A 53,487-nucleotide genomic window follows, 5' to 3' on the forward strand; every position below is an offset into this window, starting at 1 on the left:
ATAGCTATAAGCTTTTGGAACCCCCAGTCGAACTGGGGGTTTTCGTATACAAAAAAAGAGCCGGAACGGCAACGTTCCGGGCGCTGGGGGGGAGAGGGACTTTCGGATCAGAGGCTAGGGACGAGTCTCGTCTTTGAGGACGTGCAAAAACGACTTCGGAATATCCGTTTCGAAACGCAGCGTCTCGCCCGTGACCGGATGCGTGAAGGCGAGCACCCGGGCATGAAGGCCGAGCCTCGGCAGCGCCTTGGAGCGCGAGCCGTATTTCTTGTCGCCGACGACGGGATGGCCGAGATCCTGCATGTGAACGCGGATCTGATTTTTCCGCCCGGTCTCGAGCTCCACCTGAAGCAGGGAGAACCGCGGTTCGGCGCGCAGCGTCTTGTAGTGCGTGACGGCATGCTGCCCGTCGTTCGGATACGGGCTGGAGTACATCTTGAGCGTCTTGCTTTCTTTGAGCCAGGAGGAGATCGTGCCTTCCGGCTTTTTGACGTTCCCTTCGACCAGGGCTACGTAGGTGCGTTCAAGGACCGCGTCCTGCCAGTTGTTCTGCAGCGCCTGCTGCACGTCCTCGCGCTTGGCGAACATCATGACGCCGGACGTGTCGCGGTCGAGACGATGCACGACGAAGATGCGTCCGGCCGGGTCCGACTGCCGCACGTGGTCGTTCAGCTGGCGGTAGGCCGTCACTTCCTGTTCCTGCGCCGAGGCGATCGAGAGCAGGCCGGCGTCTTTGTTCACGACGATCAGATCGTCGTCTTCATAGAGAATGCTCAGTCCGACGAGCGGCGGCGCCTGATCCGGCTTGCCCAGCCGGATCGCAACGGCGTAGCCCGGCTTTAAGGGATGGTTGTACGCCGTGACCACGCGTTCGTTGACGGACACCTGGCCGCGCGCGAGAATCGCCTTGACCGCGTTGCGGCCCTGCGCGGACAGCTTGGCCAGCAAAAAGGGAAGCAGCTCGGCCGGCTCGCTCACCGTGTACGACAGGGTCTTGTCCGCCTTGGCGGGCGTCGCCGCGCCGCGGGCGCCGCGGGCCGCCGGCCGGCCGCGCGACGTGCCCGCGCCAGGGCCGCCGCCTCGGCCGGCTTGCGATGCGTCCGCGCCAGGGCCGCCGCCTCGGCCGGCTCGCGATGCATCCGCACTAGGGCCGGCGCCTCGGCCGCCTCGTCCCGAAGAGCGCGACTCGCCTTGCCGGGGGGCGCTCCCGGGCTTTCCTCTCTGTTGATCGTGCGTCCGGCTGCCGGACGTTCTCTTGTTCATCTTCCATGTCCTCCGTTCGGGCGCGGGCCGACGGGCGGTCCGCGCTGATTCCTCTATTCTATAGCATTCACAGCCGCTCAACAAACCGGACCTTCGCGTTGTTGCGCGTCCGGCAGCTCGTGTGCTTAGTTGCATTTATACCACTAACTTTCACAATTGGAGGGCTTGGGAGCGTATTAGTTGCATTCGTACATCTAATTCCGGCGAAAATCCGAAGAAATCACTTTTCTACGAAAAATAGATGTATTTTTGCTGCTAATCGATGGCGGATGCGGAAATTCGGTTCAGATAGATGCATTTTTGCAACTATTTAATCGATAAGAGGGGCGGAGGGAGGGACATGGTCGAGCTACGGGTAAGAAGGCGATCCGGCAAGTCGGCGCAGGCTGTAACCCGACTTTTTCGGAGTAGAAGGGGCTGCGGAGAGATTGTGCAGGCTGTAACCCGACTTTTTCGGGTTATAGGGGGCTGTTCACTTTTCCAAAAGAGGGTTGACGGAGATTTCCATAGTGCATATACTGTGTATAAAGATATACACACATAAACACTGAGTATGACCCGAGGGCGGTGAGCCTTGAGAGGCTGGGGAGGCAGGCAAATGACGGGTTGGCGGGCAGTGCGCACGATCGCGGCGTTCGAGCTGAAGCGGGAATGGATCGGCCTGGTGGCGACCTCGCTCTTTGCGCTCTATACCGGGACGATGCTCAGTACGATGCTGGAGTCGGCTCTGAAGCAGCGGGAGAATTGGGAAGCGCACTTCGGCTTTTTAAGCGGGATGTCGGATTGGCTTTATCTGTTCTGCATCCCGGTGTTCGGCTGCTTGATGAACCGGACGGTACTCGCCTACTGGCGAGACGATGTTTTCACCAAGCGCATCGCGCACTGGCGGACGATGCCGATCCCGGTCGGCGCGGTGGCCGGCGCCCGGACGCTGCAGGCCATCGCCGTCATGGCGGCGGCGGGGACTTTGTTCTTCGCCTCGCAGTACGCCATCTCGCCGGAGATCCGCGAGGCATACGGCCCGGGCGAATGGATTGCGGCGGCGCTCGTATGGATGAGCTACGGTCTCGCCGTCAATGCCGGTATCACGGTTCTGGAGCTGGGCTGTTCGGGCAAGACCTACGTGAAATGGTACCTGATCTTCTCGGTGGCCGCCGGCGCGGTCAGCGCCATCGCGGCTTGGCAGCATGTGAGTCTGAGCTTGGAGCTCCTCGAGGCCGTCCGTCAAGCGCCGCTGCCCGCCGCGATCGGGGCGGTGATGGCAGCGGCGCTCGTCCGATGGATCGGGCAGCGTTGGACCGCCAGATTAATGCGGAACCGGAGCTACACCTTCTGATCGGAGCGAGGCGGGAGATGCGGATACAGGACGCACAGAAACGAGGCGAGGCCGGTGTGGATACCGATACAGATTGACGAGAACCGCCCCGAGCCCCTCTATCACCAGATCGAGGTTCAGCTACGAAGCCTGATCCTCGGCGGCCAGCTGGCCGAAGGCACCCTCCTGCCGTCGATTCGGGAGTTCGCTTCGCACCTGCGATGCAGCGCGATCACGATCCGGCGGGTGTATCAGGACCTGGAAACCGAGGGGCTGCTGAGGACGCGGCAGGGGACAGGGACGTTCGTCGCCGGCGTCGACGCCGACGCGCGCGCCGGTCACCGGTTGGAGCGGGTGATCGAAGCATTCGAGCGGGCGGTCGAAACCGGGCTGCAGCTCCAATGCACGATCGAGGAGATGGAGCGGATTCTGCGCGACGTGTACGAACGGCAGAAGGCCGAATCCCGGAAGGAGGAGTCCCCATGAACGAGGGTTTGATCGCGCAAGAAACGGCCATTTCCCTGCGGGGAGCGGCAGTACGCCGCCGGCACTTCACGCTCGGTCCGCTGACGCTGGACATTCCGCGCGGCATGGTGACCGCCGTCGTGGGGCCGAACGGCTCCGGCAAGAGCACATTGTTCCGGTTGCTGCTCCAGATGGAGCCGTACGACGAAGGCGAGGCGAAGCTGCTGGGCGAACGTGTCGGGCCGGAGGGCGACGAGCGGCGCAAGACGCGCGTCGGATTCGTCGCGGAACTGCCCCATCCTTACGAAAACGGCCTGACGGCGGAGGAGAAGGCCCGATTCGCTTCGGCCTGGTATCCGAAGTGGGATTGGGACCGGTATCGCAAGCTGATGCGGAAGTTCGAGGCGGAAGGCGGCACGAAGCTGCGCAAGCTGTCGAAGGGGATGCGGCGCAAGGTCGAGCTCGCGATCGCGATGGCGCACGATCCGGAGCTGCTCCTCCTCGACGAGCCTTCGAGCGGACTCGATCCGTTCGCCTGGAAGACGATGCTCGAGGAGCTGCATCGGTACATGGAGCAGGGGGATCGCACGCTCGTGATCGCCACCCACATTACCGAAGAGATCCGAAGGTTGGCCGATTACGTGCTCTTCCTGCACCGGGGGCGATCGCTCGGCCTGTACGAGAAGGACCAGCTGTTCGATGCTTGGCGCGTCTTCGCGATCCAGGCGGCGCCGGGCTTGGACAGGGCCAGGCTGCTAGCGCTCCCGGGCGTGCAAGGCGCAGCCGAAGCGGGGCCGGGCATCTACCGGCTGGAGAGTGATCGGGCTGTCGAGACGGAGGAGGCTTGCGCCCGCGAAGGCTACAAGCAGTTGTCCGCGCAGCGGATGGAGTTGGAGGATATACTGGCGTGCTTAGTTCGGAAGGAGGAAGCGGGACGATGAATCCGTTGGTAGTTAATCGAGTGGTCAAGCAGTACGGCGACAAAACCGCCGTGAATGGCCTGAGCTTCGAGGTGGAGGCCGGCGAAATCTACGGTTTGCTGGGCGCGAACGGCGCGGGCAAGACGACGACAATGCGGATGGTGCTGGGGCTCATCATGCCGGACGGCGGGGAAATCCGCTACAATGGCAAATCCTACAGCGAAGAGCAGCTGCGGATGCTGGGATATTTGCCGGAGGAGCGGGGCATGTACCCGAAGGTCAAGCTCAGCGAGCAGATCGTCTACCTCGCCCAGCTGCGCGGCATGTCGCGCAAGGACGCGGAGGCGAACCTGAAACGGTGGCTCGACCGTTTTCAAGTGCCCGAATATTACGACAAAAAGGTCGAAGAGCTGTCCAAGGGCAATCAGCAAAAAATCCAGTTCATCGCGGCGGTCATCCATCGTCCGCAGATCGTCATCCTGGACGAAGCGTTCAGCGGTCTCGACCCGGTCAACGTGGAGCTCCTGAAGTCGACCGTCAAGGAGCTTCGGGACGAAGGCACGAGCATCCTGTTCTCGACGCACCGGATGGAGCACGTCGAGGAGCTGTGCCGCAATATCACGATCATGCACAAGTCCAATCCGGTGCTGCAAGGCGCGATTCGCGACATCAAGAGCCGGTTTCCGCGGGAAAAGGTCGTCCTGTCCGCCGACGCGCCGATCGAAGGCCTGGAAACCATTTCGGGCGTGCAGGGCGTGACGCGTACCGAGCAGGGGTACCTGCTGCAGATCGCGAAAGCCGAGACGGCCCAGGACATCTTGAAGCACGCCCTCGCGCAAGGCCCGATTCAGAAGTTCGAGCTCCTCGAGCCGACGCTGAACGAAATCTTCATCCGAACGGTAGGTGACCGCCATGAATAGCATGTGGACCGTCATGTCCTTCACGATGCGCAACAAGCTTCGCAGCAAATCGTTCATCGTCACGACGATCATCCTGGCCGTCCTTCTCGTCGTGGGGTCCAATGTCCCTTATTTCATCGACAAGTTCGCCTCCGGTGACGGCGCGACCAAAGTCGGCTATATCACGAACGAACCCGGCGACCTGATCAAAGGGCTGGAGATGTACTACGGCAAGCAGGAAAAGCCGAAGGTGGAGCTTGTCCCGATCGAGGCGGCCGGCTCGGCAGATGCCAATGTCCAGGCTTTGTTGCAGGCGATCGAGAATAAAGAAATCAAGGGATACCTCACCTTCGCGCCCAACGAGCAGGCGGGTTTCCCGGATGTGACGTACCACTCCAAGAAGATGCTCGACACCGACACGCAGCAGTCGCTGCAAGCCGCGTTCCAGGAGGCCAAGACCAACCAGGCGATCCAGGACGCGAAGCTCACGGACGCGCAGCTGAAGCTGCTCTTCGACCCCGTGAAGATTCAAGCCGTGCAGATCAGCGACAACGCCAACGGCAAGACGGCGGAGGAGCAAGGCACCGCGATCGGCCTCACTTACGTGATCCTCATTCTGCTGTTCATGGCCGTCATGATCACGGGCCAGCTCATCGCCACGGAGATTACGGCGGAGAAGAGCTCCCGCGTCATGGAGATCATCGTCACGAGCGTTTCGCCGCTGAAGCAGATGTTCGGCAAGGTGCTGGGCACGTTCATCGTCGGCCTGGTCCAGATCGTCGTCCTCGTCGGCGCGACCATCGTGAGCATGCAGCTCCCGCATAACGCCAATTCCTTCAAGAGCCTGGGCATTCGTCTCGATACGATCGACCCGAAAATGCTGATCTTCGCCGTCGTGCTCTACCTGCTCGGCTACTTCTTGTACGCCATGCTCTTCGCGGCAATCGGCTCGATCGTCAGCCGTACGGAGGATCTCGGGCAGGCGGTCATGCCGGTCACGATGCTGACGCTCGCCGGGTTTTACATCGCGATCTTCGGCCTGACGCATCCGGAGAGCCCGTTCATCGTCGCCTGCTCGTACATTCCGTTTTTCTCGCCGTTCATTTTGTTCCTGCGCATCGGGCTCTCCAATCCGGCCTGGTGGGAAATCGCGCTTTCGGTCGGCATTCTGGTAGCGTCCGTTCTGATCATTGGCTGGCTCGCGGCCAAAATCTATCGGGTCGGCGTCCTGATGTACGGCAAGAAGCCTTCGCTGAAGGAAGTTATGAAAGCCATGAAAGCCTACAAAGTCTAACCGGCGCGGAGGGTTCCCGGCCCGCCCGGTTGAAAACAAAGAAGCCGATGTGCCGATCGCCAGACCGGTGCATCGGCTTCTTTGGCGTATGAGCCGGAAGCTCGTCCTTATTTCTTTGCAGCCAACCAAGTCGTAATCGTGACGATTTCGTCATCGCTGAGCCGGCCTTTGAACTTCGGCATGCCGCCGCCCCCGTTCGCGATTTGCTTGTAGATGCTTTCTTTGCTCATCGTCGATCCGACCTTCGTCAGCTCGGGACCGACACCCCCTTGGAGCTGGTCGCCGTGGCAGGAGAGGCAGTTGCTTTTGTAAATCGGTTCCGCCGCCGCGGCGTCGACGGGGCGATCCGGAATGGCGGACGAAGCGGAAGGCTCGGCCGGGCGCTCTTTCGCGGGCAGGTTGTTCAGCAGCAAGCCGACGCCGAACAGGCAGACGACCACGATCAACCCGCTCATGATCCATTTGTACATCGTGAGGCCTCCTTTGATTGCGTTCATTTTAGCATGAGCATGCTCAGAGCGAATGACCCGAAAGAGCCAAGCCGACCCAAGGAAAGTCGCGCTTGCCGGCGCGTGAGGATCGGCTATAATGTCGAGTGCGAGAAGTTTGTCGACGATCATGAAAAATATGGAAAAAAGAGGTCGAAAGGACCTGTCCGCGCGAGAAGACCTTGATCCGTAGTTATCGATCTTAAGTCATCGTTATATCCGCCGGCACGCGAATTCACTAAGCTAAGATTAGAAAGCGCATTCATTTTTGTTCACACGGAGGGTTCAAATGGACAGGAAATCCAAACGTTGGTTAAGCGCGGGGACGGCCGTCGTTCTGGCCGCGACCTTGATGGCCGGCTGCGGCGGCAACGACAAGAACGGCGGGGCTGCTTCGCCGGCGGACAAAGGCCCGGGAGGAGGCGCCGCCGCGGACAAGCCGTTCGCCGGCAAGTCGATCAGCCTGGTGACGGCGAACCACCCGTGGGCGGACGCCATCAAGCCGCTCCTGCCCGAGTTCGAGGCGGCGACCGGCATGAAGGTGAACGTGGAGGGCTACTTCGAGGATCAGCTGACGCAAAAGCTGACGGTCCAGTTCACCGCCGGCTCCGAGACGCCGGACGTCTTCATGTACCGCCCGCTGCAGGAGGGCAAGCTGTTCTTCAAAAACGGCTGGCTGCAGCCGCTCGACGAATACGTGAACAAGGATGCCGACTATGACTTCGCCGATCTGTCCAAGTCCGCGGTCGGCACGGCGACGGTGGACGGCAAGCTCGCGGGCATCCCGATCATCACCGAGCAAGAGATCCTGTACTACCGCAAGGACCTGCTCGAAGCGGCGGGCATCGCCGTGCCGAAGACGATCGACGAGCTCGTCGCGGCCGCGCAGAAGCTCCACGATCCGGGCAAAGGCATGTACGGCTTCGTCGCCCGGGGGCAGCGCTCTCCGCTCGTTACGCAGGTCTCCTCGTTCCTGTACTCCGAAGGCGGCGACTTCATGAACGGGGACCGGGCGACGATCAACACGCCCGAAGCGATCAAGGCGTTCACGACATACGGCAAGCTGCTGAAGGACTACGGGCCTCCCGGCGTGCTGAACATGTCCTGGCCCCAGGCATTCGGCATCTTCGGCCAAGGCAAGGTCGCCTTCCTGACGGATGCGAACTCCCTGTACAAAAACGCGACGGACGCCGAGAAGTCCCAGGTGGCTGACAAGGTGGGCTTCGCACCGTTTCCGGCCGGAGCGGCCGGTTCCAAGCCGTATAACATTACCTCCTGGGGACTCGCGGTCAACGCCAAGTCGCGGGACAAGGAGGCGGCATGGGCGTTCATCCAATGGGCGACGAGCAAGGAGATCGTGCTGAAGACGCAGGAGAAGGGCAACCCGGGCGCCCGCGCTTCCGTTTGGGACAATCCGCAGGGGACGACGGGCTTCCCGGCCGAGCTGGTCGAAGTCATTAAGATGAGCGTCAAAGGCGGCGTCGACCATGACCGTCCGACCGTCATCAACGTCGGCGAAGCACGGGACGCCGTAGGCGAGATCGTTCAGAAGATCATCACCGGCGAGGCGAACATCCAGCCCGTCGCGGACAAGGCGAACGAGGCGCTGCAGGGCGTCATCGATTTGGACAAAAACAAATAAGGCCGGGGAGCGGCCTGCGGTCGAAAGGGCCATTGCGGATGGCCCTTTCGCTCGCCGACCGGGAAGAATCTGCCGGCCAATAGCTGCAAGCTTGCCATCGACAAAATCGTCTTGCCGGCTGGGGAAGGAGTTCTGCAATGCCTTACAAATGGTTCGACCGGAACCTGAAATGGATCTACGTGCTGCCGGCCGTCGCCTTCGTGCTCATCATGATGCTGTTCCCGATTTTGTACACGGTACGGATCAGCTTTTTCGAATGGAGCATGTCCGCCATCACGCCGCCGAAGTGGGTGGGCCTCGACAACTATCTTTCGCTTCTGCGAGACGAGCGGTTCTGGCGGGCGACCCGCTCGACGTTGTACTTTACCGTCGTGGCGCTCGTCATCGAGGTCGTGCTCGGCGTGGCGATCGCGGTGCTGCTCTCCCGCGAATTCCGCGGCAAAAATCTCGTCAAGACGGTGTTCCTGCTCCCGATGGTCGCCACCCCCGTCGCGATGGGCCTCGTCTGGCTGCTCATTTACGAGCCGACGATCGGCGCGGCCAACCTGCTGCTGGAGTCGATCGGTCTCAAGCCGCTCCTGTGGCTGGCTTCACCCGTGCAGGCCATCCCGTCGCTCATTGTCGTGGACGTCTGGCAGTGGACGCCGATGATCGCGCTCATCGTCATGGCCGGCCTCGCGACGATTCCCTCCGAGCCCTACGAGGCGGCGGACGTCGACGGCGCCGGCCGGTGGCGGAAGTTCACCGCAATCACTTTGCCGCTCCTGAAGCCTACGATTCTGGTGGCGGCGATGCTCCGGCTGATCGACGTGCTCAAAACCTTCGACATCATCTACGCGACGACGCAGGGCGGGCCGAATCTCGCGACGGAGACGCTGAACATCTACGGCTACGTGCTGGGCTTCCAGTACTTCAAGCTGGGCACTGCCTCGGCGCTGCTGGTTCTGTTTTTCGCCCTGGTCATGGGGCTGACCTTGCTGCTCGTGTGGCTGCGCAAGAGAGTGGAGGGACAGTATGACTAGACGCAAACGCACCGCCCGGCTGATCCTGGGCCTTCTGACGTTCCTCGTGCTGCTGGCCTTCGCGTTCCCGTTCGTTTGGATGCTGCTCGCTTCGTTCAAGACGCAGTCTCAGATCATGTCGACGGACCAGCTGCTGTCCTTCAAGCCGACGCTGGCGAATTATACGAGCGTCTTCGGCGAACATGACTTTCTCGGCTATATGATCAATAGCCTGATCGTCGGCGTCGGGTCGACGGCGTTCGCCCTGCTGCTCGGCCTTCCGGCGGCGTACGCAATCGCCAGATACCATCTGCACCGGCTCGGCCTCGTCATCCTGGTCGCGCGAATCATCCCGGGCATCACGTTTCTCATTCCGTGGTTCATCCTGTTCTCGCAGGTCAAGCTGGTCGATACGTATACCGCGCTCATTCTGAGCCATATGCTGGTCGGACTCCCGTTCATCATCTGGATCATGATCTCGTTTTTCGAGGCGCTGCCCAAGGAAATCGAGGAGGCGGGACTGATCGACGGCTGCAATCGCCACCAGGTGTTCCTGCGCGTCATCCTGCCGATTTCGGGACCGGGAATGATTACGGCGTCGCTGCTCTCGTTCATTTTCTCTTGGAACAACTTCATGTTCTCGATCATCCTCTCGGGCGAGAAGACGAAGCCGCTGCCCGTCGCCGTGTTCAACTTCATGTCCTACGCGGAGATCAACTGGGGCGCGCTCATGGCGGCGGCCTGCATCATCACGCTGCCGGTCCTGATCATCGCCCTGCTCGCACAGCGATACGTCGTAAACGGCTTGGCGGCGGGAGCGGTCAAGGGGTAAACTAGAGTCTCCGCGCCGCGAATACGCGGGCGGCATGCGGGAGGGGCGGGCCAGATGAGATACCGGCTGAACATATTCAACAAGATTCTGATCCTGGTCATGCTCCTGCTGGTGCCGATCCTGGTGCTCTACAGCTTTTCCAACCGAACGGCGAACGAGGTCGTCCGGGAAGAGATTCAGTCTTCCAACCTGAACCGCCTCTCGTTTTTTCTCTATCAGATGGATTCGTCCATCGGCAATCTGTCGATGTTTCCCGTCATCCTGAGCCTGGACCCCCACATCCGAGAATTCGTCCAGCATCAGGGCGATTCCCCTGCGGAGGCGCTCAAGGCGGAGTCGCGCATCGCGGAGAAGCTTGGACTGCAGAGCGTTTCCAGCAGTTGGTCGAACGATCTGACCTTGTTTCTGCCGGAGGGGCGCCAAATCATCTCGACGAATATCTATCTCCAAGGCTCGGCACAGCCGGAGTTGTGGGAGGCGCCGATCCATGCGTCCTGGGATTACGAGATCGATGCGTCGCGCGGCGAGGCGGCGGGCTCCTTCGTCCGGGAGATCGGCGAGCCGGCCAAGGTGCGCGGCTACGCGCAGGCCGGCGCCGTTTATCAGGTGCGGTTCCCCGTGCAGAACATCAGCGACCTCCTCGACGTGTCCAAGAAGGACAAGGAGAGCGATCCGTTTCTGTACCACCCCGGCCACGAGCCCATCTTGAACAGCACGTCGGAGGTAAGCACGGTGTCGGTCATCGCGGACGCTCTGCGTCGCGGCGAGCTGGGGGATTCGGGACAGCGGCGGCTCGCGGTCGCAGGTCAGCAGGTGCTGGTGAGCTACGTCAAGTCCCGCCAGCTCGGCTGGTACCTCGTCGACTACGTGCCCGAACAGCGGATTCTGTCTCCGATCGAGAAAAGCCGCAATCTGTTTTACGCCGCGATCGGGCTGCTCCTGGGCATGAGCGTGCTGGCGTCCTCGCTGCTTTACCGTAACGTGCAAATTCCGATCAAAAACATGATTCGGGGCGTGCAGCGGATGAAGCGGGGCGATCTGTCCGCACGCATCGACTATCGCTCCAAAAACGAATTCGCCTTTCTGATCCAGCGGTTCAACGAGATGGCCGAGCGAATCCAGCAGCTGGTCGAGGTCGTCTACGCCGAGAAGATCAGCTCGCGCGAAGCGACGCTGAAGCAGCTGCAGTCCCAAATCAATCCGCACTTCCTGTACAACTCTCTGTTCTTCATGATCAATTCCGCCAAGATCGAGGATCACGAGGCGGTCGTTGCGATGGGGGAAAATCTGGCGGCCTATTACCGCTATACGACGCGGGTCGAGAATCAGAGCGTTCCGCTGCGGGAAGAGCTGGAGCTGGTCGAAAACTATTTGACGATCCAAAACATGCGGATGCAGCGACTCGAATACGAGATCGCCGTGCCGGAGTCGATGCTGGACGAGCCGATCCCCCGCCTGATTCTCCAGCCGATCGTGGAAAACGCGATCATCCACGGCATCGAATGCCGGCTGGGGGGAGGACGCATCTCGATCCGGGGCGAGCAGGACGAACGTTGGAACCGCCTCGTCGTCGAGGACGACGGGGTCGGCATGAGCGAGGAGGAGCTGGGGGAGCTGCGCGCCAAGCTGCGGGAGCCGATGTCGGAGGAGATTGGCTGCGGCGTATGGAACGTGCATCATCGCCTGATCTACCAGTTCGGGGAAACGTCCGGGCTGATTTTCGAGCGGGCGCCGGACGGCGGTCTGCGGGTGACGCTGAGCTGGGTTCGCGGATCGGGGGCGCTCGGCCCCGATCCGGAGGAAGGAGGGGGAGCGCCGCATGGTCCAGCTTTTGATCGTGGATGACGAGATCCATGTCGTCGAAGGGCTTCTCGGCGCCATCGACTGGCGATCGCTCGGCATTGAGCAGGTTTATCGGGCTCATGCCGGCCCGGAAGCGATCGCCCTGCTCGAGCAGTGCTCGATCGACATCGTCCTGACCGATATCCGGATGCCCGGCATGAGTGGCCTGCAGCTCGTTGCGGAGGTTCGTCGCCGCTGGCCGCGGACCAAGTGCATTCTGCTTTCGGGTCACTCGGAGTTCCGGTACGCTCGCGAAGCGATCCTGTACCAGACCGAGGATTATCTGCTGAAGCCGGTCCGGGACAAGGACCTGACCGCCGCCGTCCGGCGCGCAGCGGACAAGCTCCGGGAGGAATGGGAGGAGGTCGTCTCCCGACAACGGCTCTCCTACACGCTGAAGGAGCATTTGCCGCTTCTGCGAGCGAATCTGCTGAACGACCTGCTTCAAGGCCGGCAGCGTACGACGTGGGCGCTTCGCGAAAAGATGGGGATGCTTGGCTTCGACGGGGAGATCGGGGACGCCTTCGAGCTGATGATGATCCGCCTCGACGACTTTCCGAATGACGATGCCAACAGCCGGGCGCTGATGGAGTATGCCGTCGGCAATATGGTCGAGGAGCTGTTCGGCGAGCGGTACCGCGTTTGGCACACCCGGGATGCGCTGGATTATCTCGTTTTTGTCATGCTGGATCAGCCGGGCGAAGCGCCGCCTTTCGAACCGGCCTGGTTCGAGCGGACCGCCGCCTCGCTGCAATCGGCGGTTCACGCCTATCTCAAGGGGAGCGTCTCGGTTCTCGTGGGCGGACGCGGACGATTCCCCGAGGAGCTGCGCGAGCGGTACGACCGCGCGGTCTCCTCGTTTCGCCGGCGGATCGGCAGCGTCGAAGAGCTGTTCGCCCGTTTGGACGAGCCGCCCGAGGCGGACGCGGCCGTCCAGACGCTGCACAGCCTGTACGAGCCGCCGACGCTGACCCATCTCCTCGAGGCCGCCCGCTGGGAGAGTCTCGAGGAGAAGCTCGAAGCCGTCTTCGAAGAGATGGAACGGCGGTTCGCGGATTCCCCGGAGCATCTGCAGGAGGTTTATTATGCGCTTGCAGCCGCATTCGCCTATATCGCGCACAAGAACGGCCGGCCGCTGCGGCTCCTGATCGGCGAAGAATACGAACGAATGTCGAAGGGTCTGCCCCTTCGCACCGTGAAGGATATGCGGAATTGGGCTTTCCGCTGCCTGAAAGGCATCCGCGAGGACATGGACCGGGAGACGAAGGATTCGCGGACGGCACTGATCGACGAGATCCGGGCCTTCGTCGAGCAGCGCCTTTTTCAGGACGTGTCACTCCAATCCATTTCCGAACACGTGTATCTGCATCCGGTCTACGTCTCCAAGATTTACAAGCTGGTGACCGGAGAGAACCTCAGCGACTACATCCAGAACGCACGGATGGACAAGGCGCAATTCCTTCTCCGCAGCGGCTCGGACAAGGTCTACGAGATCGCATCCAAGCTAGGCTACCTGCGACCGCATTCGTTCAATCACGCGTTCAAGCGCAAGTTCGGCATGACGCCGCAGGAGTATAGAGATAGGCATACGTAGGGAGACGTTTTTCGAGGCGGCCCCCATCCGACGATCCGGATGCGGGCCGCTTCTTCGCGTTCGCGTCCGTTCCTGACGAATATACGTTGTCTGCCCGCCGCGAGTATAGTAGTTGATTAGTTCAAAACGAGATCGTCGGAACACATGCCGGATCGATCCATGCCAAAATGGCGAAAGGTAAACGGCCCGAGCGCGGGATTTATGGATATCGAAACCAGGTTTCATACCCGTCAGGAATGGTTAATGGTAGAATTAAATACTCCATTCACAACCCTGCATCCCAGATTCGGCAGCAGCGGTATGGATTCGCTCTCCGGGAGCGGTTCCGTTCATCGGGTTGATTCTGATAAAGCGAGGTAGGGACCTATGGAGGTACAATGCTTGCGGGTCAAAATAAAGCCGGGCATGACGGACGAATTCATCGCGTTCGTGAAGGAATTGCAGGCGAATCAAATACATAGGGTTTACGAGACGATGGGCCGAGAAAACGTCGTCGTCGAGACGATTTTTCTGGAGCGGGGAGAAGAGGCGGACCACATTTTGTTCTATACGAGAGGCGCGCCCCGGGGCGAAGAGGACGGAGAGGGTCCCGACTCGCAGATGTTCGTGGATCCCGCGTCCGCCGACGTCATTCGCAAGACTTGGGACTCGGTCCAAGCCCTGGAGGTGCTGTTCGACCTCGAGCGCATGCCGCTGGACGCATGAGCGGCGCCGGGGCGGACTCGGCGTCCGTCGTCCAGCAAAAATAAGCCGGTGCAGCGCACCGGCTTTGTGTTGTTCGCAGGGGAGATTGCAGGTTTACGTAGATTCGGAGTTGTAGGATAATGAAAAATGACATTGAATTAAATAGGGGCGTGTCGCCTCTCGGCTCGAAACGTTGGAGGTTATGTCCATCTAGCTATCAGGTCGACTAAGCCCGCCCGATAGGATGGTAGAACATAAGTTCAAACCAATCTTCGTGCTCCTCTGTCGGACCGAAGTCGTCGGGGCGCTCCGCGTCCATCATGACCGCGATCCTGGCGGTCGGGTAACGCTGCAGCGCGTTTTCGACGAACCTCAGCGGAGAATCTCCGTCGGGCTGCGCCTTGTGCACCAGAAAAATCGTCGGGATCCGGATCGACCGGTTCGTGCGGCTCATGGATTTGCGTTTGCCGGCTTCGCTTAGGATCGGCGGGAGCCGCGGATCCGAGTCGATCAGGCCCAGGTCCTGAAGCAGCCGCGAGGCGCCCTTCAGCGTATAGGTCTGGCTGAACTCCCGTTCGATCAGCGTCGCCACCAGTTTCAGCGTCCACTTGGGACTACCCGGAAGCGCCAGGTCTGCCGGCAGATTCGTCGTGATCAGGTGGATCAGCCGCCTCTCTTGCTCGGCCGTCAGCTTGCGGGGGGCGCCGGGCGACGCGCCGACGGACAAACCCCCGACGCCGGCTTGGTCGTAGGCGCGTATGTAGTTGTAGATCGTTTTGACGCTCAGTTGGGAGATCCGCTCGATATCTCTGACAGCGTACCCGGATTTATATAAGTATACGACTTGGTACCTTTGGAACAGGCGCTTGTCGGACGTGCTTTTCATGGCTTGCACAAGAAGCTCGATGTCTTCTGGACTCGGCATCTGGACGATACCCTCCTTCCGCTCGGTCTTTAGTTGCGGCAAGCATTCTCCATTACCCTCAAAGGCCGCAGGTTGAAGCGATGCCGGAACCGTCGGCGTGGCGACAGAAGCAGCTTTATTTTACCACAAAAAAGTCATCCATCGACTACATTCGGCCCGTAGGGCGGGATGGGGCGGCTATCCGTTCACGGGAAGGGAGATCAGGGATTTGACTCAGGGCAGAAGGTTCGGCATTCGCGCCAAGATTACGTTAGGCTATTTGATTATCATCGCCTGCTTGGGCATTGCGATGGTCATCCTCAACAGCCGCATCTCCTCGATGGAAAAGGAAATGAACTTCATTACCAACCACGACATCGAAGTGCAGAACCTCTCCAACCAACTCGAGAAACGCGTGCTGGACATGGTCTCCGGCCATCGCGGCTACCTCATCTCCGACGATCTCAGCTACCTGGAGCCCTACACCGCCGCAAAAAACAATTACGGCATGGATTATCGGAAGCTGTACGAGCTGGTTTCGGACAATTCGGCCCAGCGGCAAAACCTTGAATCCATCAAAGCGAACATCGACGACTGGCTCACGAACATGGGCGAGCCGACGGTCGCGTTGAAGCGGCAAGGCAACGACGCGGAGATTCGCAAGTTCTACGCCGACAACGTCGGCAAAGACATCATGGACAAGATCAGGCTGCAGCTGGACGACTTTCGCACGACGGAGCTCGGATTGACGCACGATCGCATCGCGGAGCTCGACCGGAACAACGCAAGCACCAAATACGCGCTGTATATCCTCGTGCTGGCGATCACGGCGCTCTCGATCGTCGTCTCCTTCGTCATTTCCGGGACGATCGTCAAGACGGTCAAGCAAGTCGCCCATACGATTGCGGATATCGCCGCCGCCGGAGGAGGCAGCCGAAAGGTCAAGCGGATCGAAGTGAACGCGAACGACGAGATCAAGGATCTCGGCGACGCGACCAACCGGCTGCTTCAAAGCCATGAGGACCAGAATTGGCTGCAGACGAGCATCGCCGACGTCGCGACGGCCGCCCAAGGCTACGCGCACATCGCGGAGTTGGCGGACAGCGTCATGAGCCGCCTGGCGTCGCTGCTGCCGATCGCGTACGGCGCCGTGTATCAGCTGCAGGACCAGTCGCTCGTCCGCGTCGCTTCTTATGCCGGCTCCGGGGCGGATCCTTCGGCGGAGCGCCTGCGGCTCGGCGAAGGGCTGCCGGGCCAGTGCGCGCTCGAACGCCGCGTTCTCCGGCTCGATCCCGCACCGGAAGGCCATATCGCGATCGCTTCGGCGCTGGGGCAATCCTCGCCGCGCAGCATTCTGATGGTTCCGGTCGAGTTCGAAGGCCGGGTGCGGGGCGTCATCGAGCTCGCGTCTGCCGAATCGCTCACGCCGCTGCACCGGCAGCTGCTGGAGCAGACGCGCAGCGTCATCGGAACCGCGCTGTACAGCGTCGAGACCCAGATGGAGGTAAGCCGCCTGCTGGAGGAGTCTCAAGCGCTCTCCGAAGAGCTGCAGGCGCAGACGGAGGAGCTGCAGCAGCAAACCGAGGAGCTTCAGACTCAATCCGAGGAGCTGATCGCCCAGCAGGACGAGCTCAAGGCATCGAACGACGCCCTGCGTCAGTCGGAGGAGCGGCTGCAGCGCCAGCAGGAAGAGCTGGAGCAGCTCAACGAGGATCTGTCTTCCCGCTCGGACTTGCTGGAGCGGGAGATGCGGCGCGCGGAGGAGATCAACGGTCAGGTCGAACGGCAGAACGCGCTGCTCGAGAAGCAGGCGTCCGATCTGATGATCTCCTCCAGGTACAAATCCGAATTCCTCGCGAACATGTCGCATGAGCTGCGCACGCCGCTGAACAGCCTGCTCATCCTGTCCCAACTGCTCGCGGACAACAAGGAAGGCAACCTCAGTCCGAAGCAGGTCGACTTCGCCCAGACGATCCACGCCTCCGGCAGCGACCTGCTGCGGCTCATCGACGAGGTGCTCGATCTGTCCAAGGTCGAGGCCGGCCAGATGAAGATCGAGGCGGGCGCGGTGCATTTGACGGACGTCGTGGACGCCTTGCGCCGCGGCTTCCAGCCGATGGCGGCGAAGAAGGGCATCGAATTCCGTATTCGCGCCGAGAACCATCTGCCGGAGACGATCCGGACCGACGCGCACCGCGTGCAGCAAATTTTGCGGAACCTGCTGTCCAACGCCTTCAAATTCACGAGCGCAGGCCACGTGACCCTGCACGTCTTCCGCGCGAAACGGGCGCTGCTCGCCGCCGCCGAGGAGGAAGCGATCGCCTTTGCCGTCATCGACACGGGCATCGGCATCCCCAAGGCGAACCAGGAGATCATCTTCGAGGCTTTCCAGCAGGCGGACGGCACGACGAGCCGCAAGTACGGCGGGACCGGCCTGGGCCTCACGATCAGCCGCGAGCTGGCCGGCCTGCTCGGCGGCGAGATCGAGATGTCGTCCGAGGAAGGCAAGGGCAGTACGTTCACCCTGTATTTGCCCGCTTTGCCGGAGAACGGCGAATACGGCGAATACGTTGCCCAAGCCGCCGCCACACGGGAAGCGGCGCTCCCGGCACCTGCGGAGCCTGTGCTCGCTCCGGCGCTGGCGCTGGACGATCCGGAGCTGCTGAAGGCATCGGAGATCGAGGACGACCGGGACCGCCTGGAGGAAGGCGATCAAACGCTCCTCATCGTCGAGGACGATGCCCACTTCGCCAAAATCATGCTGGACATGGCGAGAGAGCGGGGCTTCAAGGGGCTCGTCGCCCTCCGGGGGGACAAAGGGCTCGCGCTGGCCAAAGCCTACAAGCCTGCCGCCATCATGCTGGACATCCAGCTGCCGGTCGTCGACGGATGGACGGTGCTCGAACGGCTGAAGCAGGACGCCGAGCTTCGCCATATTCCGGTGCATGTCATCTCCGTCGTGGACGAGCCCCAGCAGGGACTGACGATGGGCGCGATGGCGTACCTGCAAAAGCCGGTCAGCAAAGAGACGATCGACAAGGCGCTGCATCGCGTGGAAAGCTTCATTAACCGGGACCTCAAGCGGCTGCTCATCGTCGAGGACGACGTCGTCCTGCGGGACAGCCTGGTCAAGCTGATCGGCCACGACGACGTGGCGATCACGGCCGTCTCTACGGGGGCGGAAGCGTTGGCGGAACTGGACAAGCAGTCCTTCGACTGCATGGTGCTCGATCTGGGCTTGTCGGATATGACGGGCTTCGAGCTGCTCGACCGCATCCGTCCGAACCAGGAGCTTCGGCAGCTGCCCATCATCATTTACACGGGCAAAGAGCTGGACATGAAGGAAGAAATGGAACTGAAAAAGTACGCGGAAAGCATCATCATCAAAAACGTCAAGTCGCAGGAGCGGCTGTTCGACGAGACGGCGCTTTTTCTCCACCGCGTCGAGGCGAATTTGCCGGAGGACCGCCGCAACATGCTCAAGAAGCTATACGCCAACGAGACGGCGTTCGCGGACAAGCGGATCCTCCTTGTCGAGGACGATATGCGCAATATTTTCGCCCTTACCAACGTGCTGGAGTCGTACCGGCTGAAGATCAGCTTCGCCGAGAACGGCAAAGAGGCGCTCGACATGCTGAGCGGGGACGACGACTTCGATCTCATCCTCATGGACATCATGATGCCCGAGATGGACGGTTACGAAGCGATGCGCGCGATCCGGCAAATGCCGCGGTTCCGGCAGACGCCGATCATCGCGCTGACCGCCAAGGCGATGAAGGAGGACCGCCGGCGCTGCATGGATGCGGGCGCTTCGGACTACATCAGCAAGCCGATCGACATCGACAAGCTGCTGTCGCTCTTGAAGGTGTGGCTTTATAAGTAAGGAGGCGGGCGACGATCACGGACCACGAGACGAACGGGGCGAACCCTTTTGACGAGCTGCCGGAGACCAAGGATGCGCAAGAGCTGGAAAAAATCGAAATCGAGCTTTTGCTCGAAGCGATTTTTCGGGTGTACGGTTATGATTTTCGCAACTACGCCTACGATTCGATCCGCCGCCGAATCCGACACGCCATGCGCGTCTTCGGCCTGGTGCATGTCTCGGCGATGATCGAGCAGGTGCTTCACCATCCCTCGCGCATGCAGGAGCTGCTTCGCCATCTGTTCATCAACGTGACGGAGATGTTCCGGGATCCGACGATGTTCCGAACGTTCCGGGAAAAGGTCGTGCCCTTCCTCCATACCTATCCGCACATCCGCATCTGGCATGCGGGCTGTTCGACGGGGGAGGAAGCGCTGTCCATGGCGATTCTGCTCAAGGAAGAAGGGCTCTACGACAAGGCGCGCATCTACGCGACAGACATCGACGAGGACGCGCTGGACATCGCGAGAGCCGGCATCTACCCGCTGCGCAACATGAAGACGTACACCCAGAACTATATTCGGGCCGGAGGAACGAGGGAGTTCTCGGACTACTACACCGCGCGGTACGATGCCGTCATTTTCCACTCCGACCTGATGCGCAACATCGTGTTCGCCCGACACAATCTCGCCACGGACCAGTCGTTCAACGAGTTTAACGTCATCCTTTGCCGGAACGTGCTCATTTACTTCGACAAAAGCCTGCAGAGCCGGGCCCACCGGCTGTTCCACGACAGTCTGGCGACGTTCGGCGTGCTGGTGCTGGGCAGTCGTGAGTCCATCCAGTTCAGCGGCTTCGATGGCTGCTACGAGGCGTTGGACCTCACGGAGAAATTGTATCGGAAGCTTACTTAAACGAGAGGGGAGGGACGAATAGTGACGAGAGATAACCCGGTCAATATCCTCATGGTCGACGACCATCCCGAAAATCTGCTGGCCATTGAGGCGGTGCTGGAAGGCGAGCCTTACCGGCTGATTCGCGCGTTTTCGGGGGCGGACGCCCTCCGGTGCCTGCTGCGGGAAGAGGTGGCCGTCATCCTCCTGGACGTGCAAATGCCCGGCATGGACGGCTTCGAGACGGCGCGCCATATCAAGTCCTACGATCGCTCCAAGCATATCCCCATCCTCTTCATCACGGCGACCAGCAAGGAAACGAGCCACATGTCCGCGGGGTATTCGGCCGGAGCGGTCGACTATATGATCAAGCCGTTCGTGCCGCACATTCTGAAGGCGAAGATCAAGGCTTTCGTCCAGCTGTACGACGCGCAGAAGCAGCTTCTCAGCCAGACGCGGCAGCTCGAGAAGGTGAACGCCAACCTGCTCGAAGCGACGGCCAAGCTGTCCAAGGCCGAAGCGCAGGCGCGCGCCGTCATGGATACGTCGATCGATACGATGGTCGTCTACGGCCACCATGGCGAGATCCTGCAGGCCAATCCGGCCGCGGAGCGGATGTTCGGCTATTCGCAAGAGGAGCTCGTCGGGCGCAACATGTCCCTGCTGCTCCCCTCGATTCATTGGGACCTCGGTCATACGCGGGGGCTTGTCGGCAAGGTCATCGAGGTCGTGCCGGCGCGCAAGGACGGGTCGACCTTCCCGGCGGAAATGCAGCTCGGCGAATCGCTGGCGGATCCGGCGCTTCGAACGTGCACGGTGCGCGATATCGCCGATCGGAAACGGAGCGAGCTCGCACTCCTGGAGTCCAAGGAGCTCGCCGAACAAGCCGCCCGGATGAAGACGGAATTCCTGTCGTTCATGACGCACGAGATCCGTACGCCGCTCAACGGCGTGATCGGGATGATGGACATCCTGATCGAGTCCGGGCTGACGCAGGAGCAGCGGGAGCTGGCGGACGTCGTGCTGAAGAGCGGTCACACGCTGCTCGGGATCGTCAACGACGTGCTGGACTACTCCAAGATCGAGTCCGGACGGATGGAGCTCGAGGAGGAGCCGTTTTTCCTGCGGGCTTGCCTCGAGCAGGTTCAGGACATCTTTACGGCGCCGATCCGGGAAAAACGGCTGGAGATGCGGTACCTGATCGATCCCGCGCTACCCCTCTTCGTGCGTGGCGATCTGGCGAGATTGCAACAGGTGCTGCTCAACCTGGTCGGCAACGCCGTGAAGTTCACGGAAACCGGAGGCGTCTACATCGTCGTCCGCCAGGCGGCTGCGACGGAGGAGGAGCTTACGGTCGAGGTTACCGTGATCGACACCGGCATCGGCATCCCGGCGGATAGGGCGGACGAGCTGTTCGAGCCGTTTTCTCAGGTCGACGCCTCGATGAACCGCAAATACGGGGGGACCGGGCTTGGTCTGGCCATCTCCAAGACGCTCGTCGAGATGATGAGCGGGGAAATCTGGACCGAGCCCAGCGAGCATGGCGGGGCGATCTTCGCTTTTACGGCGAAGGTCAAACGCGCGGACCCGCCCGAAGAGATGCCGGCGTTCGCGAAGGAGCTGGCAGCGGTCACGGCCGAAGCCGGCTGGGAAGAGGCGCTGCGCAAGCCCGTCCGTCTTGAGCGCATCCGGGAGCTGCTGCTGCAAGCCTCGGAAGCGGACCGCCGGCGTATACGCTGATGGACAGCGAGATTCTACAAGAAATGAGAATGAACCATGAGATTTCGTAAAATAACCGGCCTATGGGCCAAGTACGACAGCGCCATTTGGATCCGGGTGATCGGCACGGCCCTGACGACCGTGACCGGCTTTATGATTCGCCCCTTTCTCGTGCTGTACTTATACGATCAGATGAACGGCTCGGTTGTTCTGCCCATGCTGATCGTCGGACTTCAGCCGCTTTGCGGCATCGCGATCACCTGGTTCGGCGGCCGATGGAGCGACCGCTTCGGGCGAAAGCCGCTTATGCTCATCGCGCTTGCGGTCCAGATGCTCAGCATGATCGGCTACATCTTCGCAGACCACGTCTGGCAGTATGCCGCCGTCTCGATCTTGAACGGCATGGGCTCTGCGCTGTTCATGCCCGCCGCCAACGCCCAGATCACCGATATGGTCGAGGATAGCCGGCGGGCTGAGGTGTTCGCGCTCATGCATACCGCTTTAAACGTCGGCGCGGCTGCCGGCCCCGTGCTCGGGCTGATGATGTTCCAATGGAACCCGACGGCGGTGTTCTTGCTCTCGGCCTGCACCTTTCTCGCGAACGGATTGCTCGTCCTCTTCAAGCTGCCGGAAACGGCGCCGGCGAAGCGGGCACCCGGGCCAGCGCCGGCCGGCGCCGCCGCGACAGGCGCAGCACCGGCCGCACGAACGGCCTTCTCCTGGCGGTCGCACAAGCCGCTCGTCCTACTGACGCTGTGCAGCCTGCCGGTCGGCTTGCTGTATTCGCAGGTGGAGACGACGCTGCCGCTGCACCTCAAGACCCATTTCGACGACTACCGCACGGTGCTGGCCTCGCTGCTCACCTTCAACGGCGTCATGGTCATCGCCCTGCAAATCTGGATCGCCCGCCGGACCGAGCGGATACGCTCCTATCAGGTGCTGGCCGTGTCGCAAGCGTTGTTCGCCATCGTCGCCATCGGCTATGGCTATGCCGGCTTGATCGCGGTTTTGTTCGCCGCCGAGTTCGTCTTTACGATCGGCGAGATGGCGGCGGGACCCCATTCGCAAAAGGCGATTTCGATCCTGGCGCCGCCGGAGCAGCGCGGCTTTTATTTCTCCGTCTACGGAGCGAGCTATCTGCTCGCTCGCGGGATCGGTCCGATCCTGGGCGGCGCGCTGCTGAGCCAGTCGAGCGGCGAAGTGTTGTTCACCGTCCTCGCCGTGTTGATCGCGGCGTCGGGATTCGGGCTGTACCGGGTCGTGCGGGGAATCGAGCTCGGACATCGGGCGGATCGCGCCAGCGACACCCTCAGCGCTTGATCGCGCCGGGGGAGCCGCCCGTTTTCGGGCCGGCCGGAGCGCGTCCTCGTTTCGCTGCCGCCCATTTCCGTCTTCAATCCGCCCAGCCAAAGTGGTAAACTAGGTTTTAAGCTGCGGCCGCCCGCCGATCAAGCCGGCGGCTTTTTCATTTCCGTTGACCCCAACGATGTGCGAAGGAGAACGCGTCATGCTAAGACAGAAGATCGCGAGCCGGGAGCCCGGCATTTTAACTTACGGCATCACGCCGCCCAAAGCGACCCATCCCGAAGAAAAAATCGCGGAGATCGCGCAAAAGCAGATGGACCGGCTGCGGGATTGCGAGATGGACGGGCTCATTCTGTACGACGTGCAGGACGAAGCCGACCGCATCGACGAGGACCGGCCGTTTCCGTATCTTGCGACGGTCGACCCGACCCGATACAGCAAGACGTATCTCCGAGAGCTGAATACGGCCAAGATCATCTATAAGGTCGTGGGCAAGCAGTCGACGGAGGAACTCGCCGACTGGATTCAAGGAGACGCGGACGAGGACCGCTATTCGGTATTCGTCGGCGCGTCCTCGAGCCGGCAGGCCGTGACGATGCGGCTGCCCGAAGCGTACCGGCTCAGCGCTCAGCGCAACGCCCGGCTGCAGGTCGGCGGCGTCGTCATCCCGGAGCGCCACGAGTTGAAGGGGGACGAGCACCTGCGCGCCGTGGCCAAGCAGCGGGAGGGCTGCGCGTTTTTCGTCTCCCAGGCGGCTTACGACGTGGAGGCATCCAAAAACTTTTTGTCCGACTATTACTACTACTGCCTCGAGCAGGGGATCCCGATGGTGCCTATCCTGTTCAACCTGGCGCCTTGCGGCTCGCCCAAGACGCTCGCCTTCATGAAGTGGCTCGGCATCAGCATCCCGAGGTGGCTGGAAAACGAGCTGACCTATTCGCACGACATTCTCGACCGGTCCGTCCGGCTGTCGCGCAAAGTGTTCGAGGAGCTGTTCGAATTCGGCTTGGAGAAAGGAATTCCGATCGGCTGCAGCGTCGAAAGCGTCTCGACCCGCAAGGTGGAGATCGAAGCCTCCGTGGAGCTGCTGCGGGAGATGAAGCGGCTGATGGAGAGCCGGCTGCAGGCGGAGGCCGTGCGGGCGTAGTTGGCGGCTAAGCGCGGCAAGAGCAGGGTAAGGGTAAGACCTAGGCAGGTGCAAGGCAAGTGCAAGCCCGCTTTCCGGAGCAGTCTCCGGGAGCGGGCTTGCGGCGTTAGGAGGGAAATAGCCGGCTTGGGCGGACATCGCGATCCGAAAGGCGTCGGAAAGAGGCAGCCTTTGTCTCGTTTTCGCTCAAGCGTCGAACGCGGCGCCCTGCAGCCGGAACTGCGACGGCGACAGTCCCGTCACCTGCTTGAACTGATGGCTGAAGTGATGGATGCTGGCGTAGCCCAGCCGCTCGGAGATCGCTTCGGCCTTGTCTCCCTGGAGCAGCGCCCGTTTGGCCAGCTTGATGCGTTCCGCGATCAGGTAGGGCTTGGGCGGCAGGCCGATCTCTTGCTTGAACAGCTTCGCAAAGTGTATCGGGTGATAGCCGCACAGCGCCGCAAGCTCCGCCACCGTCCAACTGCGGGCAGGCTCCGCTTGCATGGCGGCGATTGCCGGCTCGATCCGGCCGGAGGCGCCCGGCGCCGGGCGGCTCCCGACGTGCTGGCGGACGAGGACGGCCGCCGTCTGCATCATGAGCGCCCGGAGCGCCAGCGCGTAGCCCGGCTGCTCCAGCTCATACTCCTGTACCATGCGCGTCAAGAGGGGCTCCAGACCGGATACGCGCAGCAGCGTCGGCACCGCCACTTCGCCGAACGGCGGCAGATCGAGCGTCGTCCGAACGAGAGGGGCGCGGTCGTCGTCCAGCGTTTCCGGAGGCGCGTACCGGAGCCGGTGACCGGGATGGACGGGGGCGGGCGAGGCATGGTGCCAATGGAAATGAAGGCTGAAAAAGTCCGTCGGCGCCAGGACGGTCAGCAGCGTGGCGGATGACGGCCCGTAATAGACGCACTCGCCGCTCTGGATCGGGTAAGTCTGTCCGGAGAGGCGCAGCTCGGCCCGGCCGGAGACGACGTAGAAGAGCTGGCAGTCCGGGATGAAGCGGACCCCGAAGTCGGTACCGGCGGGCGCGCTCGCCCGACTGGCGAAATTCACGGTGGGCGCGATCGCTTCCAAGCTGCCGATGTGCACGTTCCCTCCTCCTTTCTTTTCCTTCGTTCGGTCACAGATTAGAAATAAGCAACCGAATGTTGCGTTTTCGGAAATACATTAGAAAGCGCCTTCCGTACAATGAAGCTGTCAGTCCCATCATATAAAGGGCGAAGGAGAGGTGCAACCCCGATGTTGAACGCGCGGCAGGTGGAGGAGTTTGAACGGAACGGCTATCTGAAGGGGGACGTCGTGTTGAGCGAGGCGGAGGTGGAACGGCTGCGGGAGGAGCTGGACCTCGTCATCGAAGGCAAGACCGTCAAGCGTCCGGTGCTGAACCATAACATGCTTGGAGGCGACAGCGACGCCCTGTACAAGGACATGAAGATGAGCGTGAATGAAAAAGTCGTGCAGATCGTGAACATCTGGATGGCGAGCGACTTGTATCTGAAGCACGCGGCGCACCCCGTCATAACCGAGGAGATCGCCCAGTTGTGCCGGACGGACACGCTGCGCATCTGGCACGACCAAATTCAGTACAAACCGCCGGTGTCCGGCGGCCCGACGGGCTGGCATCAGGACCATCCGCTCTGGCCGGTCATCCAGCCGGCCGACCTCGTCAGCGCGTGGGTCGCGCTGGACGACGCGGTCATCGAGAACGGCTGCATGTGGATGGTGCCGGGCAGCCACAAGTGGGGCGATCACCAGCGTTACTTGGCCAGCACGCCGGACTTCAAGCCGTACCACCGCCAGCCGGAGCTGCTGCCCGAAGGGGCCGTCGTCGAAGCCGTGCCGTTCGAGATCAAAAAAGGGCAGGTCGGCTACCATCACAGCCTGACCTGGCACGGCAGTCCGCACAACCGCTCGCAGATGAAGCGCCGGGCGATCGCCGTCCACTACATGCCGGGCCACACGCGCTACGAGCCTACGAGCGATCATCCGATGCTCTCGTATGTCGCGGTGAACAAGGGGGACATTTTGCAGGGCGAGCATTTCCCCGTCGTCTACGGCGCCTCCTCAATCGCGGCAGGGTGAGCTCCGCGCCGCATCCATCCGAATCCATCCGCATCCATCCTGCATGCAAGTGCCGTCACCTTAGGGGGGCGGCATTTGTCCGTTTACGCCTCATACTTGCCATCCGCCAATCTGTTATCGCGCAGCTTAAACAGATTTAACGGTCCGTTAACACGAGTCGGTAGCGGCACTTAGACGCCTTCTCTATAATTTCGATAGACTGGGCGATTGCTCGCGACTGCGCATGCGTTTACACTGTAGGGGAATTGACCCCTGGAAGCGGATAAGAAAGAGTAGGGCTGCACGAACGGACGCGGAGGCGCGGAGATGCGAACCCTGCAAGGCAACGGCATGTACCAGCGCGAAGGGAGGTCAATCGGCATCATGTACACCGTATTGGTAGCGGAGAATGAGCCTTGGGTGCTGAGAGGAATCGTCGAGATGGTGAAGGCGGCGGGGGAGGAGTTCGAAGTCGTCGGCGCGTGCAGCAACGGGGAAGAGGCCTGGAACCTGATCCAGGAAGTGTGGCCGATGCTGCTGATCACCGATATCATGATGCCGGAGCTGGACGGGCTGTCGCTGATTCGGCGGATCGAGGAGCAGCGCACGCCGCTCGTGTCTGTCATCGTCAGCGGTTACGATAATTTTCAATACGCGCAGCAAGCGATCGTTCATGGCGTCTCCGAATATCTGCTGAAACCGGTTGAATTCGACACGCTGAAGCAAGCGCTGCAGCGTGCCAAGGAGAAGGTCGGGTCGCTCAAGGAGCTGAACGCGTACCTCTTGAAGTTCCAGGCGCTGCTTGACAACGGATGGGGACTCGCGCCCAAAGACCTGATGCGCAAGCAGGACGAACTGCTCCAATCGGTGCTGCGCTTGAACCGCCTGAATCGGAACGCCCGCGCGATCTTGCTCCGCTTGTTCGAGGACAAGCTCAAGACGCTGTTGAACGGGTCCGGGATCGCCTATTCGTCACTCCAGCCCGCCGACCGTTCGGATGACGGCACGATTGCCCTTTACTTCCAGGCTTTGTTGGAACGGTGGTATCTGAACCAGCCCGGCCCCGCCACCGCCAGCACGCCGGAAGCCATCCAACGGTCCTGCCGCTATGTCCAAGCCCACTTCAAGGAAGAGATCACGCTAACCGAGATGGCCGCGCGCACGAACTTCAGCGTGTCTCACTTCAGCGCCTTGTTCAAGAAGCACACCGGCCAATCGCTCGTGGGTTACGTCAATCGTCTGCGCGTAGACAAAGCCAAAAAGCTGCTGCGGTCCACCTCCTTTTCGGTTGCCGAGATCGCGGAGATGACCGGCTTCTCCTCCACCTCCTATTTCACGCGCGTCTTCAAGGCGTCGATCGACCTCCCTCCACTTGAATACAAGAAGAGGATGAACCCATGACCGGACGCGGATGGCACTACCGCTTCTCGATCAAGACCAAGATTCTCGTCCTGTCGCTCGCGATCAGCCTGTCGTCGATCGTCTTGATGGGACTGATGACCTCCTATTCCTATACCGAGTCGGCGAAGAACGACTTTTACCTCATTGCCCAAGATTCCACGTCCCGCATCAATCATCAGTTGGACCGCTACTTCGGACAAATGGCACAATCCACCTACGCTTCGATCGCCGGCCCGCTGCCGACGAACCCGCTGCTCGGCAGCAATCCGGAGAACGGGATGATCCAGGATTGGCTGAAGCACGGCGGCCAGTTCAGCCGGGAGCAGCAAGCGCTCGTCGAGGGCATCCTGTCCCGGTACATCGCCATCAACGATTCCCATATCCTCGGGATCGTACTGCGTTCGCTCGACGATCGGCTCGTCTATTCGAAGGACAACGCGATAAGCCCGTCCATGAAAGCTTCGGCGCCTTGGCTGACCGCCCCTCTATCCCGTACGCTCCAGGTCTTGCCTTCCTACTACAGCCGCGACGGAGAGGGCACCGCTGCCGCCTATCCGTTTATCGCGCTGATCATTCCCGTCTTCGACCCGGACACGCTCAAGCTGGCCGGCAATCTGAATCTCGTCCTGTCGATCTCCGAGGTTCAGAGCATCCTCGGTCAGGCCCGTCTCGGAGAAACAGGCTATTTCTTCATCGTCGACGCCGAAGGGGGCGTCGTCTACCATCCGGATCTCCGCTATGTGGGGAGAGCGCTGGCGGATACGCCGCTGCGGGGGATCCGGCTGTCTGTACGGAACGATCTCGTGCGGCTGAACGGCGCCCGAATCCTCACCTCCAACGATCGTTCGGATGCGACCGGCTGGCGCATCGTCGCCTACGTGCCGCTGAACGAGCTCGCGACGGGGCTCGCGGTTGCCCGCAAGTTCACGATATTCCTGACGGCGGGGATGATACTCTTGTCCCTCTTGTTCATCCCCCGCATGATCAGCCGCGCCGTACGGCCCGTCATCCGCTTGAGCGGATTGATGAAGCGGGTGGAGCAGGGCGATCTGACCGTTCGCGCGGAAGAGATCCCGGGCCGCGACGAGATCCAGCACTTGAACGGAAGCTTTAACCGCATGACCGCCAGACTGTCGGAGCTGATGCATACCGTTCGCGACCTGCAGCTGAACGAGATGAGCCTCCAGTTGATGCAGCGGGACGCGCATATCCGGGCGCTTCAGAATCAGATCAACCCTCATTTGCTCTACAATACGCTGGAGATCATCAAGAGCATCGCCTTCATCGAAAAAGTGCCGAGCATCGAGAAGATGGCGGCCAATCTGGCCAGTGTGTACCGCTACGCCTCCAAGACGCCCGGATCGGAGGTAGCTCTTCGGGAAGAGCTGCGCAATCTGCGGGATTATTTGAACATCGTCCGGATCCGTTTCCTGAACAAGTTCGAGAGCGGAATCTCGGTGGATGAGGCCTACATGGATTGGCCCGTGATCAAGCTTACGTTGCAGCCCATCGTAGAGAACAGCGTGAAGTACGCGGTCGAACCGAAAAACGGTAACGCCGGCATTCGCATTCGCGCATACGAAGAACAAGGAGATCTCCTCGTCGAGGTGGCGGATGACGGGAACGGCTTCCCCGATGATGTGCTTCAGTCGCTTTGTTGGCGCATGCGCGCGATTGAACGGGAGCCCGCGTCGTTCGCCCGGGAAGAGTCCGTCGGCATCCTCAACGTCCACGCCAGATTGGTGTTGAATTATGGGGAGGCCTACGGCGTGCGGATTCGATCGAAGCCGGGCGAAGGAAGCGTCGTCTACATCCGTTATCCCCGCCACGCGGACCCAACATCGTAAATTTGGACGAAAAGACCGTCAGATTATGAAAAAACGACCGTTCCGGCAGCGCTACAATAAAGCTGTCCGAACGCATTCCAAATCGAACGATAACGGGGAGTGGTCTTGTCCGCATGAAAAAAACGGCTCTGCTCATGTTGGCTGTCTGTATGGCGTGGGGAGTAACGGCAGGGTGCGCAAACAAGAACGAAGATCGAAGCGCTGCGAGCGGTTCGCCTGCGGGTAGCGAAGGCGCGCAAACGGAGAAAGTCAAGATCGACATGGTCATCGCGTCCTGGAAAGGTGGCGGTTGGCCGGACAACAATCATCCGATCATCCAGTACATCGATAAGAAGTTTAACGTCGACTTGCAGATACAGTGGGTCCCGAATGCCAACTTCGTCGAGAAGCTGAACGTCATCGCGGCTTCCGGCAAGATGCCCGACGTTATCCGGTTGGATAGTCCCGCATTGTTCCTGAAATGGGCGAGCCAAGGTGCCTTCCTGGATCTGCAGCCGTACCTGTCCCAATATCCGACGCTGCAGAAGATCGCGACGCCGGAGGAGTGGGCGCTGCTGAATCCACAGGGAAAAGTCTACGGCATTCCCATCTACGAGACAGCTCAGAATACGATCTACGTGCGCGCCGACTGGCTGGACAAACTCGGCATTCCGCGTCCGGAGGCGGACGCGTTCACGATCGACCAGTTCTACGAGATCGCGAAGGCGTTCGCGACCCAAGACCCGGACGGCAACGGCAAGCCGGATACGTACGGGTTCTCGGCGCTCGGCAATGCGATGAATCTGGGCATGCCCGAGCTGCAGGCGGCGTTCGGGATCGCGAACGGCTGGAAGGAGGAGGGCGGCGAACTGATCCCTGCGCAGGTCCAGTCGAAGGAATGGAAGGCGTATCTCAACTTCATGCAGAAGGCGTACCAAGAAGGCGTGCTCGACAAAGACTTCGTCACGAACACGAACTTCAACGAGAAGTACGCGCAGGGCAAGATCGGCTTCGCGGACATGCACTACCAATTCAGCAGGCAGACGACGCAGGAGCTGCAGAAGATCGCCCCGAACGCCGAGTTCGCGCGGCTGTCGCCTCCGATCGGAGAGGGCGGCGCGCGAGGCAATTCGACGCCGTCGAGCGGCAAGATCAAGGTCGTGCTGGGCAAAGACATGAACGCGCAGAAGCGGGACCGCATCCTGGAGCTGTTGGATTGGTGGGTATCCGCCGAGGGAGAGGATATTCTCAAGAACGGCATCGAGGGCGTGCATTACCGGAAGGGCGCGGACGGCACCTACGAGATGACCGATACGCTGAAGGCGGAAGGCGAGGGCCGGCAGAGCCTGATGTGGAACTGGATCTTGCGGGGCAATACCAACACTTTCAATATCTACAAGTGGAGCGCGCCGGAGTGGGCGCAAGGGATGGAGCAGTCGATCGAGGACGCCCGCAAGTATCCGTATCGCAACGTCGCCGAAGGTTATCTTCCGTCATCCCCGGCCTACGCCGAGAAAGGCTCGACGCTGGGCGATAAATTCCTGAAGGCGGTCGTCGAGATCATCGCGGGCAAAAAACCGGTGGAAAGCATCGACGATGCGATCGCCGAGTGGAAGAGCAGCGGTGGGGACCAGATCATTCAGGAAGTCAACGCGGCCTACAAAGCGAAAGCATAAGATCGGTTAGCCTGAACGACCCGGGCGGTTCGCGCTTCCCGGGTCGCCACGATACCCGGCAGCTTGAGCGCGCGGAGGGACGAAATGACAAGAGGCTACTGGCGAAGGGCGCTTCCCGTCTACTTGATGATAGTACCGGGATTGTTGTTTTTTATCGTGTTCAAATATATTCCGATGGTCGGCATCTCGATCGCCTTCATGGCGTACAGCCCGTTCGACGGCATCGGAGGCAGCGAGTGGGTCGGACTTCGGAACTTTCACCGGCTGTTCGCCGAAGGGGACTTCCTGGCGCTGCTCCGCAATACGCTGATGCTGAACCTGTTCGACGTGCTGTTCTTCTTCCCGGCGCCGATTCTGGTCGCGGTTCTGCTGAACGAGATCAAGGCGAAACGCTTCAAGGCCGCGGTCCAGACGATCCTGTACGCACCCAACTTCATCTCCTGGGTCGTCATCGTGGGCATTACGATCCTGCTGTTCGCGACCGGGTCGGGCGGCATCAACCAACTGCTGGCCGGATGGGGATTCGAACGCATCGAGCTGATGACCGATCCGTCCTACTTCCGCTGGGTATGGCTGCTTCAGAACGTCTGGCAGGGCGCGGGCTGGGGCGCGATCATTTTCCTGGCCGCCCTGGCGGCCGTCGACCCGCTCTTGTACGAAGCCGCGGCCATCGACGGCGCGAACCGTTGGCGCATGCTCTGGCATATCGCCTTGCCTGCGCTGCGTAACGTCATCGTGGTGCTGCTAATCCTGCGGATGGGGCATGTCATGGATCTGGGCTTCGAGCATATCTTCCTGCTTCAGAATTCCATGAACCTAGACGTGTCCGAGGTGTTCGAGACCTTTGTGTACAAGGTCGGGATGACACAAGGGGACTATAGCTACTCCACGGCCGTCGGTCTGTTCAAGTCGATCGTGGGCCTGATCATGGTTCTGTTCGTCAACCGGTTGGCCAAGCAAACGGGACAGGAGGGGGTGTTCTGATGCGGGTACGCGCGAGCGGAGCGGACCGCGCGTTCGCGATCGTCGTCTATGGGCTGGTTCTGGCGGCTTCGGCGCTGGCGCTGTTTCCTTTGTTCTACGTGCTGGCCATCTCGTTCTCGACCGAGACGGAGTACTTGACGCGCGGCTTCTATCTCCTCCCCCGAACGTTTACGTTGGAAGGCTACTTGTACTTAATGTCGCATCCCGGCTTCATGAGCGCTTTGCGCAATTCGGTCTCGATCAGCGTCGTGGGGACGCTTCTGAATATTACGCTGACGACGCTCATGGCTTACGGACTGTCGAAAACGTGGCTGCGGGGGAGAAAGACGCTCAATTTCGTCGTCTTTTTCACGCTGCTCTTCTCCGGCGGCATCATTCCGACCTATTTGGTCGTCCAAACGCTCGGGTTGCTGAACAGCTTCTGGGCCGTCTGGCTGACCTCCGCGGTCTCCGCGTTTAACGCGATCGTGATGCGCAGCTTTTTCCAGTCGGTTCCGAAAGAGCTGGAGGAGTCCGCCCGGATCGACGGCAGCGGAGAGTGGCTGCTGCTGATCCGCATCATTGTCCCTTTGTCCCTGCCGGCGATCGCCACTTTTACGTTGTTCTACCTTGCGCAGAATTGGAATACGTACTTCTCGGCGATTCTGTATCTGGACAACGATCAGATGCCGCTTCAAGTGTTCCTCAAGCAGATGCTGGTCGAGGACGATCCGTCGATCTCGAACGCGTCCAGCGTGGCGTACCCCTATACCCCTGCGGCCCGTATGTCTGCCATCGTCTTGACGGCGCTGCCGCTGCTCTTGATTTTTCCGTTCCTGCAGCGATACTTTAATCAAGGCGTCATGCTCGGAGCCGTCAAAGGTTGACGCCGGTCCGAGCGGGAGGAGGAGCTATGCCAAAAAACGTGAAGTACGTCGCCCATCGCGGGTACAGCATGCAAGCGCCCGAGAACACGCTCGCCGCGTTCGATCTGGCCGGGCGGACGGGATTCTGGGGCATCGAATGCGACACTTATTGCACGACGGACGGCCGCTGGATCGTCCATCACGACCGCACGGTCGATCGGATGACCGATGGGACGGGACGGACCAAGGATTTTGCCTTCGAGGAGATTCGGAAGCTGCACATCGACGGGGGCGCCAACATCGAGGCGTATCCCGATCTTCGCGTGCCGACGCTGGAGGAAGTGCTGGCCGTCTGCCGGGCGTACGGCATGCATGCGTTCATCGAGATCGAAGAGTATCACCGGGACGCGGATCTGGAGGCGCTCGTCGCGATCGTTCGCGGCAGCGGGATGTTCGAACGGTGCAGCTTCATATGCTTTCAGGCTGGCGACCTGGAAAAGGTGCGCGCGCTGGACGCGGACGTCCCGCTCGGCTTTCTCTCCGCAGAGCCGCTCAAGGACGCGGATCTGGCGTTCGCGCGTCGGATCGCCCCGGCTTTTCTGGACTACGAGTACCATAGCATGACGCCGGCGGACGTGCGCCGCTGCGCCGAAGCGGGCATCGACGTCTCGCTTTGGACGGTCAACACGCGGGCCGAAGCGCGGCCCTTCATCGAAGCCGGGGCCGCCTACGTGACGACGGATACCGATCTGACGGCAGACGCGCCCCGTCGGCCCGCGCCTTCGGCGGCTGCGGACGAGACGCGCGCGTAGCGCGGAGGCGGCACGCAGTCGCGGCCGCCGCAAGCATCTCGTCAACCAGCGACTGGTTGGCCCGGAAAAGCGAAGGACCTCTATCTCCGCTGCATGGTGGAAATGGAGGTCCTTCGTTCGCATTCGGGGAGAGCTCTGGCAACTCGAGTGCGGAAATAGGTAACAAATTGCTCCTTAATTGCATGCTTGGCGTCTCATGTGCGGAAATAGGTAACAAATTGTTCCTTATTTGCGTGCCTGGCGGCTCGAGTGCGGTAATAGGTAACAAATTATTCCTTATTTGCGTGCCTGGCGGCTCGAGTGCGGAAATAGGTGACAAATTGTTCCTTGCCCCGCGCGCCAGTTGGAGCAAAACGCTCCAACTGCGCCGCCGAAGCCGCGCCTCACGCGCTCGCCCACTTTATCGATGCCTAACGATGCGCCGCCTACCCTCGCCGCCACGGCCTCGCGCATCGCCTACCTCGACGCCTAACGACGCGCCGCCTACCCTCGCCGCCAAGTCCTCGCGCAACGCCTACCTCGCCGCCAAGTCCCCGCGCATCGCCTACCCTCGCCTTCACGCTCCGCGCGCACTCGCCCACCTAACGGCGCTGCCCGAGCTTGCCCGGCGAAGCGCCGGCTCTCAGCTCGGCTCCTGCTCCATATAGCGCACGAACGACAGGACGATGTCCTGCGGGTGGTCGCCGAAGCCCGAGCCGAACAGATTCATCCCGTTCGGAAACGCGGCGTCCTCGCGGACCTCGAAGCGGACGCGGATCGGCTGGTTGAACGCCAGCCCGAGCTCGCCGACCCGCGTAGCCGCGGCGGGCTCGCCGTTGACCTGGCTCCCGTTCGCGGTTACGCGCCATTCGGTGAGCCGCCCGTACTCCGTGCCGGCCCGCCACCGGTCCGGCGTGAGCTTGCCCTTGCGGTCGCCGAAGTCGCCGGGGCTCGTCCACGTGCCGACCGCATGGCCGTTGATCGAAAGCGTGATGTCCGACGGCCAGTCCATCTTGAAGGAAGAGGCTTCGGAGCAGAGCTCCGCCCGGATGCGGAGCTCGTCCAGCGAGACGCCGGGCGGCAGCGGATTGGCAAAGTAATATTCGATGTACCCCGCTCCGGAAAACCAGAGCAGCGCGGCGTCGACCCGTTCCGGCATGTAGAAGACGCGGGGGTCGTCGGACGAGCCGAGGAGGGTGCCGTCCCGCGCGGCCATGCCGCAGGTCGGCTGCACGGAACAGTGCGCGTACATGCCGATCGGCATTTGGATTTCTTCCGTCCGGTGCAGGCCTTCTCCGGGCTTAGCCGGCAGCTCGAGTAGAATGGAGCGGCAGGTGACGGAGCAGATCTTTTCGCGGTTCGCCCCTTGCGTAGAGGTGACTAGCTCCGCCTGCTCCAGAATCTGCACGTTGATCGAGACGGTCGGCTGCGCGACGCCAAGCGCTTCGGCCAACTGGCCGACGCTCATCGGCTTGTCGCCGAGCGCTTCGAGGATGCGCACGCGGACGTCGCCCGACAGCGCCTTGGCGATGTCGACGATGCGGGAGGCGGGATAGCGGATCGTTTCTAGCTTCGGTTCGCTCATTTCGGTTCTTCCTTTGCATTCATATCAAGTTGCGTCTAGTGTACAACGAAACCTCATTATTGTAAAACTATAATATACATTGCGTAAACATAATTCAGGTGCTAAAATGGGGGCAAATCCGAACCTCGAAAGGTTGTGTTTCCTTCCATGTCCTCATCCATTGCTCCCATCGTTGAGACGAATCAGCCCCGTCCCGAGTTTCCCCGCCCCGACTGGCAGCGGACCGATTGGCTGAATTTGAACGGCACCTGGGCGTTCCGGCTCGACCCTTCCGGCGCAAACAGCGATCGATCGCGGCACGCGGCGGAGGCGGACGAATATGACGCGCGCATTCAGGTCCCCTTTTCCTGGGCGAGCCCGCTTTCCGGCATCGGGATCGACGCGAAGGGCGTCGGCTGGTACCGCCGCGAGCTGCAGTGGCAGCCGTCCGTCCTGGACTCCCGTCTCTACCTGCGCTTCGGCGCCGTCGATTACGAATGCGACGTATGGGTGAACGGGGCGCACGCGGGCTCGCACCGCGGCGGATACGGCACCTTCGAGTTCGAGGTGACGTCGGTCTGGCGGACCGATGCCCCGAATACGATCGTCGTCCGCGCGGAAGACGAGGATCTGACGTATCAAGCCCGAGGCAAGCAAGGCTACGGCGAGGTTCGCGGCATCTGGCAGCCGGTTTGGCTCGAAGCGCGGCCGCAAGCGTACGTCGGCGACGCGAAATTCGCCACCCGCATCGACGGGACGGTCGAGGTGCGCGGCCGGATCGAGGCGGGGCAGGCCGGCAAGGCGAAGCTCCGCTTCGACTTCGCGGACGGAGCGGTCCGGAAGGAGACGGAGCTTGCGCTCGAAGCCGGCACCAACGAATACGCAGTGTCGTTCCAGGTAGCGAACCCGCGGCTGTGGAGCCCGGACACTCCGAACCTGTACGAAGGCGAGATCCGTCTTACCGGCGAGTTCGGCGAGGACGCGGTCGGCACGTATTTCGGCATCCGCGAGGTCGGGACGGCGGCGTTCGGCGACCGCTCCTATCGTTGGATCACGTTGAACGGCAAGCCGATCTACCTGAACGGCACGCTCGATCAATCCTTCCATCCGACCGGGTATTTCACCTATCCGACGGACGAGGAGATGCGGGACGAGATTTATTTGATGAAACGCCTCGGCCTGAACTTCGTGCGCATTCACATCAAGCCGGAGGAACCGCGCAAGCTGTACTGGGCCGACAAGCTGGGCCTTCTCGTCATGGAAGACATGCCGTGCTTCTGGGGCAATCCGGACGAGAAAGCCAGGGCTGCCTACGAGCAGGAAGCGCTGGAGGTCATCGAGCGGGACTACAACCACCCTTCGATTTTCTCCTGGATCATGTTCAACGAGACGTGGGGGCTGAAAACGAACAGCACGGGCTTGGGGCTGACGGGCGATCTCAGCGGGCAGATCGACTACCTGCCGGAGACGCAGGAATGGGTGCGCGACCGGTACCACTGGGCCAAGCGGCTCGATCCGACCCGGATCGTCGAAGACAATTCGACCTGCAACTGGGACCACGTCGAGTCGGATATCAATACGTGGCACTTTTACATCAACGGCTATGAGGAAGTGCGAAGCCACGTCCAGGAGGTCGTCGACGAGACCTACCCGGGCTCGTCCAAAAACTACATCGGCGACAACAAGCAAACCGGCGCTCCGCTGATGAACAGCGAGTGCGGCAACGTCTGGGGCATCGCTGACGGCGGCGCGGGAGACAGCGACCTGGCTTGGCATTATCGCTATATGTTGAACGAATTCCGGCGGCACGACAAAATGTGCGGCTTCGTCTTCACCGAATTCCGCGACGTCGTCAACGAGTTCAACGGCTACTATCGGCTGGACGGGTCCGACAAACAATTCGGCTACGAAGATTTCGTCCCGGGCATGACGCTCGCCGACCTGCACACGGCGGACTTCGTCGTCATCGACGCGCCGCCCTGCCAGACGGTTCAGGCCGGCTCCGAAGCGACCGTTCAACTGCTGCGTTCGAGCTTTGACGACCGTTATCATGGCGAGACGCTCCGGCTGGAGTGGGAGCTGACCTACGACAACCTGGGCTTGCGCGTCACCGCCGACAGCGGGAGCGCGGACATCGCCTGGGACGGCTTCGGCGTGTACCCGCTGGCTCCGATCACCCTTCGCCTGCCGGCACAGGATGCCGTTGGGGTGCTCGGCGTGCGGCTCGTCGACGCGCAGGGCCGCGTCGTCACCCGCAACTTCACGACGTTCGACGTTCGCGGAGGCGAGGAGAATGGCGTCTACACGGCGGACGGCGGCTTCGTGAGCGTGCCTGTGGGGCAGTTCGCGTCTCATACGTTCGCTTACGAATGGTCTTCGATTCAGGGCGCGAAAGCGAGCGGGGGGAAAGCCGGCGAGTTCGTCTACGACGTCCGCCTGCCGGAGCTAGCCGAACGGGGCACGATTTCCGAGGTCGAGATCTGGTTCGAAGCGAGCGCGAAGCGGCTGCTCGCGCGCAACGTGGAAGGCGAACAGATTCGGCAGCATGGGATCGAATTCATGCACGGGGCTTCCGCCAACGTGGAATTCAATCCGAACACCTACTACATGACCGACGACGAAAAGCACGCCTCGCGGGTCAACGTCTTGGTCGACGGCGAGCGGATCGGCTCGTTCGTCCTCGCAGACGACCCGGCCGACAGCCGCGGCGTACTGTCCTGGCACTATCAGACCGCGGCCAACAAGCTGGAGGAAGCGGGCTCGTACGGGTATCTCTGCCGGGCGGTCGTCCCGGGGAGACTGGCAGCGCGGCTCGACCGCAGCCGCAGCTTCAAGCTGCAGCTGCAGGCAGACGAAGGCGGCATCGCCTTGTATGGCCGCAATGCCGGACGGTATCCGATCGATCTGCTCGTCCGGTACCGTTAATCTGCCCGTCCCGGTATGACTGGGCAAGATCCGCCAGCGTAAACGCCACTTGCAGGCAAAGCAGCCGCCCGAGAGCCCCATGGCCCCGCGCGGCTGCTTTCTTTGTTATTTCTCCGGGGAAGTGCAGGATTATCTTTTCCCCATCGCGGCCAACGAGAGCACACTCCCGCCCAGCAGGACCGCGCCGCAGGCGTAGAGCACCGTGTGTACGCCAGCCAGCAGCGAGCCGCTCCCGGCTAGGATCGCGCCCAGCACCGCCACGCCGAGCGTTGCCCCCAACTGCCGGCTCGCGTTCAGCGCGCCAGACGCGGCGCCGGTCTGCTCCCGCGGAACGGCCGACATGACCGCCGCTACCAAGGCGGGAATCGTCAGCGAGACGCCGAAGCCGATGAGCAGCAAGGCGACGAGGCTGACGCCGTAGCTCGTGAGATTTGTTGCGGCCGATTGAACCCAGACGCCCGCCGCGGCCAGCGCGAAGCCTGCCGTCATTGGGATGCGAGCTCCGACGCGGGCGACGAGGCGGCCGGTGAAGATCGGATTAAACGCGGTCGGCAGCGTGAGCGGCAGGAGGGCGAGTCCGGTCTCGTGCGCCGACCAGCCGCGGACTTGCTGGAAGAACAGAGGCAGCACGAACAGCACGCCCGAAAGCCCGGCGTTGATGATCATCCCCCCGAGCATGCCGGCGGATACGGTCCGGATGCGGAAGAGGCCGAGCGGCAGCATCGGGGAGCGCCCTTTCGCTTGGGCGGCAATGAAAACAAGCGCCGCGAAGAGCGCGACAGCGAGCGCGCCGGCGATCGGCGCGGAGGCCCAGCCTAGCGATTCCCCCTCCATGAGGGCGAACGACAGGGCCGCGATCGCGAGAATGGCGGAGAGCTGTCCGACGGGATCGAGACCGCGCCCGGCCCGCTTCGGCGTCTCGCCGATGAAGCGCGCCGTAAGGACGAGACTCAGCGCGGACAGCGGCACGTTCAGCAGAAAGATGCTGTGCCAGCCGAGCGTGTCGACCAGCACGCCGCCGACGACCGGTCCGGCCGCCATCGCGCCGCCGGTGATCGCCGCCCAGATGCCGAGCGCCCGGGCTCGGCTCGCCGGATCCGGATAAGCTTGCGCGATGAGCGCAAGCGACGCGGGGAGCAGCGTGGCCCCTCCGGCGCCGAGCAGCGCGCGCAAGCCGATGAGCGCGCCTAGCGTAGGCGCGGCGGCGGAAGCGGCGGAGGCCGCGAGGAACGCGGCGAGACCGAGCAGATAGAGGCGCTTGGCGCCGAACCGGTCCGCGAGCGCGCCCATCGAGAGCAGCAGGCCCGCGAAGACGATCGTATAGGCGTTGACGACCCACTGAAGGCCGGCGATTCCGCCCCCGAGGTCCGCCCGGATGGCGGGGAGGGCGACCGACACGACTGTCGTGTCCAGGAGCACCATGAAGTAGCCGAGCGCGAGCCCGAAAAGCAGCCAGCCTCTACCTGCCGCGGCGGCTGACCCGGCGATCGGCTGCGCGGTTCCGCGACCGCTTGAACGTGCGGTTACCCCCTCGCCGGCCGCGTGCGCTGCCGAGCGGGACGATGTACGATCGCCTGTCCGATCGAATGCTTGCGTCATGGCGACATTCCCCTTTCCCGTTTAAGTCCGGGTTCGGCCGTGATGGCTTCCCCCGTGGGAGTAGTGTAAGATGGACCGTAGACGAAGCGGGAGATGAGGGTTTATCCTAGGATTTTCTCTCCTATGCTGGATGAACGGGGGGCGGCCTATGAATGCGACCGAGACCGGCCGACTGCACGAGCTGGCCGAATTTCTGAAGACGCGGCGAGCGAGGCTGACACCGGCCGAAGCGGGACTGCCCGAGGGGGGACGTCGCCGCACGCCCGGGCTGCGCCGCGCGGAGGTCGCGATGCTCGCGGGGATGAGCGTCGACTGGTACACGTGGCTGGAGCAGGGCAGGGATATCCAGGCGTCGGCACAGGTGCTCGACAGTCTGGCGAGGGCGTTGCGGCTCGACGCGGGCGAGCGGCGCCATCTGTATCTGCTGGCCCTGAAGCAGCTCCCGGCCGAGCTGCGCGCGGGAGCGGGCACGGTTAGTCCGACTTTGCAGCGGCTGCTTGATGCGCAAGGGCCGAATCCCGCGGTCGTCATCGACCAGCGGATGGACCTCGTCGGCTGGAACGAGGCCGCACGCCTGACGTACGGAGACTATCCGAACATGACGATGCGGGACCGCAACACGCTCTGGCGGACGTTTATGGGGGAGGACTTGCGCCGGATGCTGGGGGACAAGTGGGAAAAGCAGGCGCGGCGGCGGATGGCGCAGTTCCGGGCGAACTTCGCCAAGTTTCCGGGAGATTCGTGGTGGATCGAAATGATTGAGGCGATGAACGAGGCCAGCCCGGAATTCCGCGCCTGGTGGCCGGAGCACGACATCCTGGATGCGGAAGAAGGCACCAAGCTGCTGCTCCACCCGCATGCGGGGATGCTTGCCTTCGACCATATCTCCTTTCATCCCACCAATGCGCCGGAGCTGACCGTGACGGTTAATCTGCCCCTCCCGGAATACGATACGGCCGTCAAATTGCGTGCGCTGATGGCAGCGGAGCGATAAGGGGCCTTGCTGAACGGCCCCGACGTAGAGGGTGTCACAAATGTAAGTCTGTTCACGCGACAGACAGCTCTCCTCCATCCCTAAACGTATGAAAACGAAGGAATGGCGGTGTTTGGGGAGATGATCCCTGCACCGCCATTTCTCGCTTTCGATCCGCTGCCTTCAACAAATGATGGCCAAGCAAAAGCCATCCGACATTCAAGCTTACCTTCCGCATGACGCGAAGCAGAAAACACCGGAATCCGTTTTCCGTGCTACCTATCTCGCATCCCATGATTTAGATGCAAATGTACATCTAATTTTGCTATATTCCTTCTTAACGGTCATTTAGTTGCAATCGTACAACTAAATGATCCGTTTTCTGCGTACAGGACGGATTTACGATAAATTAGATGTACTTTTACAAGTAAACCGCTCCACTCTCCCGAAATGAACCTAAATAGATGTACGAATGCAACTATTTTACTGAGCGACCCGAACCGAGCGCAAACAAGGCTAATTGACATACACCAGTGGCGAACCATCGGCCAGAATCCGACGAATTTTCACGAAGCCCCAACCGATTCGTTCGAAACCAGCCTCGCAGATTGCCACGCGTTAGAGGCAGCCGTCATGAATGGAAAGATCGTCAATGGTTGCCCATTCATCCGCATTGAAAACCGCGCTGCTGACTCTCGGGCCCTATTACAACCTTATGAGACAGCCTCTTTTTCTTGCCCGGGCACCGATCCGCGCGCCGCGGCGCCAACTTCCGTGATAAGCTAGAGCGAGCGAATCAGATCGATCTATCGAATGCCACGGTCACGGAGGAACGCTATGAAGGGATTCGCCATCCTGCTTCTCTTTAATCTTGCGGGGCTTGCGGGCCATCATCTGCTGCACGTGCCGCTGCCCGGCAACGTGCTGGGCATGCTTCTGCTGCTCCTCTGCCTGCTCGCCGGCTGGGTGAAGCTGGCGTGGATCGAGACGGCTGCGCAGTTTTTGCTGAAGCATATGCTCCTGTTTTTCGCGCCGACGATCGTCGGCGTCATCGCGTACTTCACCGAGATCGGACGGCAATGGCTGCCGATCGTCGCCAATCTGTTCGTCAGCACGGCCGTCGTCCTGGCGCTGACGGGCTGGGTGACGGGCAGGCTCGCGCGCGAAGAGGAGGCGGGCGGCACCCATGGATGAGCTGCGCGCCTTTGCCGGACAGCCGCTCTTTGGCATCGCGCTTACGATATCCGCCTATGTCGCCGCGCTGTGGTTGAACGGCAAGCGCAGTTGGGTACATCCGCTGTTCGCGACGACGGGTAGTCTCATCGCGCTTCTGCTCGTCTGCGGGATCCCGTACGACGCGTACCGCGAAGGCGGCGACCTCATCACGTTTTTCCTCGGGCCTACGACGGTGGCGCTCGCGGTGCCGCTGTACAAGGCGATCCGCACCATGCGCCGTCATTTGAAGGCGGTCGTCGTCGGCGTCCTGGCCGGCTCGGCGGCCGGGATCGCCTCCTCCGCCTTCCTTGTATGGCTGATGGGCGGCACGCGCGAGCTGCTGCTGTCGATGCTGCCCAAGTCGGTGACGTCGCCGATCGCCATCGAGCTCGCGGGACAGCTCGGAGGTTCGCCGCAGCTTGCCGGCGTCTTCACCGTGCTGACCGGCCTGATCGGCAGCATGTTCGGCCCGGCGATGCTGCGGCTGCTGCGCATCCGAAGCGATCTGGCGATCGGCGCTGCGGTTGGCACCTCCGCGCACGGAATCGGGACGGGGCGGCTGGTGCGGGAGTCCGAAGTTCAAGCCGGCATCAGCAGCATGGCTATGAGTCTGGCGGGCATCGTCACGAGTTTGTTGTGCATCCCGATCTACGCTTGGCTTTGACGGCAGGCGTGAAGGCGGGAGATTTCCCGGACGGATAGATTGCCGGCCGGTCAGGCTCTTTGTCCGTCATACAGCATGTATAAGTTTTACTCTATCCATTTCTGTATGACCTCCGATAAAAACGTGTCGCCGTCCGGGAAGACGGCGAAGCCGTTTTTACTTGCGAAGTCTTGTCCGCGGCACCTTGCCATGATGAGCCGTCCCCCGTTCTCGACGCGCGAGGCGGAGGCGACGGCTGTTTGCCGTTTTTTCGTGCGGGAAGCGAGGGATGAAAGGCCGAAACGACGTAGTAAAGGACAGGGAAGGGGGAAAGGCATGGAAGACGCGGGCAAAAGGCTGGTCGAACGGCTTCGTTTGGGCGAAACCGCCGCGCTGGCGGCGCTCATGGACGCCTACGGGGCGGACGTTTACCGCCTCGTCGGGCGAGTGCTGCAGGGCGCCGGCAGCAAAGAAGACGTCGAGGAATGCGCAAGCGATGTCTACGTCGGCGCTTGGCGCCGCATCGCGGAATACGACGCCGCCCGGGGGACGCTTCGGACGTGGCTGCTCATCCTGGCCAAGTATCGTGCCTTGGATGCCCGGCGCAGGCTGCTCCGGGAGAGGCGCGTGCATCCGCTGGACGGCTCGCCGGAGCCGCAAGCGCCCGAAGATACGGAGCGGGCCGTGCTGCGGAAAGCGGAGCTGGAGTGCCTCGTACGTGCTGTAGACGATCTGGGAGCGTTGGATCGGACGTTGTTCTACCGCGCGTACTTTTATTACGAGTCGCAAGAGGCGATCGCGCGGGATTTGGGACTGACCCGCAAAGCGGTGGAGAATCGCTTGCGGCGTTTGCGGGAGCGCTTGAAGACGCGTCTCGGCACGGAAGGGGAGGAGGGACGGTCATGGCCATGAATCGCGAAGAGGAAGCGCTGCGCCGATGGCTGGACGACTTGGACGAAGAGGATGCCTTCGGGAGATTGGCCGACGTCGTGCCATCCGACGGAGAAAGCCTTCCGGCAGATCCCGAAGCGGAGGCCGCAGCGCTCGCCCGCGTCCGGGCGGCCGCGTTCGCCAAGCTCGGGCTGTCGCTGCCGGAGACGAGCGAGGACGACGCCCGACAGGCGCCTCGCGAGCAAAGGGAGCGGGCGACCGAACGTCGTCCGGCAACGCGACGTTGGCGCAAGCTCGCGGCCTTCGCAGCCGTCCTCGCCGCGTTGTTTCTCGCCCTCTCGATCGCCGCCGGGTCGCCCGATGTGCGGGCGCAGCTTCGGAAGGCGTTTCAATTTTTGCCCGGATTCGGAGCGGTCGGGAATACCGCGGAGCAAGGCATCCAATACGTGCTGAGGGAGCCGATCCGTCTCGACTTTAAAGGCGGCGAGCTGGAGATTCGCGGCTTTCGCGTGGATGACGGAACGGCGGTCGCCGAGTTGAGCGGCGCCCTTTCGACCATGATCGACCGGTTTGAGCTGCATAACGGCGACGGGGACGTCTACGCGTTCACCGGCCATCGCTCCTGGTCGGACCGGGAGTGGACGGGCACTTTCGGTTACAAGGGACCTATCAAGCGAACGGACCGCATGGCGTTGTCGTTCGAGGGGATGGATCACACCGTTCCGCTCCCGCTGGAAGAGGCGCCGGGCTCCGACCGGATGGAAAACTTGGGCGTGACGGACGTCCGCAACGGGCTTGCCTTGACCGCGGTGGCGCAGGACATGTCGGATGGACGGACCAAGATCGCGCTGCTCCCGCAGCTGCCGAAGGGAGCGACAGTCGAGTCTTACGGCATGCAACCGTGGGATATCCGCCATCCCCGGATGACGAACGGGACGGAGACGCTGGAGCTCAGTCAGGACGCTTCATTTCCGCATCCCAACGAGTTTTACTTCCGAAAGAAAGATCTTGCTCCATCCGGATACGTATTGACGATACCGGAGCTGATCTTGTCTCGCGCTGCATTCCCGCGCGAGTCGTTCTCCATTCCCGTGCCCGGAGTCGGGGAGACGATAGCCGTTCATCGCACGATCGACGTGCAGGGGTTCCCGATGACGATCCTTCAAGTGCGACGTCTCCCGGCCGACGCGAAGGCCAATCGGAACCATGACGTGTTAGAGGTCGACGTCGATGTGCGCTATGACGCTCAGGCAGCCGAGTCGCTGCTTCTGATTTTTCCGGCTAACGGAGACTTGAAGTTTGATGAAGCGACAGGCGCCATGCAACATCTCTATCTCGCGGCGCCGGAAAAAGGACGCACGATGCGGGTGGAGATCGAGCGCATCCAAACGGTATTTCGCGGACCGTGGGTGCTGAAGCTTCGGTAAGGGCGTCCGCTCGAGGAGAGAGAATCCGCCGCACTCGGCCAGGTTCGCTCTGCAGTTGATCGCATCGGCAGTCTTTCTGTTGTACAATGGAATCAGCGAGCCGCGGGTTGCAAACGCTGAGGACCGAACCTTGCCGCGTCGGAGAAGCCATTCTTTGACGGGCGGGACGTCTCTTAAGCGCGGCTCATGTATGCAGAATAAGGAAGGCGGGAAACCCATGCTGCTCTATGTCGTAATGCTGCTCGTCGTCGCGGCCGATCAGCTGTCTAAAATCTGGATTCGCGCACAGCTCCCGTTGGGCGATACGATGGACGTGTGGCCGGGGATCCTGCACTTCACGAATTTCGTGAATACGGGCGCGGCGGGCAGCTCCTTCGAAGGGTATGGCAGACTATTCATCCCGGTGGCGGTCGCCGTCGTCATCTGGGCGATCTACGCCCAGCGCAAAGGTCGGCTCGCGGGAGGTTGGCTGCTGGCGGGAGCGGGCTTTTTCGCCGGCGGCGCGGTCGGCAACGCGATCGATCGGTTGCTGTTCAACGGAGTGACCGACTTCATTTCCTGGTCCGCCGGCGGAGGGATTATGAATTTTGCGGATATTGCGATCAATATCGGCGTCCTGCTCGGGATCGTCGGTCTGCTCACGGGGCGCCGCCGCTCCGCCAGAGCCGCGCGGTTGTACGAATCGTGATCGGTTGCACTTCCTAGAAGGACAAAAGACCTCCATTTCCGCCGGGCGGAGATGGAGGTCTTTTCATGGGGAGAGGGCGGGCTGCGGCAGGCCTGATGCAAATAGGGAACATTTTGTTCGGTGAGCGGGCTTGCATATTTTTTTTGACTCTATTTGATGATCTAAGAACAATCGAAAGATTTGCTTATTGGCTGCTTCATTTCGATCACTTACAGTAGCGGTAGTAGTCGAACGAGGAGGCGCTTATGGACTTCGAACCGTTAGAACAACGGCATTTGGACGGTATTCTCGCGCTCTGGAATAAGGAACTGGCAGATCAGTTTCCGATGCGGGCAAAGGTGCTTCGTCAAAATATTCTAGAAGATCGCAACTGGCTTCGGGAAGGCTCCTGGGTCGCGACGGATCGTCGGACGGGCAAGGTCGCCGGATTCGTCGTCGCCAAAATCGCCCGTGCTGGCGCCGCGCGCTTCGGCATAGGAACGGACACGGGGTGGATCCATGCGTTGCTCGTCGACGCGAACGCCCGAGGCCAAGGGGTCGGCGCCGCGTTGCTGGGCAGAGCCGAGGCGGCGCTTCGGCACGCAGGCGCGACAAACATCGCGCTCGGGAACGACTTGCACAGAAGGATGTTCCCCGGCATTCCCGAAGAGTTGGAGCATACTCGCGATTGGTTCGACAGAAGAGGCTACGTCTTCCGGGAGAGAGCTTTCGATCTGCTTAGAGCTTATCGCGACGACGAGCCGATCGGTTTCCCGGTTATCTCGGACGTGTCATTCCGGCTCGCGACCCCGGATGACCGGGAATCGCTGACGGCGTTTATGGAGCGCTGCTTTCCGGGTACGTGGGCGTACCAGCATGCCGACTATTGGGAGCAAGGAGGCACCGGCAGAGAGTACGTCGTGTTGGAGAAGCAGGGCGCGATCATCGGCTTCTGCCGGATCAACGACGATCGCTCTCCCTTGCAGGCGCAGAACGTGTATTGGGCGCCGTTGTTCGAGGAACGATTGGGCGGCATCGGCCCGCTCGGCATCGACGAGGCGGAGCGGGGGCACCAATACGGGATTTCTATCGTGAAGGCGGCGATTGCCGCGTTGTACGAGAGAGGTGTCAGAAGGATGGTCATCGATACGACGCCGTTCGTCGAGTTCTACGGCAAGCTGGGGTATGTTCCATGGAAGAGCTATGCGAAGTACGACAAGTGGGGAGAGTAAGTGCAGGGTGTTCGACGTTCGGACTCGGATACCATACGGTCCTGGAACAGCTACAAGCCGATTTGCCGAAGCGCGTTTATGAAATCGGAATTTTCATAGATGGTTCTGCATGGGAAAGTACGCCGGTCGTACTTTCTTTTTGTTTTCCGATTTATCGTTTCCGAAGATTTGAGAAGAACCTAAAGATTGTATGATGGGCAATCGAACCCTGCGTTTGTATGATGAAATCATCCTTAAGACAGGGGCCAAGACAAAATGAAAACGACCTTCACTCCGGATATCGCTGCGTTAGACGAGCTCGCAAGAAGACCAAGGAAACCGTGGAGGGTAAGCCTGAACCGTAGCAAATATTTGCTGCTGTTGATTTTGCCTACCATGCTGTATTACGTACTTTTCAAATACGTTCCGATGTTCGGGTTGGTCATTTCGTTCAAGGACTATAACCTTTTCAAAGGAATATGGGCAAGCCCATGGGTAGGCTTGAAATACTACAAGATGTTCTTCGAAAGTCCCGATTTTTATGTCCTGATCCGAAACACCTTCTTACTGGGTTTCTACAAATTGTTGTTCGGTTTTGCCGCCCCGATCATCCTGGCTTTACTTCTGAATGAAGTCAAAAACGCATTCTTCAAACGATTTGTCCAGACGGTCAGCTATTTGCCGCACTTTATCTCCAATGTCGTCGTGGCCAGCATGGTGCTGCTGTTTCTGTCTCCTTCCAGCGGCGTCGTGAACGAATTCATACAATGGTTGGGCTTTGAACCGATCAACTTCATGATGGAAGCCGAGATGTTCCGCTCCATCTATGTCATCTCGGATATTTGGCAGAATGCCGGCTGGGAAACCATTATCTATTTGGCGGCATTGACCGCGGTCGACCCTCAGCTATACGAATCCGCGAAAATAGATGGCGCGGGACGCTTCAAGCAGCTGCTCTACGTTACGCTGCCGGGCATCGCGCCGGCGATCGTCATCGTATTGATCCTGAACGTCGGCAGCGTAATGGACATCGGGTTCGAGAAAGTGTTTCTTCTTTACAACCCTTCTACGTTCGAGACGGCGGACATCCTGAGCACCTACGTTTACCGCACCGGACTGCAAAGAGGAAATTACAGCTACGGAACGGCAATCGATCTATTCACGAGCGTCATTAATCTAGCGTTTATTGTTACGGCCAATTGGATCAGCCGCAAAACGAGCGAGACGAGCTTATGGTAAGGGGTGCAGCGATGAGACGGAAAATAAGAGGATTTGAAATCGTGCTGATCTCGATTCTGTTCGGCGTAGTGCTCGCTACTTTATATCCATTCATCTATATGATCGCTGTCTCGCTGAGTTCGGACGTCCATGTGTTGAAAGGGGATGTGTTCTTATGGCCGAAAGGGCTCAACTTCAGAATGTATGAGATCGTGCTTCGCGACCCTCATATATCCAGAGCCTACTTAAACACCATCCTCTACGTGGTGGTAGGGACCACCTTTTCTTTGTTGATTTCATCTGCCGGCGCTTTCGCTTTATCCAAGAAGGAAATGTTCCTGAACCGGACCTTTACGCTCCTGATCGTGTTCACGATGTTTTTCAGCGGGGGAATGATTCCGACCTTCCTGATCGTGAAAAGCTACGGTCTCATCGACACCGTCTGGAGCATGATCTTGCCTACAGCCGTAAGCACCTGGAACCTGATCATTCTGCGAACGTTCTTTTCCGGTCTCCCCAAAGAGGTGGAGGAATCCGGAAAGATGGACGGACTAACCGATATCGGCACTTTTTTCCGGATTGTACTTCCTTTATCCAAAGCGGTTCTAGCCACGATTTGCCTGTTTTATGCGGTCGGCATTTGGAACAATTTCTTTTCGGCGATGTTGTACTTGCGAGATGCCGATTTGTTCCCTCTTCAAGTGGTGTTAAGGAACCTCGTGCTTGAAGGGCAGGCAACCGCCAACGGCGCGACGTCCATCGGCGGGGACCAACTGATCGTGGACGAATCCCTGAAATTCGCGACCATTATCGTATCTACGGTGCCAATCCTCTTGATCTACCCGTTCCTTCAGAAGTATTTTACGAAAGGGACGCTGATCGGGTCGGTCAAAGGTTGACATATAGCAGGTTATTCTTATCAAAAGGAGAATTAAGAAATGGGAAAATGGGGGAAGATGCTTGCGGTGCTGGTTATAGGGGGGGCAATTCTAGCCGGTTGTTCCAGTTCGAAAGACAATGGGAATTCCCCGCAGAATAGCGCGGGGGCATCTGGGAACTCGGCAACGTCAAGCAGCGGGGCATCGCCTGCCCAAAATCAGCCGCTTAAGACCTTGACGTTTCTTGATTACAATAACCCGAGCTGGCCTTATTCGGCGGATTGGCCGATCTGGAAATACCTTCAAGAGAAAACGGGCGTCAAACTCGACATTCAAGTGCCGCCGGGTACGCTGGAAGATGCGACCAGCTTGGCCGTTGCATCGGGATCGATGCCGGACATGATTTGGACCCAGGAAAAAGCGAGGGCGGATAAATACGGACAGCAGGGCGCGCTCGCCAACATTCTGGATTATGTCGACGAGATGCCGAATTTCAAGAAGTGGATGGCACAGTTTCCGGAGGCTGTACAAGCCGCATTGGCTGCGGACGGCAAAATGTACGTATTCCCCAATGAGGGCATGGGGGAAACGAACCGGATGCTTTGGATGTACCGCCAGGACATCTTCGAAAAGAACGGGTTGAAGCAACCGGAAACCTGGGACGAGCTGTACGCCACTTTGAAGAAATTGAAGGAGCTTTATCCGAAGAGTTATCCGCTGACCTTCCGCAGCGGCCTTCGGTACCTGCAAAATTTCGGCGCGTCGTTCAATACGGTGGGATCGGTCAGTTCCACCCAGGTTAGCGTATATTTCGATCAAGACAAAAAAGAGTTCGTCTACGGCGCAACGGAAGACAATTTCAAGAAAATGGTCACCTATCTCAACAAGTTTTACAAGGAAGGTCTGATTCCGCCCGATTTCCTGACGGTCGATACGAAGATCTGGCAGGACATTATGTCTACGGACCGCGCATTTGTCACGCTGGATTATATCGGACGGATCGATTTCTATAATTCCGCTTTGCGCAAGAACAACCCGAATTTCACGCTTAGCTTTATGAAGCCTCCCGCAGGATGGGAAGGCGGGCCACAGAAGAACGCCTACACCCAAATAACGGAGGAAGGCGTCATGGTATCTTCGCAATCCAAGAACATCCATGACATCATGAAATACATGGACTTCTTCTATACGGATGAAGGGAAATCTTTAACGAGCTGGGGCAAAGAGGGAGAAACCTTCAAGGTCGAGGACGGAAAAAATAAATTCATCGGCGATTTCACGGACGTTTCCGACTTGAGAAAGAAAACGGGAATTTCCACGGACGGCGTATTCGTCTGGTTCGACTACGACTCCCATATTTCCCTCGCTTCTCCCGAGCTGAAAGTCGCTTATGAGGAAGCGGCCAAATATGACAGCCAGCCGCAGCCTAAACCGGCATTCAACCAACAGGAGCAGGAAATTATTAGCACCAAAGGGGATGCTCTCATCAAAAACCGGGACGAAAATATTTCAAAGTTTATCCTGGGGTCGAGAAGCCTTGGCGAATGGGATAAGTATGTCCAGGAACAAAAGAAACTCGGAGTCGATGAGCTGTTGGACGTTTATAAAAAGGCTTACGAACGTACCTTGCAAGCCACCGGCAAGTAAGGAAATCGAATCGAACTGCCGCATTCTATGATGAGCGGGAAGTCAAATTCATGGGATGAAAGGTGGAAAGTGGAATGCACTTGAAATCTGCCAGGTTGTAACCGATCCTCACTAAGGAAGAGGTGTAGCCATGTCGAAAATGGTAAGGAAAGGGTGGAAGTGGCTCTCGGTTATTGCTGTTGGATGTATTCTGTTTTCGGGAGCCCATGTCGGAATCTCTCACGCCGGCCCCGTGAATGTAGCGGCGGGCAAAAGCTTCACGACCAGCGGCACCGTCTCCGGGAACCCGGCGTTTATCACGGACGGAGACAAGAATACCGCGAATTACGTGGATGTCACTCAAAACACGCAATGGGTCCAATTCGACTTGGGGTCTAGCGTAAGCCTGAACCAAGTCAAGATTTGGCACTATTTCGGAGACGGGAGAACCTATCATGACGTTATCGTCCGTTTATCCAACGTTTCGGATTTCAGCAGCAGCGTGACCACGGTGTTCAACAACGACTTGAATAACAGCATCGGGTTCGGTGTCGGAAGCGATGCCGAGTACGCCGAAACCTCCGCGGGCAAAACAATCAACTTCGCTACAACGAGTGCAAGGTATGTCAGGCTCTATTCGAACGGCAGCACTTCGAACGGTTATAACCATTATGTCGAAGTGGAAATCTGGGGAACCGCGCAGCCGCAAACCATGTTTGACGATTTCAGCTACTCCGGTTCCTCCGACTCTCTGCTCGGCACCCACCAATGGACGGTGCGAACCGGATCGGGCGGGCCGGGTCCTGCCGGCGTTTCTTGGCTGGCCAACAATATTACCTTTGTCACGGACCCCGCGAATTCTTCCAATAAGCTGATGAGATTGAAGGTCAATACGAACGGTACGGGGGCGTCCACCAATCAAGCCGAAATCTTCACGCCGGAAAAGTATTTCGAAGGAACGTATGCGGCAAGAGTGAAATTTACGGATTCACCGACGGTGGGCACAGATGGAGACGAGGTCAACCAAACCTTTTTTACGATTTCTACCTTAAGATACGATAACGATCCCCTTTACAGCGAAATGGATTTCGAGTATTTGCCCAATGGCGGCTGGGGCATTACGTCGAGCGCCATGACGAACACCACGTGGTACACGTACTCGAACAATCCGCCGAAAGACGACTTTGTCGAGACCGACCATATGGGCAGTTACGCCGGCTGGCATACCTTGGTGGTGACGGCCGCTTCAGGCGTCGTCAACTATTACGTGGACGGAACGTTGACCGCAACGGCTTCGGGAAAATACTATCCGAGAACGAAAATGGCGATCGATTTCAACCATTGGTTTCTCTCCGATGGGCTGATGAGCCAAAGCGGGACCAGGACGTATGCGGAAGACGTCGATTGGGTTTATCATGCCAAAGGCGTTGCGATGTCAACGTCGGCAGTGAACGCGGCGGTTGCGAATTACCGAGCGCAGAACATCAAGTTTACGGATAACGTAACATCGAATTGATAGGATGCTTAAACGGGAGATGGACAACTTCTCGAGTGCCCATCTCCCGTTTTCCGTTATGCGCTATGTTCCTTACTCCAGATAAAGCCCCATATCAAATATTTGTCCAGATAAGTCCTATTCCTCCTGGGGTTGCCGTCGGAAGGCATTATTTGATCGTCTGATTATATTGTCTTCTGAATTCGCTTGGCGTAAGGCCGGTAAATCTTTTGAATACCCGGTTGAAAGAGGCCACCGTGAAATATCCCACGAGCGAAGCGATATCCTGGATCTTCAAGTCCGTGTCCTTCAGCATTTCTTTCGCCTTGCTCATCCGTACCGTATAGGTGTAGTCGCTGAAGTTGATTCCCGTCTTCTCTTTGAAGTACGTCGACAGATAGGGTCCGGTTATGCCGAGTTTGCCCGCTATGGCATCGAGCGAAAGATCGTCGCCGAAATGGGACTCGACGTATTCCTTCACGAATTTGGTCATGGCGTCGGTTTCCGAATTTTTCTCTTTTACGGCGTCGGCTGACTGGGATAAGAACCAATGGAAAAACGCCTTGTATTGTTCAAGCGTATAGCAAACCTTCAGCTTCTCATAAGTCCAGCGGTATGATGTCAAGTCCCTGATTCAATCGAATTGGAAATTTTCTTGGCCGCAAAGCAGATCAGTCAGGAAAAATGGACGCATCAAATCAGACCCAGTTGAAAATCAAGCGACATACCAGATTTTTACTGGGAATTTGTGAAGGACTTTGGCAAAGGAGGCGTTAATCCTTCGCGCTATTCACCTTCCTTCGAGGCGTGTAGAGTTGGCCGTTGCGTAGCAGCACATCGACCAGACGCACAAGTTTTCTTGCCGTTAAGACGAGGGCGCGTTTGTGTTGGTGCTTGGGTACTTCTTTGTATTTCTTCCGGTAATAATCGCCGAATTCTTCATCGCGGTTTTTCACCGAGTTGGCAGCTTCAACCAGGTAATAGCGAAGGAATCGGTTGCCGGATTTAATGCGTTTCGTATCCTCAGCCTCAAAGGGGCCAGACTGGTGCCGACGCCACGTGAGACCTGCATATTTGGCCACGGCGGCCTGGTCGCTGAAGCGGTCGATGTCACCAATTTCCGCGAGAATGCCGGCGGCATACACCCGGTCGATGCCGGGAACGGAGCGCAGGCACTTGGCGCTTGGGATGCCCTCTAGAATCCGCTCGATGGCCTTGTCCAAATCCTTAAGCTGAGTCTGAATGCTCCGGATAGACTGGATGGAGGTGCCGAGCACCAGATCGATTGAATCTTCAACGACCTTGGAGAGCCGGTAAGAAGCTCTTGCAGCCTTCTGGATGCAGCGTGCAACGTTCTCGGGGTCAGGGAAGCGATTGCGTCCCTTGTCCCGCAAATAGTCAGCTAAATCGGCGACATCCATGGTGGCGATATCGTCGAGACTGTACTTCTCGGAGAGCATCTCCATGAGGGCGTGGCCGAACACGGAGCTCTCGACCTCGGTCGTAAAAGCGTTGCACTT

The 53,487-nt window shown here is 60.1% G+C and carries 43 protein-coding genes; 35 read left to right on the forward strand and 8 right to left on the reverse strand.

The features are described 5' to 3' along the window. Nucleotides 1-114 precede the first annotated feature (114 nt). A complete protein-coding gene (locus LKX83_RS26915; RefSeq protein WP_227885933.1) occupies nt 115-1,263 on the reverse strand; it encodes an RluA family pseudouridine synthase in 1,149 nt (382 codons plus the stop codon). Between the two features lie 598 nt (nt 1,264-1,861). On the opposite strand from LKX83_RS26915, the gene LKX83_RS26920 reads away from it, so the two are divergent. From LKX83_RS26920 to LKX83_RS26940, 5 genes are read left to right on the forward strand one after another with little or no spacing between them, the layout of a single operon-like run. Further along, a complete protein-coding gene (locus LKX83_RS26920; RefSeq protein ID WP_227885934.1) occupies nt 1,862-2,599 on the forward strand; it encodes a hypothetical protein in 738 nt (245 codons plus the stop codon). Between the two features lie 54 nt (nt 2,600-2,653). Then, entirely contained in the window at nt 2,654-3,064 is a 411-nt protein-coding gene (locus LKX83_RS26925; RefSeq protein WP_227885935.1) for a GntR family transcriptional regulator, read from the forward strand. Further along, the gene (locus LKX83_RS26930) at nt 3,061-3,984 is read left to right on the forward strand and encodes an ABC transporter ATP-binding protein (protein WP_227885936.1); all 924 of its coding nucleotides are present in this window, start codon (nt 3,061-3,063) and stop codon (nt 3,982-3,984) included. Before LKX83_RS26925 ends, LKX83_RS26930 begins: the two co-directional genes overlap by 4 nt. Beyond that, on the forward strand, nt 3,981-4,883 hold the full coding sequence (locus LKX83_RS26935; RefSeq protein ID WP_227885937.1) for an ABC transporter ATP-binding protein: 903 nt from the start codon (nt 3,981-3,983) through the stop codon (nt 4,881-4,883). The genes LKX83_RS26930 and LKX83_RS26935 overlap by 4 nt, the downstream gene beginning before the upstream one ends. Next, on the forward strand, nt 4,876-6,156 hold the full coding sequence (locus LKX83_RS26940) for an ABC transporter permease (RefSeq protein WP_227885938.1): 1,281 nt from the start codon (nt 4,876-4,878) through the stop codon (nt 6,154-6,156). Before LKX83_RS26935 ends, LKX83_RS26940 begins: the two co-directional genes overlap by 8 nt. A 107-nt stretch (nt 6,157-6,263) precedes the next feature. Here the strand turns inward: LKX83_RS26940 and LKX83_RS26945 are convergent, their stop codons facing one another. Further along, nucleotides 6,264-6,626 carry a c-type cytochrome gene (locus tag LKX83_RS26945; protein WP_227885939.1) on the reverse strand — a complete coding sequence of 121 codons (363 nt, stop codon included), beginning with the start codon at nt 6,624-6,626 and terminating at the stop codon, nt 6,264-6,266. 307 nt (nt 6,627-6,933) lie between these two features. On the opposite strand from LKX83_RS26945, the gene LKX83_RS26950 reads away from it, so the two are divergent. From LKX83_RS26950 to LKX83_RS26975, 6 genes are all read left to right on the forward strand, one after another. Beyond that, a complete protein-coding gene (locus tag LKX83_RS26950; RefSeq protein WP_227885940.1) occupies nt 6,934-8,286 on the forward strand; it encodes an ABC transporter substrate-binding protein in 1,353 nt (450 codons plus the stop codon). Between the two features lie 137 nt (nt 8,287-8,423). Next, on the forward strand, nt 8,424-9,308 hold the full coding sequence (locus LKX83_RS26955) for a carbohydrate ABC transporter permease (RefSeq protein ID WP_227885941.1): 885 nt from the start codon (nt 8,424-8,426) through the stop codon (nt 9,306-9,308). After that, on the forward strand, nt 9,301-10,119 hold the full coding sequence (locus LKX83_RS26960; RefSeq protein ID WP_227885942.1) for a carbohydrate ABC transporter permease: 819 nt from the start codon (nt 9,301-9,303) through the stop codon (nt 10,117-10,119). The genes LKX83_RS26955 and LKX83_RS26960 overlap by 8 nt, the downstream gene beginning before the upstream one ends. A gap of 54 nt (nt 10,120-10,173) precedes the next feature. Next, nucleotides 10,174-11,964, forward strand: coding sequence for a sensor histidine kinase (locus LKX83_RS26965; RefSeq protein WP_227885943.1), 1,791 nt, complete (start codon nt 10,174-10,176; stop codon nt 11,962-11,964). Further along, nucleotides 11,939-13,555: a response regulator gene (locus LKX83_RS26970; RefSeq protein ID WP_227885944.1), complete on the forward strand. Its 1,617-nt coding sequence runs from the start codon at nt 11,939-11,941 to the stop codon at nt 13,553-13,555. The genes LKX83_RS26965 and LKX83_RS26970 overlap by 26 nt, the downstream gene beginning before the upstream one ends. 366 nt (nt 13,556-13,921) lie before the next feature. Further along, nucleotides 13,922-14,260 (forward strand): DUF6176 family protein, encoded by a 339-nt coding sequence (locus LKX83_RS26975; RefSeq protein WP_227885945.1) that lies wholly within the window; start codon nt 13,922-13,924, stop codon nt 14,258-14,260. A 205-nt stretch (nt 14,261-14,465) separates the two neighbouring features. Here the strand turns inward: LKX83_RS26975 and LKX83_RS26980 are convergent, their stop codons facing one another. Next, nucleotides 14,466-15,164, reverse strand: a complete 699-nt coding sequence (locus LKX83_RS26980; protein ID WP_227885946.1) for a helix-turn-helix domain-containing protein — start codon at nt 15,162-15,164, stop codon at nt 14,466-14,468. 208 nt (nt 15,165-15,372) lie between these two features. Between LKX83_RS26980 and LKX83_RS26985 the strand changes: the two genes are divergently transcribed. From LKX83_RS26985 to LKX83_RS27005, 5 genes are all read left to right on the forward strand, one after another. After that, nucleotides 15,373-19,026, forward strand: a complete 3,654-nt coding sequence (locus LKX83_RS26985; RefSeq protein ID WP_227885947.1) for a response regulator — start codon at nt 15,373-15,375, stop codon at nt 19,024-19,026. Nucleotides 19,027-19,082: 56 nt separating this feature from the next. Beyond that, nucleotides 19,083-19,919: a CheR family methyltransferase gene (locus LKX83_RS26990; RefSeq protein WP_227885973.1), complete on the forward strand. Its 837-nt coding sequence runs from the start codon at nt 19,083-19,085 to the stop codon at nt 19,917-19,919. Between the two features lie 21 nt (nt 19,920-19,940). After that, complete coding sequence (locus LKX83_RS26995) at nt 19,941-21,638, forward strand: ATP-binding protein (RefSeq protein WP_227885948.1); 1,698 nt, start codon at nt 19,941-19,943, stop codon at nt 21,636-21,638. A gap of 36 nt (nt 21,639-21,674) precedes the next feature. Then, on the forward strand, nt 21,675-22,937 hold the full coding sequence (locus LKX83_RS27000; protein ID WP_227885949.1) for an MDR family MFS transporter: 1,263 nt from the start codon (nt 21,675-21,677) through the stop codon (nt 22,935-22,937). Nucleotides 22,938-23,124: 187 nt separating this feature from the next. Next, nucleotides 23,125-24,069 (forward strand): methylenetetrahydrofolate reductase, encoded by a 945-nt coding sequence (locus tag LKX83_RS27005; protein ID WP_227885950.1) that lies wholly within the window; start codon nt 23,125-23,127, stop codon nt 24,067-24,069. 186 nt (nt 24,070-24,255) lie between these two features. Here LKX83_RS27005 and LKX83_RS34510 read toward each other — a convergent pair whose 3' ends face one another. Next, nucleotides 24,256-25,140, reverse strand: coding sequence for a helix-turn-helix domain-containing protein (locus tag LKX83_RS34510; RefSeq protein ID WP_227885951.1), 885 nt, complete (start codon nt 25,138-25,140; stop codon nt 24,256-24,258). A 150-nt stretch (nt 25,141-25,290) separates the two neighbouring features. Here LKX83_RS34510 and LKX83_RS27015 point away from each other — a divergent pair, with 150 nt between their 5' ends. The 7 genes from LKX83_RS27015 (at nt 25,291) to LKX83_RS27045 (ending at nt 33,656) form a co-directional block, all read left to right on the forward strand. Beyond that, nucleotides 25,291-26,133 (forward strand): phytanoyl-CoA dioxygenase family protein, encoded by an 843-nt coding sequence (locus LKX83_RS27015; RefSeq protein WP_227885952.1) that lies wholly within the window; start codon nt 25,291-25,293, stop codon nt 26,131-26,133. Between the two features lie 306 nt (nt 26,134-26,439). Continuing rightward, nucleotides 26,440-27,513, forward strand: coding sequence for a response regulator (locus LKX83_RS27020; protein WP_227885953.1), 1,074 nt, complete (start codon nt 26,440-26,442; stop codon nt 27,511-27,513). After that, a complete protein-coding gene (locus LKX83_RS27025) occupies nt 27,510-29,360 on the forward strand; it encodes a cache domain-containing sensor histidine kinase (protein ID WP_227885954.1) in 1,851 nt (616 codons plus the stop codon). Before LKX83_RS27020 ends, LKX83_RS27025 begins: the two co-directional genes overlap by 4 nt. A gap of 113 nt (nt 29,361-29,473) precedes the next feature. Continuing rightward, complete coding sequence (locus LKX83_RS27030) at nt 29,474-31,015, forward strand: extracellular solute-binding protein (protein WP_227885955.1); 1,542 nt, start codon at nt 29,474-29,476, stop codon at nt 31,013-31,015. 84 nt (nt 31,016-31,099) lie between these two features. After that, a complete protein-coding gene (locus LKX83_RS27035; RefSeq protein ID WP_227885956.1) occupies nt 31,100-31,999 on the forward strand; it encodes an ABC transporter permease in 900 nt (299 codons plus the stop codon). Beyond that, a complete protein-coding gene (locus LKX83_RS27040) occupies nt 31,999-32,865 on the forward strand; it encodes a carbohydrate ABC transporter permease (protein WP_227885957.1) in 867 nt (288 codons plus the stop codon). Before LKX83_RS27035 ends, LKX83_RS27040 begins: the two co-directional genes overlap by 1 nt. 26 nt (nt 32,866-32,891) lie before the next feature. Then, complete coding sequence (locus tag LKX83_RS27045; protein WP_227885958.1) at nt 32,892-33,656, forward strand: glycerophosphodiester phosphodiesterase family protein; 765 nt, start codon at nt 32,892-32,894, stop codon at nt 33,654-33,656. A 622-nt stretch (nt 33,657-34,278) separates the two neighbouring features. On the opposite strand, the gene LKX83_RS27050 is transcribed toward LKX83_RS27045, so the two are convergent. Beyond that, nucleotides 34,279-35,220 carry an ArsR/SmtB family transcription factor gene (locus LKX83_RS27050; protein ID WP_227885959.1) on the reverse strand — a complete coding sequence of 314 codons (942 nt, stop codon included), beginning with the start codon at nt 35,218-35,220 and terminating at the stop codon, nt 34,279-34,281. Nucleotides 35,221-35,367: 147 nt separating this feature from the next. On the opposite strand from LKX83_RS27050, the gene LKX83_RS27055 reads away from it, so the two are divergent. After that, nucleotides 35,368-38,124 carry a glycoside hydrolase family 2 protein gene (locus tag LKX83_RS27055; RefSeq protein WP_227885960.1) on the forward strand — a complete coding sequence of 919 codons (2,757 nt, stop codon included), beginning with the start codon at nt 35,368-35,370 and terminating at the stop codon, nt 38,122-38,124. 129 nt (nt 38,125-38,253) lie between these two features. Here LKX83_RS27055 and LKX83_RS27060 read toward each other — a convergent pair whose 3' ends face one another. Next, complete coding sequence (locus tag LKX83_RS27060) at nt 38,254-39,723, reverse strand: MFS transporter (protein WP_227885961.1); 1,470 nt, start codon at nt 39,721-39,723, stop codon at nt 38,254-38,256. A gap of 148 nt (nt 39,724-39,871) precedes the next feature. Between LKX83_RS27060 and LKX83_RS27065 the strand changes: the two genes are divergently transcribed. From LKX83_RS27065 to LKX83_RS27115, 11 genes are all read left to right on the forward strand, one after another. After that, nucleotides 39,872-40,717 (forward strand): helix-turn-helix transcriptional regulator, encoded by an 846-nt coding sequence (locus tag LKX83_RS27065; protein ID WP_227885962.1) that lies wholly within the window; start codon nt 39,872-39,874, stop codon nt 40,715-40,717. 816 nt (nt 40,718-41,533) lie between these two features. Beyond that, nucleotides 41,534-41,890, forward strand: a complete 357-nt coding sequence (locus LKX83_RS27070; RefSeq protein WP_227885963.1) for a CidA/LrgA family protein — start codon at nt 41,534-41,536, stop codon at nt 41,888-41,890. Further along, nucleotides 41,883-42,575 carry an LrgB family protein gene (locus LKX83_RS27075; protein WP_227885964.1) on the forward strand — a complete coding sequence of 231 codons (693 nt, stop codon included), beginning with the start codon at nt 41,883-41,885 and terminating at the stop codon, nt 42,573-42,575. Before LKX83_RS27070 ends, LKX83_RS27075 begins: the two co-directional genes overlap by 8 nt. A 315-nt stretch (nt 42,576-42,890) precedes the next feature. Next, nucleotides 42,891-43,466 carry a sigma-70 family RNA polymerase sigma factor gene (locus tag LKX83_RS27080; protein WP_227885965.1) on the forward strand — a complete coding sequence of 192 codons (576 nt, stop codon included), beginning with the start codon at nt 42,891-42,893 and terminating at the stop codon, nt 43,464-43,466. Next, entirely contained in the window at nt 43,457-44,872 is a 1,416-nt protein-coding gene (locus LKX83_RS27085; RefSeq protein WP_227885966.1) for a hypothetical protein, read from the forward strand. Before LKX83_RS27080 ends, LKX83_RS27085 begins: the two co-directional genes overlap by 10 nt. A gap of 217 nt (nt 44,873-45,089) precedes the next feature. Beyond that, a complete protein-coding gene (gene lspA, locus LKX83_RS27090) occupies nt 45,090-45,560 on the forward strand; it encodes a signal peptidase II (RefSeq protein WP_227885967.1) in 471 nt (156 codons plus the stop codon). A gap of 245 nt (nt 45,561-45,805) precedes the next feature. Beyond that, nucleotides 45,806-46,771 carry a GNAT family N-acetyltransferase gene (locus tag LKX83_RS27095; protein WP_227885968.1) on the forward strand — a complete coding sequence of 322 codons (966 nt, stop codon included), beginning with the start codon at nt 45,806-45,808 and terminating at the stop codon, nt 46,769-46,771. Nucleotides 46,772-47,026: 255 nt separating this feature from the next. Beyond that, the gene (locus LKX83_RS27100) at nt 47,027-47,989 is read left to right on the forward strand and encodes an ABC transporter permease (protein ID WP_370639140.1); all 963 of its coding nucleotides are present in this window, start codon (nt 47,027-47,029) and stop codon (nt 47,987-47,989) included. An 11-nt stretch (nt 47,990-48,000) separates the two neighbouring features. Next, a complete protein-coding gene (locus tag LKX83_RS27105; protein ID WP_227885975.1) occupies nt 48,001-48,867 on the forward strand; it encodes a carbohydrate ABC transporter permease in 867 nt (288 codons plus the stop codon). Nucleotides 48,868-48,906: 39 nt separating this feature from the next. Continuing rightward, entirely contained in the window at nt 48,907-50,493 is a 1,587-nt protein-coding gene (locus LKX83_RS27110; protein WP_227885969.1) for an extracellular solute-binding protein, read from the forward strand. A gap of 130 nt (nt 50,494-50,623) precedes the next feature. Next, a complete protein-coding gene (locus LKX83_RS27115; RefSeq protein WP_227885970.1) occupies nt 50,624-51,988 on the forward strand; it encodes a discoidin domain-containing protein in 1,365 nt (454 codons plus the stop codon). A gap of 148 nt (nt 51,989-52,136) precedes the next feature. On the opposite strand, the gene LKX83_RS27120 is transcribed toward LKX83_RS27115, so the two are convergent. Next, complete coding sequence (locus LKX83_RS27120; RefSeq protein ID WP_227885971.1) at nt 52,137-52,460, reverse strand: helix-turn-helix domain-containing protein; 324 nt, start codon at nt 52,458-52,460, stop codon at nt 52,137-52,139. 280 nt (nt 52,461-52,740) lie between these two features. After that, on the reverse strand, nt 52,741-53,487 hold a 747-nt coding region (locus LKX83_RS27125; RefSeq protein WP_227885972.1), incomplete at its 5' end, for an IS110 family RNA-guided transposase.

The sequence above is a fragment of the Cohnella baijiui genome (genome assembly GCF_020731285.1).
GTDB lineage: Bacteria > Bacillota > Bacilli > Paenibacillales > Paenibacillaceae > Cohnella.

Excerpts from the sequence above, each read along its gene's own strand:
- LKX83_RS26915 (WP_227885933.1), bottom strand. The coding sequence starts at position 1,263 with ATGAACAAGAGAACGTCCGGCAGCCGGACGCACGATCAACAGAGAGGA.
- LKX83_RS26920 (WP_227885934.1), top strand. The coding sequence starts at position 1,862 with ATGACGGGTTGGCGGGCAGTGCGCACGATCGCGGCGTTCGAGCTGAAG.
- LKX83_RS26930 (WP_227885936.1), top strand. The coding sequence starts at position 3,061 with ATGAACGAGGGTTTGATCGCGCAAGAAACGGCCATTTCCCTGCGGGGA.
- LKX83_RS26935 (WP_227885937.1), top strand. The coding sequence starts at position 3,981 with ATGAATCCGTTGGTAGTTAATCGAGTGGTCAAGCAGTACGGCGACAAA.
- LKX83_RS26940 (WP_227885938.1), top strand. The coding sequence starts at position 4,876 with ATGAATAGCATGTGGACCGTCATGTCCTTCACGATGCGCAACAAGCTT.
- LKX83_RS26945 (WP_227885939.1), bottom strand. The coding sequence starts at position 6,626 with ATGTACAAATGGATCATGAGCGGGTTGATCGTGGTCGTCTGCCTGTTC.
- LKX83_RS26950 (WP_227885940.1), top strand. The coding sequence starts at position 6,934 with ATGGACAGGAAATCCAAACGTTGGTTAAGCGCGGGGACGGCCGTCGTT.
- LKX83_RS26955 (WP_227885941.1), top strand. The coding sequence starts at position 8,424 with ATGCCTTACAAATGGTTCGACCGGAACCTGAAATGGATCTACGTGCTG.
- LKX83_RS26960 (WP_227885942.1), top strand. The coding sequence starts at position 9,301 with ATGACTAGACGCAAACGCACCGCCCGGCTGATCCTGGGCCTTCTGACG.
- LKX83_RS26965 (WP_227885943.1), top strand. The coding sequence starts at position 10,174 with ATGAGATACCGGCTGAACATATTCAACAAGATTCTGATCCTGGTCATG.
- LKX83_RS26970 (WP_227885944.1), top strand. The coding sequence starts at position 11,939 with ATGGTCCAGCTTTTGATCGTGGATGACGAGATCCATGTCGTCGAAGGG.
- LKX83_RS26975 (WP_227885945.1), top strand. The coding sequence starts at position 13,922 with ATGGAGGTACAATGCTTGCGGGTCAAAATAAAGCCGGGCATGACGGAC.
- LKX83_RS26980 (WP_227885946.1), bottom strand. The coding sequence starts at position 15,164 with ATGCCGAGTCCAGAAGACATCGAGCTTCTTGTGCAAGCCATGAAAAGC.
- LKX83_RS27000 (WP_227885949.1), top strand. The coding sequence starts at position 21,675 with ATGAGATTTCGTAAAATAACCGGCCTATGGGCCAAGTACGACAGCGCC.
- LKX83_RS27005 (WP_227885950.1), top strand. The coding sequence starts at position 23,125 with ATGCTAAGACAGAAGATCGCGAGCCGGGAGCCCGGCATTTTAACTTAC.
- LKX83_RS27015 (WP_227885952.1), top strand. The coding sequence starts at position 25,291 with ATGTTGAACGCGCGGCAGGTGGAGGAGTTTGAACGGAACGGCTATCTG.
- LKX83_RS27020 (WP_227885953.1), top strand. The coding sequence starts at position 26,440 with ATGCGAACCCTGCAAGGCAACGGCATGTACCAGCGCGAAGGGAGGTCA.
- LKX83_RS27025 (WP_227885954.1), top strand. The coding sequence starts at position 27,510 with ATGACCGGACGCGGATGGCACTACCGCTTCTCGATCAAGACCAAGATT.
- LKX83_RS27030 (WP_227885955.1), top strand. The coding sequence starts at position 29,474 with ATGAAAAAAACGGCTCTGCTCATGTTGGCTGTCTGTATGGCGTGGGGA.
- LKX83_RS27035 (WP_227885956.1), top strand. The coding sequence starts at position 31,100 with ATGACAAGAGGCTACTGGCGAAGGGCGCTTCCCGTCTACTTGATGATA.
- LKX83_RS27040 (WP_227885957.1), top strand. The coding sequence starts at position 31,999 with ATGCGGGTACGCGCGAGCGGAGCGGACCGCGCGTTCGCGATCGTCGTC.
- LKX83_RS27045 (WP_227885958.1), top strand. The coding sequence starts at position 32,892 with ATGCCAAAAAACGTGAAGTACGTCGCCCATCGCGGGTACAGCATGCAA.
- LKX83_RS27050 (WP_227885959.1), bottom strand. The coding sequence starts at position 35,220 with ATGAGCGAACCGAAGCTAGAAACGATCCGCTATCCCGCCTCCCGCATC.
- LKX83_RS27055 (WP_227885960.1), top strand. The coding sequence starts at position 35,368 with ATGTCCTCATCCATTGCTCCCATCGTTGAGACGAATCAGCCCCGTCCC.
- LKX83_RS27060 (WP_227885961.1), bottom strand. The coding sequence starts at position 39,723 with ATGACGCAAGCATTCGATCGGACAGGCGATCGTACATCGTCCCGCTCG.
- LKX83_RS27065 (WP_227885962.1), top strand. The coding sequence starts at position 39,872 with ATGAATGCGACCGAGACCGGCCGACTGCACGAGCTGGCCGAATTTCTG.
- LKX83_RS27070 (WP_227885963.1), top strand. The coding sequence starts at position 41,534 with ATGAAGGGATTCGCCATCCTGCTTCTCTTTAATCTTGCGGGGCTTGCG.
- LKX83_RS27075 (WP_227885964.1), top strand. The coding sequence starts at position 41,883 with ATGGATGAGCTGCGCGCCTTTGCCGGACAGCCGCTCTTTGGCATCGCG.
- LKX83_RS27080 (WP_227885965.1), top strand. The coding sequence starts at position 42,891 with ATGGAAGACGCGGGCAAAAGGCTGGTCGAACGGCTTCGTTTGGGCGAA.
- LKX83_RS27085 (WP_227885966.1), top strand. The coding sequence starts at position 43,457 with ATGGCCATGAATCGCGAAGAGGAAGCGCTGCGCCGATGGCTGGACGAC.
- lspA (WP_227885967.1), top strand. The coding sequence starts at position 45,090 with ATGCTGCTCTATGTCGTAATGCTGCTCGTCGTCGCGGCCGATCAGCTG.
- LKX83_RS27095 (WP_227885968.1), top strand. The coding sequence starts at position 45,806 with ATGGACTTCGAACCGTTAGAACAACGGCATTTGGACGGTATTCTCGCG.
- LKX83_RS27100 (WP_370639140.1), top strand. The coding sequence starts at position 47,027 with ATGAAAACGACCTTCACTCCGGATATCGCTGCGTTAGACGAGCTCGCA.
- LKX83_RS27105 (WP_227885975.1), top strand. The coding sequence starts at position 48,001 with ATGAGACGGAAAATAAGAGGATTTGAAATCGTGCTGATCTCGATTCTG.
- LKX83_RS27110 (WP_227885969.1), top strand. The coding sequence starts at position 48,907 with ATGGGAAAATGGGGGAAGATGCTTGCGGTGCTGGTTATAGGGGGGGCA.
- LKX83_RS27115 (WP_227885970.1), top strand. The coding sequence starts at position 50,624 with ATGTCGAAAATGGTAAGGAAAGGGTGGAAGTGGCTCTCGGTTATTGCT.
- LKX83_RS27120 (WP_227885971.1), bottom strand. The coding sequence starts at position 52,460 with ATGACCAAATTCGTGAAGGAATACGTCGAGTCCCATTTCGGCGACGAT.